The following is a 47,011-nucleotide window of genomic DNA, read 5'->3' as shown; positions in this document are numbered from 1 at the left end:
GCAACGCCACGTTCAGGATCGAGAAGTCCACCGCGAGCATGAACTGCGCGACCAGCAGCACCACCAGCGTCAGCCGCATCCGCGACGTCAGCCGCCCCGACCCGGGTCCGGCCGAGACCGTCCCCTCCACCACATCATCGACAACAGACATGAGATTCCCTCCGAGAAGCTTCGACGGCCACGACGGCGTCGACCGAAGGAATCCTGCGACCGGGTACGGCCCCTACCCAGACCCCGAAGTTGACTCGCCCGGCGTTGGGTGGTCACGCCATGACCACCCAGCGCGGGAAGGACCCGGCCACTTCCGCCGTTGGACCTGAAGCACACACGTCACCGGACGCACCGGAAGGGCCTCGCATGCCTGACTTCTCCGAACTCAGCGACTTCCTGCGCAGCCGCCGGGCCGCCCTCACCCCCGAGGAGATCGGACTCCCCCGGCTCGGGGAACGGCGCCGGGTGCCAGGGCTGCGCCGCGAGGAACTGGCGCTGGCGGCCGGGCTCAGCGTCACCCACTACACCCGGCTGGAGCAGGGCCGTACCCACCAGGTCTCCGACTCGGTCCTCGACGCGATCGCCCGCACGCTGCGCCTGACCCCCGACGAGCACAGCCACCTCATGGATCTCGCCCGGCCCGGCCGGCCCGGCCCCCGGCGCGCCCCGGCCCCGCGCACCGTCTGCGCCGAGCCCGGCATCCGGCAGCTCATCGACACCTTCACGGAGACCCCGGCCCTGGTCCTGGACCGGCGCAACGACATCCTCGCGTGGAACGCGATGGGCCATCTCCTCCTGGCCGCGCATCTGGACTTCGACGCGCCGGAACACCCCGCGCGCCGCCCGAATCTGACCCGGATGCTCTTCCTGGACGAGCGCACCCGCGCCCTCTACCCGCACTGGCAGGACGAGGCCCAACTCGCCGTCGCCTCACTGCGGCTGGTCGTCGGCCGGCACCCCCACGACAAGCAGCTCGCCGAGCTGGTCGGCGAACTCACCGTGAACAGCGAGGAGTTCGCGAAACGCTGGGCCCGCCACCCGGTGCGCACCTGCGTCGCCGGCACCAAGGAGATGGACCACCCCCTCGTCGGCCCGCTCGAACTGTCCTTCCAGAGCCTGCTGGTGCCCGGCGCCGCCGACCAGCGGATGATCGCCTACTCGGCCCGGGTCGGCACGAGTTCGGAGGCGGGCCTGCGGCTCCTCGTGCCGTCGGCCGGCACGAGGTCCGCCGGAGCGCTCCCGGGGGTTCAGTCGTCGCCCGGGGTGAGCGTGAGGGCGAGTCGTCCCAGCAGGTCGGCGAGCTGAGTCCGCTCGTCCTCGGTGAGCCCGGCGAGGAGCCGGCGCTGGTTGTCCAGGTGGACGGCGATGAGGTCGTCGGTCAGTTCGACGCCGTCGGCGGTGAGGGTGATGAGACGTCCGCGCGAATCACCCTGGGCCACCGACCTGCCGACCAGGCCACGGGCTTCGAGCCGGTCGACCCGCTTGGTGATCGCGCCGGTGGTGACCAGGACGGTACGGCTCAACTCGCCCGCGGACAGGGCGTAGGGCGCCCCCGAACGCCGAAGCGCCGCGAGCACGTCGAAGTCGCCGCTCCCCAGGTCCGCGGCCCCGAAAGGCGGGCGCAGCCGCTGGTCCAGCGCGCTGGTCAGCCGGAAGAGCCGGCCGATGACGAGCATCGGTGTCGCATCGAGGTCGGGCCTCTCGCGTTTCCACTGTTCGACGATGGCGGCGATGGGGTCGGGCTGCATGGCTTCCATTATATCTTCCACGGATGGTAATCTATCTTCCGTGGAAGATAATCTCGCTCCCCGAGCCACCGCGTCGGTCGTCTGCTACTTCGACCCCTCCTGCCCCTTCGTCTGGGCCACCTCCCGGTGGCTGCTCGAGGTCGAACGGCTCCAGCCGATCGACCTGCGCTTCCGGATCATGAGCCTGTCGGTGCTCAACGAGCACCGCGAACTCGAGCCCTGGTACCGCGAGTTCAACGACCGGGCCTGGGGGCCGGCCCGGGTGTGCGCGGCCGCCGAAGCCCTCCACGGCAACGTGGTCCTGCGCGACCTGTACACCGCGCTCGGCAGACGCGTGCACGTGGAGGGGAACAAGGACTACGACGTGGTCATCCCCGAGTCCCTCGACGAGTCGGGGCTGCCCGCGTCCCTGGCGAAGGCCGCTCACACCGGCGAATTCGACGCGGCACTGCGCGCCAGCCACCAGGCCGGGCAGGAGGCGGTCGGCGAGGAGGCCGGGACGCCCGTCGTCACCGTGGACGGCGCCGGTTTCTTCGGCCCCGTCCTCACCTCCGTACCGAGGGGCGAGGAGGCGGTTCGGCTGTTCCAGGCCACCCGGATCCTGGCCGGGACGGGGGCGTTCGCCGAGCTGAAGCGGGGCCGGGGTGCGCTCGACCTCCGCTGAGGCCGGCGTTCCCACCCGCCGCCTCATCACCGCGAGCCTGGTCGGCTCGATCGGCGACGGCATATACGTGCCGCTGACGATGCTGTTCGTGCACTCGCTCACCGGCCTGTCCCTGACATCGATCGGCGCGGGCCTGACGATCGCCGGGCTCTGCGCGCTGGCGTTCATGCCCGTCGTGGGCATCGCCGTCGACCGGTTCGGCGGCCGGCGGGTGCTCATCGGCGTGCTCGCGTTACGCGCGCTCGGCTTCGCCGCCTACCCGTTCGCCGGCTCCTACCCCGCCTTCCTGGCGATCGCCCTGGCGGTCGCGGTGGGGATGTGGGCCTCCTCGCCGAGCCAGCAGGCACTCATCGGCGACATCGCCCGGGGCGCCGAGCGTGACCGGCTTCTGGCGTGGGACCGCAGCCTGCGCAACGCCGGCATGGGGTGCGGCAGCCTGGTGGCGGCCGGCATGCTCGCCCTGAACGGCGCCGCCGGCTTCGTCGCGGCCGCCGAGGTTCTGGCGTCGCTCTTCGCCGTCGCCGCGGTGCTGGTGGTCCGGATCCCGAACGTCCGCGGCCGCGTCGAGCCGCCGGAGAAGGGCGAGGGGTACCGGCAGGTGCTCGCCGACCGGCCCTACCTGCTGATCACGGCGGCCAATTTCCTGATCGCCTTCGGCTACACCACCCAGGCCATGGCCCTGCCCGTCTTCCTCACCCGCGATGTCGCCATGCCCGACGCCCTGGCCGGGGCCGTCTTCGCGGTCAACACCGCCCTGGTCGCCGCGCTCGGCGTCCCCGCCGCCCGTCTGACCCTACGCGGCAGACGCACGCGTGCGGCCGCGCTCGGCGCCGTCGTCTTCGCGCTCTCCTTCGCCGCCTTCGCCGTCCTCCCCCGCCTCGTCAGCGGCCCGCACGCCATCGTCGCCGTCCTCGCGGTGGCGGTGCTCTACACCGCCGGGGAACTCGTCCACTCCCCGCCCTCGCAGAGCCTGTCCGTCCAGGCCGCGCCCGATCACCTGCGGGGACGGTACCTGTCGGTCTACCAGCTGTCCTGGTCGGTCTGCCGCACCATCGCGCCCATGCTGCTGGGATTCCTGCTCGACGCGGGCCAGTGGCACCTGTGGACCGTTCTCGCGCTGATGGTTCTGACCGGCGCGGCGATCCTCCTGTGTGCCGAGCGGTCGCTGCCGCCGCACGCGGTCACCGCCTGACGGGGCCCGCGGCGCCGCCCTGCCGGCCTCCCTCCACGCCCCCTCCACGCCGGCCGGCGTGCCGGTGGACCCGCCTGAGACGCCGCGGCCCCCTCGGACGGGGGTCGATCCCGTCCGAGGGGGCCGCGCATGCGACACCGCAGGGCCGAACTCAGCGGAGCGTCACGCGTCCAGCGACGTCATCACGTGCTTGATCCGCGTGTAGTCCTCGAAGCCGTACGCCGAGAGGTCCTTGCCGTAGCCGGACTTCTTGAAGCCGCCGTGCGGCATCTCCGCGACCAGCGGGATGTGGGTGTTGATCCACACGCAGCCGAAGTCCATCTTCTTGGACATGCGCATCGCGCGCGCGTGGTCCTTGGTCCACACCGAGGAGGCCAGCGCGTACTCGACGCCGTTGGCGAACTCGACGGCCTGGTCCTCGTCCGTGAAGGACTGGACGGTGATGACGGGGCCGAAGACCTCCTTCTGGATGATCTCGTCGTCCTGCTTGACGCCGGAGACCACGGTCGGCGCGAAGAAGTAGCCCTTGTCGCCGACCCGCTTGCCACCGGCCTCGACGCGCGCGTGCGCGGGCAGGCGCTCGATGAAGCCCTCGACCTGCTTGAGCTGGTTGGGGTTGTTCAGCGGGCCGTAGAGCACGTCCTCGTCGTCGGGCTGCCCGGTCTTCGTCTCCTCCGCGGCCTTGGCCAGCGCGGCCACGAACTCGTCGTGGATGGACTCGTGGACGAGGACGCGGCAGGCGGCGGTGCAGTCCTGGCCGGCGTTGAAGAAGCCCGCCACCGAGATGTCCTCGACGGCCTTGGCGATGTCGGTGTCCTCGAAGACGACGACCGGCGCCTTGCCGCCCAGCTCCAGGTGGACCCGCTTGAGGTCCTTGGACGCGGACTCGGCGACGGACATGCCGGCGCGCACGGAGCCGGTGATGGAGGCCATCGCCGGGGTCTCGTGCTCGACCATCAGGCGGCCGGTGTCACGGTCTCCGCAGATGACGTTGAAGACGCCCTTGGGCAGCACCGAGCCGATGATCTCCGCGATCAGCACCGAGGAGGCGGGGGTGGTGTCGGAGGGCTTGAGGACGACCGTGTTGCCCGCGGCGAGCGCCGGGGCGAACTTCCACACGGCCATCATCATCGGGTAGTTCCACGGCGCGACCTGGGCGCAGACGCCGATCGGCTCGCGGCGGATGATCGAGGTCATCCCCTCCATGTACTCGCCGGCCGACCGCCCCTCCAGCATCCGCGCCGCACCGGCGAAGAAGCGGATCTGGTCGACCATCGGCGGGATCTCCTCGGAGCGGGTGAGCCCGGTGGGCTTGCCCGTGTTCTCCACCTCGGCCGCGATCAGGTCCTCGGCGCGCTCCTCGAACGCGTCCGCGATCTTCAGCAGGGCCCGCTGGCGCTCGGCCGGCGTGGCGTCGCGCCAGGCCGGGAAGGCGCGGGCGGCGGCCGCCATGGCCGCGTCCACGTCCGCCTGTCCGGACAGCGGCGCGGTCGCGTACGCCTCGCCCGTCGCGGGGTTGACCACCTCGGTGGTCCGTCCGTCGGCGGCGTCCCGGAACTCACCGTCGATGTAGTTGCGCAGACGACGCAGCTCGGTGCTCACTGCCGGCCTCCTGATCTGGTTCGAGGGTTCGAGCGGTCCAGTCCGGACAGCGCGTACCGCTGTCCGGTCACTGAGACACCCCACACTAGTGGTCACGCCCACGTTTTCAACACCCCCGGCACCGTCACTTCTGCGAAATCCGCAAGCATCGATCCCTTAAACAACGAATTTCATCGATCAGGGCTTGCGAAACTGACGAGACCTCGTGCACAGTGAGCGCGTGGCCAGTCGAAGCGCAGACCAGAGGGACTCGTCCCGCGAGTCCAGGAACGGCACCCCGACGTTGGATGCCGTCTCCCTCGCCATCATTCAGCAGCTCCAGGAGGACGGCCGCCGGCCGTACGCCGCGATCGGCAAGGCCGTCGGCCTGTCGGAGGCGGCCGTGCGCCAGCGCGTCCAGAAGCTGCTGGACCAGGGCGTGATGCAGATCGTCGCCGTCACGGACCCGCTCACCGTGGGCTTCCGCCGGCAGGCGATGGTCGGCATCCATGTCGAGGGCGATGTCGAGTCGATCGCTGACACGCTGACGGCCATGTCGGAAGTCGAGTACGTGGTGATGACCGCGGGCTCGTTCGACATCCTCGCGGAGATCGTCTGCGAGGACGACGACCACCTGCTGGACGTCATCAACAAACGCATCCGGGCGCTGCCCGGCGTGCGCTCCACCGAGAGCTTCGTCTACATGAAGCTGAAGAAGCAGACCTACATGTGGGGAACCCGATAACCGTGACCCAGAAGGACCTCAGCCGCACCGCGTACGACCACCTGTGGATGCACTTCACCCGCATGTCCTCGTACGAGAACTCCCCCGTCCCGACCATCGTCCGGGGCGAGGGCACCTACGTCTACGACGACAAGGGCAAGCGCTACCTCGACGGTCTCGCGGGCCTGTTCGTGGTCCAGGCCGGGCACGGCCGCACGGAGCTCGCCGAGACCGCGTCCAAGCAGGCCCAGGAGCTGGCCTTCTTCCCGGTGTGGTCCTACGCCCACCCGAAGGCCATCGAGCTCGCCGAGCGCCTCGCGCACCACGCCCCGGGCGACCTGAACAAGGTCTTCTTCACCACCGGCGGCGGCGAGGCGGTCGAGACCGCCTGGAAGCTGGCCAAGCAGTACTTCAAGCTGACCGGCAAGCCCACCAAGTACAAGGTCATCTCCCGCGCGGTCGCCTACCACGGCACCCCGCAGGGCGCCCTGTCCATCACCGGCCTGCCGGCCCTGAAGGCCCCCTTCGAGCCGCTGGTGCCGGGCGCGCACAAGGTGCCGAACACCAACATCTACCGCGCGCCGATCTTCGGTGACGACCCGGAGGCCTTCGGCCGCTGGGCCGCCGACCAGATCGAGCAGCAGATCCTCTTCGAGGGCCCGGACACCGTCGCCGCGGTCTTCCTGGAGCCGGTACAGAACGCCGGTGGCTGCTTCCCGCCGCCGCCCGGCTACTTCCAGCGCGTGCGCGAGATCTGCGACAAGTACGACGTGCTGCTCGTCTCGGACGAGGTCATCTGCGCCTTCGGCCGCCTCGGCACGATGTTCGCGTGCGACAAGTTCGGCTACGTCCCGGACATGATCACCTGCGCCAAGGGCATGACCTCGGGCTACTCCCCGATCGGCGCCTGCATCGTCTCCGACCGCCTGGCGGAGCCGTTCTACAAGGGTGACAACACCTTCCTGCACGGCTACACCTTCGGTGGCCACCCGGTCTCCGCCGCCGTGGGCCTCGCCAACCTCGACCTGTTCGAGCGCGAGAACCTCAACCAGCACGTGCTGGACAACGAGGGCAACTTCCTCCAGACGCTCCAGAAGCTGCACGACCTGCCGATCGTCGGCGACGTCCGCGGCAACGGCTTCTTCTACGGCATCGAGCTGGTGAAGGACAAGGCCACCAAGGAGTCCTTCAACGACGAGGAGACCGAGCGCGTCCTGTACGGCTTCCTCTCCAAGGCGCTGTTCGACAACGGCCTGTACTGCCGTGCCGACGACCGCGGCGACCCGGTCATCCAGCTCGCCCCGCCGCTGATCTCCAACCAGGAGACGTTCGACGAGATCGAGCAGATCCTGCGCGCCACCCTCACGGAGGCGTGGACCAAGCTGTAATCAGCTGACGGTGTGACCGCGACCGGCCCCGGAGCCGCCCGTTCGAGTGAGAACGGCGGCCCGGGGCCGTGTGCTGTCCGGCCACCGTGCGGCGGCTGCCTAGCGTGCCAGTGACCGATCGGCCCTGCCTTCGTTCCCCCGTATGGAGGAACGGGCACGGGAAAACGGATCAGAACCGAGGTGTACGCCCATGGAGGCTCCGCCGGACAACGACGTGCTGTGGGCACGGTCCCTGCACTTCACTCACCCCGACGGCTCCCCCGGACTCGCCGGGGTCTCGCTCGCGGTCCGGGAGGGCGAGATCCTCGCCGTCAGCGGCCCCCGGGGCAGCGGCAAGACGACCCTGCTGCGCTGTCTGTCCGGGCTGGTGCCGGTGCGGGAGGGCGAGGTCTGGTTCAACAGCACGCCCCTGCACACCCTCGGCCCGGCGCACCGCGAGCGGCTGCGCCGCGACCGCTTCTGCTGGATCGGCCCCGAACCGGCCCTGGTCCCCGAGCTGAACGCCTGGGAGAACGCCGCGCTGCCGCTGATGCTGCGCGGCACCAGCCGCCGCCGGGCCAAGGCCACCGCGCTGGAGTGGCTGGAGCGTCTGGACGTCGGGGAAGCGGCCCGCAAGCGCCCGCACCGGCTGCGCCAGTCCGAGCGCCAGCGGGTCTCGATCGCCCGCGCCCTGGCCCCGGCGCCGACCGTGCTGTTCGCCGACGAGCCCACGGCCCCGCTGCACCGCGCGGACCGCGGCCATGTGCTGCGCACCCTCACCAGCGCCGCCCGCTCGCACGGCATCACCGTGGTCCTCGCGACGTACGACCCGGAGACCGCGGCCGTCGCCGACCGCACGGTGACCCTGCTGGACGGCCGGCCGGTGCGGACCGTACACCTGCCGGAGATCCCCGACGCGGGAGGCCGGGCCGCGTGCTCGATCTCCGTCTGACCCGCGCGGCCCGGCCCGCCGTCCAGCTGCGCCGCCTGCTGGTGGCGGCGGCCTCCGCGGGCACCGGTTTCCTGCTGCTGTCCTGCCTCGGCTACGCCCTCGGCCACCCCGGGACCGCGGGCGCGGGCGCGCTGCGGCTGGCCTGGTGCGTGGTGCCGGTCGCGGCGACGGTCCACTTCGCGGTCGCCGTCGCCCGCACCGACCCCGGCACCCGCCCGCGCCCCGGTCTCTCCGCCCTCGGCCTCGGCCCGGCCCGCCTGATGGCCGTCTCCGCGCTCGGCACAGCCCTCGCCACCACCCTGGGCTCCCTCCTCGCCCTGGCCCTCTTCCTCCATCTGCGCGGGGACCTGACGGGAATGCCCTTCGACGGCGCCGGAGCGTCCTTCCTGGCCGCCGGCAGACCCCTCCCGGCACCGGCCGCCCTGACCCTCCTGACGGTGGTGCCGGGGACGGCCACGGCGACGGTGGCGGTGGTGCTGCGGCCGCGGGAGCCACGGCCGGCGACGAGGCCGCAGCGCAGGTACCTCTCCTTCACCGGGCCGGCCGGCCGCCGACCCGCGGGCGAACGCGCCGCCGCCGGTACCGCCACCGAGGGAGGCGCCCCGGCGGCGCCGGACAGCGCGACCGACCTCGAACCCCCGGCGCCGGACGGGGACTCGGCCGGCGGCGAGGACACCCCCACCGGCCTCCCCTGGGCGGTGGCCCTCCTCGCCGCCGGCCTCACCGCCCAGGCCTACGCGGGCCGTACGCCCCCGTCCGCCGCCCCCGGTCTCACCACCTTCGACACCGGCGCCGTCCCCTTCCTCCTCGGCTGGCTCCTCACCGCCGTCGGGGTCGTGCTCGCCGCCCCCGGTCTCACCCACCTGTGCGGGCGCCTCCTCCAGTGCGCCCGCCCCGGCGCCCTCCGCCTCCTCGCCGGCCGCGTGCTGATGACGGAGGCCACCAGGATCGGCCGCCCCCTCGGCGTGCTGTGCGCCGTCGCCGCCGCCGGGTACGCGTTGACCGCCCTGTACGCCGCCCCCGCCCGCGCCTTCGGACCGCTGAGCGCCCTCGGCGCGCTGGTCGTCGCCGGCTGCGCCTTCGCCACGTTGCTGACGGTGGCCGTCGAGACCCGCCAGTGCCGCGCCGAGACCAACGCGGCGCTGCTCCGCCTCGGCGCCCCCGCCACGGTGCTGCGCGGCGCCGCCGCCCTGCGCACGCTCGCCCTGCTGGCCTTCTTCACGCCGCTCACCCTGGCGATCGCCGCCCTGGCGGCCCTGCCCCTGACCCATTGAGACACCGCGGAAAAAAAATCCCCGGGCCACCGATGAGTTCCGCCGCGGCCCGCCGTCTACCCCGGTGAATCAATCAACAGTACGAACCGGGAGCCACCCACCATGTACCAGCAGATGATCTTCGTGAACCTGCCCGTGTCCGACCTCGACGCCTCGAAGAAGTTCTTCACGGCGCTGGGCTACTCGATCAACCCCCAGTTCACGAACGACGACGCCGCCTCCGTGGTGATCAGCGACACCATCGTCGCGATGCTGCTCACCAGGCCGTTCTACGCGACCTTCACCAAGAAGGAGATCGCCGACGCGACGACGACCAGCGAGGTGCTGGTGTGCCTCAGCGCGGAGAGCCGCGAGAAGGTCGACGAGCTGGTCGACAAGGCGCTCGCGGCGGGCGGCACGGAGGGCCCGGCCCAGGACCACGGCTTCATGTACGGCCGCTCCTTCGACGACCTCGACGGTCACACCTGGGAGGTCATGTGGATGGACCCGGCCGCGATCCAGGGCTGAACCGTCCCCGGCCCGGTCGCGCACAGGGCGCCGCCTAGCATGGGCGGGTGCACCCGACACCCGCCCGGCCGCGCCGCGCCGCCCGCGCCCATGAGATCGAGTCGCTCGCCGAGTTCGACGAGGTGGTCGCCGGGCGCGGCTCGCTCGCCCGGTACCGCGTGCAGGCCGTGGACCTGACGGGCCGCACGAGCGTGCTGCTCGGCCTCGACACCACGGACGCCGTCTTCCTCGGCTGCCCGATGGCCCCCGAGGCCGCCGCCCGGGTGCACGCGTCCGGCGCCCTGGTGTTCCCGCCGGTCCCGGGCCTGCCCTTCGACCCGTACCGGGGCTGCCCCTACACGCCGGACGAGCTGTTCGCCTCGCTGGAGGAGGGCTACGAGTCGACACCGGACGCGCGGGCCTACGGCTGGTTCCTGCGTACGACGGCGGACGGCGACGTCCTCGCCTCGATGCTGCGCGCGATCCACGACGACGCCGTCTCCGACGCCCTGGACGAAGTCCTCGACGGCTGCCGGGTGGTCGGGGTCATGGGCGGCCATGCGATGGCCCGGGGCACGGTCGAGTACGCCGGTGCCGCCCGCCTCGGCCGCTCCCTCGCCCGCGCCGGGTTCACGGTCGCCACCGGCGGCGGCCCCGGCGCGATGGAGGCGGCGAACCTCGGCGCGTACGCCGCCCCGTTCGCGGACACCATGCTGGAGGAGGCGCTGGTGCCGCTCGCCAAGGCACCCTCCTTCCGGCCGTCGGTCACGGAGTGGGCGCGCGCCGCCTTCGAGGTGCGCGCCCGCTGGCCCGACGGCGGCGCGTCGATAGGCATCCCGACCTGGTTCTACGGCCATGAGCCGCCGAACCCCTTCGCCGCGCACATCGCCAAGTACTTCGCCAACGCCACCCGCGAGGACGGTCTGCTGGCCCGCTCCACCGCCGGGGTGGTCTTCCTGCCGGGCGCCGCCGGGACCGTACAGGAGATCTTCGACAACGCGACGCCCAACTACTACGAGTCGCGCGGCGAACCCAGACCGATGGTGCTGGTGGACCGGGAGCACTGGACCCGGGAGCTTCCCGCCTGGCCGCTGCTCAGATCCCTCGCGCGGGGAAGGGCGTTGGCGCCGCGGATCGCCCTCGTGGACTCGATCGAGGAGGCTCCCGAGGCGCTCGCGCGGCTGGGCGGCTGACGGCGAGGGCCCGCCCTCGCCCCGAGAACCAGGAGGCGGGAGGCGGGCCCGTCGCCGTGCGTGCCCTCAGCCGAAGCTGGAGTTCTTCAGCCACAGCTCCAGCACCTCGCGCTCGCCCACGACCTCCAGGCCGGGGGTGTCCAGCGGCAGCCGGTTGTAGAAGGCGAGCAGCACCGAGGTGAGCGGGCCGCGCAGGGCGACCGTGGCCTTCTCGTGGCCGCGCCGCCAGGTGACGCCGTCCTCGCCCAGCTCGATCAGCCACTCGGCGTTCAGCGCCGGATCGGCGTCGGTGGCGTGCAGATGGATGCTGCGGCCGGGTACGCGCAGTTCGGCGGCCCACTCCCGGGCGCCGGTGCGCTGCACGAACTGCACCAGTTCCAGCCACTCGTCCAGCGCGTCGGCCGCGATGTCGGGCGCGACGTCGTAGGGCGCCCCGACGGTCAGCGCCGCGTCGGCGCGGTGGATGGTGATCTCATGGGCCATCCGGCGGGCCCAGAAGCCGCTGGAGGCCAGGCCGGCCCAGGTCCACACCTTGGCGTCCGGGCCCGTCTCGCGCAGCGCGCCGACGATCAGTTCGCCGCTCTCCGCCAGCCAGGCGTCCAGCGCGGCCGGGTCCCCCTGCTCCTCGGGGCCGCCGCCGAGCGGAACGTGGTCCAGCGGAAGCATCTCCTGGGCCCGGCTCTTCACCATCGTGCCCGCCCAGCGCAGAGCGCCGCCCATGTGCCGCACGAGCCGTTCGAGCGACCACTCCGGGCAGGTCGGCACCGTGGCCGACAGATCGGCGCCGGAGGTGACCAGGCCCCTCAACTGCTCTACTTGAAGGGCGATTTCGTCGCAGTAGCGCTCGTGCGCGAGGTACGTCATGGTCCCACCCTAGGAGACGGACGATCAGTCGAGCACGACGATTTCGGCCGCGTCGAACTCCGCGCCCACCGTGTCTCCGGTCTCCGGCGCGTCCCGCAGCGCGCAGGCGGCTTCGAGGCGCGGGCCGTCCCCGGGCTGGAGGTGGACGGCGACATGGGTGCCCCTGAAGGTGCGGGCGGCGACCGTACAGGTCAGGCCGGTCTCGGCGGGTACGAGCCGTACCCCGGCGGGCCGGACCAGCAGCGTCCGGCCGCCCTGCGGTGCGCCCGGTGGCACCGGCAGCCTGCCCCAGGGGCTGTCGGCGACCGCGCCCACCACCGTTGCCGGGACCACGTTCTCGAAGCCGAGGAAGCGGGCCACGAACGCGTCGGCGGGACGCTGCCAGACCTCCAGGGGCGTGCCGGACTGGGCGATCCGCCCGTCGCGCATCACCACGACCCGGTCGGCCAGCGCGAACGCCTCGCCCTGGTCGTGGGTGACGGCGAGCACGGTCGTACCCAACCGTCCGAAGAGTTCCCGCAGTTCGACCACAAGGCGCTCGCGCAGGGAGCGGTCGAGCTGGCCGAGGGGTTCGTCCAGCATCAGCAGCCGGGGCCGGGGGGCGAGCGCGCGGGCGAGGGCGACGCGTTGCTGCTCGCCACCGGACAGCCCGGCCACCGCCCGGCGGCCCGCCCCCGGCAGCCCGACCAGGTCCAGCAACTCGCCGACGCGGGGGCCCAGTTCGCCCTTCGCCACGCCGTGCATGCGCAGCCCGAAGGCCACGTTGGCGGCCACGTCGCGCTGCGGGAAGAGCTGGTGGTCCTGGAACATCAGGCCGACCCCGCGCTGGTGCGCGGGCACTCCGCCCTGGTCGCGCCCCGCGAGCAGTACCCTCCCGGCATCGAGGGGCTGGAGCCCGGCGACGGCCCGCAGCAGGGTGGACTTGCCGCTGCCGCTGGGGCCGAGGACGCACACCACCTCGTGCTCGGCGACCTCCAGGTCCACCGCGTCCAGCACGGCCCGCCCGCCGAAGCGCACGGTCGCGCCCTTCAGGCTCAGCATCAGAACTCCCCCGTCCTGTCCGTGCGCAGCCGCTCCAGGAGGAGCAGGGCGGCCGCGCACACCACCATCAGAATGGTCGAAAGGGCCATCGCCTGACCGTAGTTGAGGTCGCCGGGACGGCTGAGCAGCCGGGCCACGGCGACCGGGAGGGTCGGGTTGTCGGGCCGGGCGATGAACACGGTCGCGCCGAACTCGCCGAGCGAGACGGCGAACGCGAACCCGGCCGCGACGACCAGCGCCCGGCGCACCAACGGCAGATCGACCTCCCGCCACACCCGCCAGGGCGAGGCCCCGAGCACGGCCGCCGCCTCCCGCAGCCGCAGGTCCACCGCGCGCAGCACCGGCAGCATGGTGCGCACGACGAAGGGGGCGCCGACCAGGGCCTGGGCGAGCGGCACCAGTACCCAGGACTGGCGCAGGTCCAGCGGCGGTTCGTCGAGGGCGATCAGGAAGCCGAAGCCGACGGTCACGGCGGAGACGCCGAGCGGCAGCATCAGCAGCGCGTCGAAGCCCCGTACCAGCCGGCCCGCGTCGCGGCGGGCCAGCGCGGCTGCGGCGAGGCCCCCGATCACCACGGCGATGGCGGTGGCGGCGACGGCGTACTGGAGCGAGGTCCACACCGCGTGCACCGGCGCCACCAGGAACGTACCCCCGTCGGTGCGGGTCAGCGCCCGGTAGTAGCCGAAGCCGGGGGCGTCCAGGGAGCGGCGGACGAGGACGGCGAGCGGCAGCACCAGGAGCAGCGCGACGGTGGCGAGGACGCCGGCGAGCAGCGCCCGCTGTCCGGCGCCGCGCGGCCGGCGCGCGGTGATCCCGGGGTCGACCAGGCGCAGGGCGGTCTCCCGGCGCCGTACCGTCCAGGCGTGGACGCCGAGGACCGCGCCGACGGCGGCGAACTGGACGAGGGTGAGGACGGCGGCCGTGGACAGGTCGAAGACCTCGGAGGTCTGCCGGTAGATCTCCACTTCGAGGGTGGAGAAGGTGGGCCCGCCGAGGATCTGGACCACGCCGAAGGAGGTGAAGGTGAACAGGAACACCATCAGCGCGGCGGCGGCGACGGCGGGCGCGAGGGCGGGCAGCGTCACCTTCCGGAACGCGCCCCAGGGCGAGGCACCGAGCATCCGCGCGGCCTCCTCCTGGCGGGGGTCGAGCTGGGACCACAGCCCGCCGACCGTCCGTACGACGACCGCGTAGTTGAAGAAGACGTGCGCGAGCAGGATCGCCCACACGGTGGTGTCCAGGCGTACGCCCCACAGCTGGTCGAGCAGTCCACCGTGGCCGACGAGGGCGAGGAAGGCACTGCCGGCGACGACGGTGGGCAGCACGAACGGGATGGTGACGACGGCCCGCAGCAGCTGTTTGCCGGGGAAGTCCAGGCGGGCGAAGACGAACGCGGCGGGCAGCGCGAGCAGCAGGGTGAGCGCGGTGGAGGCGAGCGCCTGCCAGCAGGTGAACCACAGCACGTGCCGGATGTCCGGCTGCGCGACCACGTCCGCGATCCGCCCGGGACGCCAGGCGCCGTCCGTCCTCAGGCCGCGCGCCACGATCGCGGCGACCGGCCAGGCGAAGAACACGGCGAAGAACACGGCGGGCAGGGCCAGCAGCCCCAGCCGCGCCGCGCCCCCGCGCACGCCCCGCCCGCGGGCGGTCACTTCAGTACGAGCGACGTCCACGACCTGACCCACTGGTCACGGTTGGCGGCGATCTTCTCGGGGGCCATGACCTCGGGGTGCTGCGCCGCCGGACCGTACTTCGTGAAGTCGGCCGGCACCTTGGCACCGGCGACGACCGGGTAGACGAACATGTTCAGCGGCATGTCCTCCTGGAACTCCTTGGAGACCAGGAAGTCGAGGAACGCCTTGGCGCCCTCGGGGTTCTTCGCGTTGCTCAGCAGCCCGGCGAACTCGATCTGCCGGAAGCAGGTGCCGGTCGCCACGCCGGTCGGGGCGGTGGCGGGGCGCTTCTTGGCGTAGATCACCTCGGCGGGCGGGGAGGAGGCGTACGACACGACGAGCGGCCGGTCGCCGCCGGCCTTCTTGCCCTCCGAGGAGCCGGAGAACTCCTGGTAGTAGGCCTGCTCCCAGCCGTCGACGACCTTGACGCCGTTGGCCTTGAGCTTCTTCCAGTAGTCCTGCCAGCCCTTGTCCCCGAACTGCGCGGCGCTGCCGAGCAGGAAACCGAGGCCGGGCGAGGCGGTGGCCGCGTTCTCGGTGACGAGGAGGTTCCTGTACTCCGGCTTGGCGAGGTCGGCGTAGGACTGGGGCGGCGTCAGGTGGTGCTCGGCGAAGTACGCCTTGTCGTAGTTGACGCAGATGTCGCCGTAGTCGACGGGCGTGACGCGGTGCTTGGCGCCGTCGAGCCGGTACGGGGCGCCGACCTTGTCCAGGCCCTTGGCGGTGTACGGCTGGAACAGGCCGTTGTCGAGGGCACGGGACAGCAGGGTGTTGTCGACGCCGAAGAGGACGTCGCCCTGCGGGTTGTCCTTGGTCAGGATGGCCTTGTTGACGGCCTGTCCGGCGTCGCCGTCCTTGAGGACGCGGACCTTGTACCCGGACCGCTTCTCGAAGTCCGCGAGCACGCTCTTGGAGACGGCCCACGAGTCGTGGCTGACGAGGGTGACGGTCTTGGTGTCCGCCTTGCCCTGGCCCTGCGTCGAGCCGCACGCGGACAGCGTGACCAGGCCGAGCCCGACCGCCGCGGCCACGAAGGTCTTCTTGTGCACTTGGTTGTCCTCCTGGGGTTGGCCAGGAAGAACGCGGCCCTGTCCGGAAAATCCGGGCAGGGCGCAACAGCTTGAGTAGTGACCGAACTTCCTACCCAGAATGACCTGGGCGAGGTTCAGAGGGTCTGCGGCCCGATGCCGCACTCTCAGCGCTGTGGCGCTCCCCTGTCGGAATATGAAGATGTGATGGGACGGGCCCAGATTACCGCTCGGTGGCCGCGAGCTGACCACAGGCTCCGTCGATCTCCTGCCCACGGGTGTCCCGGATCGTCACCGGCACACCGTGCGCGGCGATCGCCTCCACGAAGGCCTTCTCGTCCTCGGGCCGCGAGGCGGTCCACTTCGAGCCCGGAGTCGGGTTCAGCGGGATGAGGTTGACGTGCACGGGCCTGCCCCTGAGCAGCCGGCCGAGCCGGTCGCCGCGCCAGGCCTGGTCGTTGATGTCGCGGATGAGGGCGTACTCGATCGACAGCCGGCGCCCGCTCTTCTCGGCGTACTCGAACCCGGCGTCCAGCACCTCGCGCACCTTCCACCGCGTGTTCACGGGGACGAGGGTGTCGCGCAGCTCGTCGTCGGGAGCGTGCAGGGAGATGGCGAGGCGGCACTTGAAGCCCTCGTCGGCGAACCGGTGGATGGCCGGCACCAGCCCGACGGTGGAGACGGTGATCCCGCGCTGGGACAGGCCGAGGCCGTCCGGCGCCGGGTCGGTGAGCGCGCGGATGGCGCCGACGACCCGCTTGTAGTTGGCGAGCGGCTCGCCCATACCCATGAACACGATGTTGGACAGCCGCGCGGGGCCGCCCGGAACCTCGCCGTCGCGCAGCGCGCGCATGCCGTCCACGATCTGGTGGACGATCTCCGCGGTGGACAGATTGCGGTCCAGCCCGGCCTGGCCGGTCGCGCAGAACGGGCAGTTCATCCCGCAGCCGGCCTGCGAGCTGATGCACATGGTCACCCGGTCCGGGTACCGCATCAGCACGGACTCCACGAGGGTGCCGTCGAACAGCCGCCACAGCGTCTTGCGGGTGGTGCCCTCGTCGGTCGACAGGTGCCGGACGACCGTCATCAGCTCCGGGAACAGCGCCTCGCGCAGCTTCTCACGGGAACCGGCCGGGATGTCGGTCCACTGCTCGGGGTCGTGCGCGTACCGCGCGAAGTAATGCTGCGAGAGCTGCTTGGCACGGAACGGCTTCTCACCGATCCCGGCCACCGCTTCCTTGCGCTCGGCGGGCGAGAGATCGGCGAGATGCCGCGGCGGCTTCTTGGCTCCGCGCGGCGCGACAAAGGTGAGTTCTCCGGGCTTGGGCATGGTGGTACCAGTGTCGCAGATCCATCGGGGTGACCCGCGGCAGCTGGTCGTGGCTCACATCGGGCTCGGTTTGATCATCGCGAAGGGGGCGCCCTGGGGGTCGGCGACGACCGTCATCCGGCCGGCCGTCATGTCGAACGGCGGGGCGAGAACCGTGCCGCCGCTCCTGATTAGGGCGTCCACGGTGGAGTCCACGTCGTCGACCGCGAAGTAGGTCAGCCAGTGGGCCGGGGTGCCCGGCGGGTCGTTCGCGAGTTCGGTGACGCCGCCGACCGCACGGCCGCCGATCATCAGCGCCCAGTAGGAGTCCATGCCCTCCATCGGCTCGATCTCGATGCCGAACGCCTCGCCGTAGAAGCCCGTGGCGCCGGGCACGTCGCTGGTGTGCAGCTCGTTCCAGGTCAGCGCGCCGGGCTCGTTGACCACCTGGGCACCGTGGAAGTCGCCGGGCTGCCAGACACCGAAGACCGCGCCCTGCGGGTCGGCGGCGACCAGCATGCGGCCCAGGTTCCCGACGTCCATCACCGGGACGAGCAGGGTGCCGCCCGCGGAGACGATCGCGTCCTGGGTGGCCTGGGCGTCGGTGGTGGCCAGGTAGCCGGTCCAGACGGTCGGCGGCGGTTCCGGCATGTCCTGGGGCTTCGGGCCGATGCCCGCCACGGGCTTGCCGCGCAGCTCGCAGACCGTGTACCCGCCGAACTCGGCCGGTCCCGGCTGGCCCTGCCAGCCGAGCAGGTCGCGGTAGAAGTCCAGCGCGGCCTGCTGGTCCGACGCCATCAGATCGACCCAGCACGGAGTGCCGGTCGCGTACGGCTTGGTGACTTCGGGCATCTCTCGCTCCCAACCAGGGGCCACACCGCGGGCCGCTCTTCGTCACCATCGTGTCGCCAAACGTGATCGCCCGCGCGTCGAGGACCGGGAGAGGGACCGGGAGGTGCCGCCGTCAGGGACGGGGAGGTGCCGCCGTCAGGGACGGGGACGTGCCGCCGTCAGGGCCAGCCAGGTGGCGCGGTCGGCGGTGCCGGTCGGGGGCAGGCCGTGGGCACGCTGGAAGTCGAGGAGCGACTGGTGGGTGGCCATGGTGAAACGGCCGGTGATGTCGGCCGGCCAGCCCGCGCGGGCCAGCAGGTCCTGCACCGCCTCCACCTGTGGCCCGGCATCGCCGGGCGCGGTGTCCTTGATCAGCATCGACCAGGTCCGCACCCCGACCAGCGCGTCCGGCTGGAGTCCGCTGTCGTGCTGGAAGGCCCGGACGCGGTCCCCGGTGGCGTCGTCGAAGACGCCGTTGACCGTGATCGGCACCCGGTGCGCCTTCAGCAGCCGCTGCACGGTCCACACCAGGGTGCCGCGGTCACCGGGGCGTACCGTCGGCCAGGCCTCGCGGACGTCCGTCGCCACCGGGGCTCCCGCCGCGGGCGCCGCCGAGGAGCGGCCTACGGCCGGGGGAATCAGCCGGGCGGACTCCCGGCCCAGCCAGAACAGGGCGAGCGCGAGGGCGACGTAGACCGCGGGGCGCCGTAAGCGCGGGAACCGTCTCGGAGGGCGCGGCCGCCGGGTCTCGGGGGCGCCGGTGCGGGGGTCCTGGGCGCCAGTACGCGGGTCCGGGCCGGCGGCACGCGGATCCGGGCCGGCGGTCCGGGGATGCGGGCCGGCGGTCCGGGGATGCGGGCCGGCGGTCCGGGGATGCGGGCCGGCGGTCCGGGGATGCGGGCCGGCGGTCCGGGGATGCGCGGGTTCGCGGCCGTCGCCCGTCGGCGCGCCCCCGGGGTCCGCCGCGCCGCGGGCGAGTTCCAGCGCCCGCTCCAGTTCCTCCTCCGGAGCCTCCAGTGCCGCGTGCAGCCCGCGCACCACCTCCACGGGTGCCGTGGAGCGGTGCCCTGGGTTGAGGTAGCGCGACAGCGTCGTCTGCGCCACGCCGACCCGGCGGGCCAGCGACTCCTGGGCCGGGGGCTTGCCGTCCCGCTCCCGCCCGGCCGCCTCCCACCAGCGCCGCAGTTGCGCCGACAACTCGGCCCCACGGTCCGCGGCCGACTGCCGCCGAGGTTGCTCCGCCACCGTTCCTCCACGATTCACAGCCTGCATAAGCGCAGGTCACAGCCGCGCATAGGCCCGTGCATGATGCCGCATCAGGATGCCTGGGCAAGGCCGCCGCGAGCGCCGGAAGCGATGCCATTCTCAGGTCGTGGCAGCCGCCGCGGCCCCGTGTCACCGCCCCGAACCAGGGAGCGAGCCGCGCGTGAGCGCTTTGCCGCGTCCCCCCGTGAATCCCCTCGAAGGAGTGATCCGCCATGTCCATCGCATCGCTCGGCCGGGTCCGCAGCGCCCTCGTCGGCGCGGGCGCCCTCACCGTCCTCGCCGCCGGTCTCGTCGCCGCACCCGCCACCGCTGCCGCCCCGGCCCAGCCCACGCCGGGCCGCCACGGCAGTGGCGCGGCGCACCACCGGGCCCCGCGCGTCGCCACGAACACCTCGCTGACGTTCGTCCGCAACGCCTCGGACCCCCTGGACTCACGGCTCCAGGTGATCCGCCTCGGCAAGGTGCTGGCGTCCTACCGGGCCGGCTCCGGGATGGGGCTGAAGAAGGCTCACAGCGCGGCCCGGGACGAGTGCGCGGTGGGCCGGGGCTGGCTGCCGAAGGGCATCTACAGCGTCGGCCCCCGCTCCACCAGGTATCCAGGAGTCAAGATCCACGGGTACGCCATCCCGCTCAGCGACAAGAAGTGCCACGACGGGACCAGGCGCACCCAGCTCCTCATCCACAGCAAGATGACGAAGAGCGGCGGCAGCCTGTGGAAGGGAACGAGCTCCTACGAAAGCAACGGCTGCATCAAGCTCAGCCCGTCCGACATCAGGAAGCTCTTCCGCGTGCTCGCCCGCTACCCGCGCCCCACCCGGCTCACCGTCGTCTGACCCCCGCGGGGCCGGATGACCGGAAGGCCGTACGACGACGGGCCCCCGCCCTGGGAAACAGGGCGGGGGCCCGTACGGCAGAAAAGGCGTGGTGCCGGGTTTCGTCAGGCGGAGCCGACGAAGAGCACCAGCAGGAGCCAGACCACCGGCGCCGTCGGCAGCAGGGAGTCCAGGCGGTCCATGATGCCGCCGTGGCCCGGGAGCAGGGTGCCCATGTCCTTGATGCCCAGGTCGCGCTTGATCATGGACTCGCCGAGGTCTCCCAGGGTGGCGCTGGCCGCGACCGCCAGGCCCAGCAGCAGGCCCTGCCACCAGTGGCCGCCGTCGATCAGGAACTGCATGCACAGCGCGCCCGCGACCATCGAGAACGACACCGCGCCGAACAGGCCCTCGCGGGTCTTGCCGGGACTGATCCGCGGAGCGAGCTTGTGCTTGCCGAAGCGCCAGCCGACGGCATAGGCGCCGGTGTCGCTGACGACGGTGAGCAGCAGGAAGGTCAGCACCCGCCAGGGGCCGTCGTGCGCGGTGAGCAACAGGGCGACGAAGGTGGCCAGGAAGGGCACGTAGAACGCCGCGAAGACGCCGGCCGTGACGTCCTTGAGGTAGCCCTCCGGTGGTTCCGTCATCCGCCAGACCAGCACCGCGAGTGCGGTCAGTGCCATGGCGACCCACGCGCCCTCGGCGCCGCGCACATAGCCGGCGACCACCATCGCCGCGCCGCCGACCGCGAGCGGCACGAGCGGCGCCTTGATCTCCTTGCGCTCCTGGAGCCTGCTGGTCAGCTCCCACAGGCCGACGACGACGGCGACCGCGATCACGCCGACGAACACGGCCTTGACGATGAACAGCGACGCGATGATCACCGCGCCGAGTCCCACGCCGACGCCTATGGCCGCGCCGAGGTCACGGCCCGCGCTCTTCTTCTGCGGCGCCGGCGGCGGCTGCGGGGCGTCGGGCATGGGCTCCGGATTCTGGATCGGACTCGGGGTCGGCTGGGGCGTCCCGTACGGGGGCTGCGGCTGCGTCCCGTAGGGCTGCTGCTGCCCGTACCGCGGCTGCGGCTCGTACTGCAGTTGCTGCTGCGGCTGCTCGTACGACGGCTGCGCCCCCGCCGGGGCCTGCGTCCCGTACGAGTCGTACGGCCCCGGTCCCTCGGGCGGGTGCGGGGTGCTGTGGCCGGGCCGCCGCTCGTACGGCGGCTGCGTCCCGTAAGGGGGCTCGGTGCCGTACTGCGGCGGGGTGCCGTACTGCGGCTGGGGCTCGTACTGCGGCTGGGGCTCGTCCCGGAACAAGGGGCCGCTCAGCCGAGCAGCCCCCCGGGTGTCGTCCTGGTCTCCGCCATACGCGGGTACGTCGGGCACGATGGGCATGGGGCGCGTCTGCTGCGCCTCGGGCGCGTCGTACGCGGGACCCGCCGGGGCGACCCCGCCCTGGACGGGCCCACCCTCGGTGGGCCCCCAGTAGCCGGTCTGCCCCGCCGGTGGCGGCGCCCCCCAGGAAGAGTCGCTCATCAGACTTCGAGCAGCTCCGCTTCCTTGTGCTTGAGGAGCTCGTCGACCTGGGCGACGTACTTCGCCGTCAGGTCGTCCAGCTCCTTCTCCGCACGGCGGCCCTCGTCCTCGCCGATCTCGCCGTCCTTGATCATCTTGTCGATGGCGTCCTTGGCCTTGCGGCGCACGGAACGGATGGAGACCTTGGCGTCCTCACCCTTGCCCTTGGCGACCTTGATGTAGTCGCGGCGGCGCTCCTCGGTCAGCTCGGGGAACACCACCCGGATGATGTTGCCGTCGTTGCTGGGGTTGACGCCCAGGTCGGAGTCGCGGATCGCCTGCTCGATGTTGCGCAGCGCGGTCTTGTCGAACGGCGTGACGACCGCCATCCGCGGCTCCGGCACGGAGAACGAGGCCAGCTGGTTGATCGGCGTCGGGGCACCGTAGTAGTCGGCCACGATCTTGTTGAACATCGCCGGGTGCGCACGGCCGGTGCGGATCGCGGCGAAGTCCTCCTTGGCGACCACGACGGCCTTCTCCATCTTCTCCTCGGCTTCGAGGAGGGTCTCTTCGATCACCACTTGCTCCTGCGTGTCTTGAGTGAGGCCCGGCTGCGGTCCCTCGGAGGTTCGGCGGCCGGCTGCGTCGCGTCTTCTTCCTGCACGGTTCCCGACCGGCAGGACATTGTCCATCCCCCGGCCAAGGTGCGTCCCGTCCGTCCCTCGGACAGGTGCCGTACCCGGGCGACGGGGGGCGTGCCGGTCAGTCCCGGCTGCCCTGGTCACCCACCAGCGTGCCGATCTTCTCACCCTTGACGGCGCGGGCGATATTGCCCTCCGCGAGAAGCTCGAAGACGAGGATCGGGAGCTTGTTGTCGCGGCACAGCGTGATGGCGGTGGCGTCGGCGACCTTCAGGTCCCGGGTGATGACCTCGCCGTAGCCGAGGGCGTCGAACTTGACGGCGTCCGGGTTGGCCTTGGGGTCGGAGTCGTAGACCCCGTCCACGCCGTTCTTGCCCATGAGCAGCGCCTCGGCGTCGATCTCCAGGGCGCGCTGGGCGGCGGTGGTGTCGGTGGAGAAGTAGGGCATGCCCATACCGGCGCCGAAGATGACCACGCGGCCCTTCTCCAGGTGGCGCACGGCGCGCAGCGGGATGTACGGCTCGGCGACCTGACCCATGGTGATGGCGGTCTGGACCCGGGACTGGATGCCTTCCTTCTCCAGGAAGTCCTGGAGGGCGAGGCAGTTCATCACGGTGCCGAGCATGCCCATGTAGTCGGAGCGGGCGCGGTCCATGCCGCGCTGCTGGAGTTCGGCGCCGCGGAAGAAGTTGCCGCCGCCGATGACGACCGCGATCTGCGCCCCGTCCCGCACCACGGCCGCGATCTCACGGGCGATCTTGTGCACCACGTCCGGGTCGACTCCCAGGCCGCCACCTCCGGAGAACGCCTCTCCGGACAGCTTCAGCAGAAACCGGCCGCGTACTTTGCCGTCGTCGCTCTTCTGGGTGTCGGTCATGGGAGATCCCGCCTCTTTCACGTGTTGCACATACGAAGAAGGCCATTGCCGGTGGGGTCGCTTTTCGCTCCCATCCGCGGCAATGGCCTCCTCGTCAGATCTGCTGCCGTCCGCCCCACACCCGGGTGTGGCGGTGGTCGCGGACGACTGCTGTCGACCCTATCGGGATTTCTCCGCGGGTCGCGCGTCGATCGCGGTACGGACTCAGATGCCGACCTTGATGCGCGTGAAGCGCTTCAGGGCGACACCGGCCTCGTCCAGCACCTTCTGGACCGACTTCTTGTTGTCCAGCGCGTACGGCTGGCCAAGCAGCGTGGCGTCCTTGAAGAAGCCGTTGAGACGACCCTCGACGATCTTCGCGATCGCGGCCTCGGGCTTGCCCTCGGCGCGGGTGGTCTCCTCGGCGATGCGACGCTCGGACTCGACGACCTCGGCCGGGACCTCGTCCTTGGAGAGGTACTTCGGCGCGAACGCGGCGATGTGCTGGGCGACGCCCTTGGCGATCTCGGCGTTCGGCTTGTCCAGCTCGACCAGGACACCGATCTGCGGGGGCAGGTCGGGCATGGTGCGGTGCATGTAGGCCGTGACGTAGCCGTCGGAGAACTGCGCGAAGCGGTCCAGGACGATCTTCTCGCCGAGGTTGGCGTTGGCCTCGTCCACGAACGCCTGGACGGTCTTGCCGGCCTCGATCTCGGAGGCGAGCAGGGCCTCCAGGTCGGCCGGGGAGGACTTGGCGACGTGCTCGGCGATGGCCTTGGCCACGGCCTGGAACTTGTCACCCTTGGCGACGAAGTCCGTCTCGCACTTCAGCTCGACCAGGACACCGGAGGAGTTGTCGTCGGCGATGATGGAGACCACGGCGCCGTTCTCGGCGGAGCGGCCCTCGCGCTTGGCGACGCCCTTCTGGCCCTTGATGCGCAGCGCCTCGACGGCCTTGTCGACGTTGCCCTCGGCCTCGTCCAGCGCCTTCTTGCAGTCCATCATGCCGGCGCCCGTGAGCTCACGGAGCTTCTTGACGTCGGCGGCGGTGTAGTTCGCCATGAGTCAGTGAGTCTTTCTCGAAGTCTGGGAGATCTTCAGATCCGTACGGTTTGCGATCCACATGTAGACGCGGAGCGCATACGTCGTACCGACCTAGGGATGAACAGCGGGGGCGGAGTTCATGTCGCCGCCCCCGCTGTCAAACGCTGACGCGGCGGGTCAGGCCTGCTCGCCCTCGGCGGCCTTCTCCTCGGCCGGGGCCTCGGCGGCGGGGGCCTCGACGGCGGGGGCCTCGGCGGCCGGAGCCTCGACGGCGGGGGCCTCGGCAGCCGGAGCCTCGTCCTTCTTCTCACCCTCGAGCAGGTCGCGCTCCCACTCGGCGAGCGGCTCGCCCGCGGCCTTCTCGCCCTTGTCACCGGCGGCCACGCCGGAACGGGCGATGAGGCCCTCGGCGACGGCGTCGGCGATCACGCGGGTGAGCAGGGTGACGGAGCGGATCGCGTCGTCGTTGCCCGGGATCTTGTAGTCGACCTCGTCGGGGTCGCAGTTGGTGTCGAGGATCGCGACGACCGGGATGTTCAGCTTCCGGGCCTCACCAACGGCGATGTGCTCCTTCTTGGTGTCCACGATCCAGACGGCGCTGGGCACCTTCTGCATCTCGCGGATACCGCCGAGGGTCTTCTCCAGCTTGGCCTTCTCGCGGGAGAGGACCAGCAGCTCCTTCTTGGTCAGACCGGAGGACGCGACGTCCTCGAAGTCGATCTGCTCAAGCTCCTTGAGGCGCTGCAGACGCTTGTAGACGGTCGAGAAGTTGGTGAGCATGCCGCCCAGCCAGCGCTGGTTGACGTAGGGCATGCCGACGCGGGTGGCCTGCTCGGCGATGGCCTCCTGCGCCTGCTTCTTCGTACCGACGAACATGACCGTGCCGCCGTGGGCGACGGTCTCCTTGACGAACTCGTAGGCGCGGTCGATGTACGACAGCGACTGGAGCAGGTCGATGATGTAGATGCCGTTGCGCTCGGTGAAGATGAAGCGCTTCATCTTCGGGTTCCAGCGACGGGTCTGGTGACCGAAGTGGACGCCGCTCTCCAGCAGCTCCCGCATCGTGACGACGGCCATGGCCGTATCTCCTTGAGTTTCTCGGTTGTGCCGCGTCCGCCGGACGGCGGTCGCGCCTGACGCCCGCGGTGCGCCGTGCCGCAAAGGACCGAGAGGCGCTTGGTACGAACCGTTTCCGGATGCCGTACCGGGGCGTGCGAAGTCGACCCGGTGACCCGGATCGCCAGAAGAAGTGTACGGGACCGCCGGGCCACCGGGTGACGCCACTGTCCACAACCGGGGAGTAGCACACAGGCGAAGGCGGCGGGGCGCCGGGGTGCGGGACGGTGGGGGCATGCGACGACTTGTGTGGTGCGGGGCGCTTCGGGCGGCCCCGGTGGTGGCTCTGGCACTGCTGGCCTTCGGGCATCTGGCCTGGGCGGATGCCTCACCGGCACGCTCGGGGCCGGGTCCCGGTCCAGCTCCGGGTCCGGGTTCGGCCGGGGTGCCCGCGGTCGCCCGTGTCTGGCCGGTGGGGGTACGGCCCCCGGTCCTGCGGAGCTGGCGGCCTCCCGCGACGCCGTACGGGCCCGGGCACCGGGGAGCGGACCTGGGAGCGGCGACGGGAACGCCGGTTCGGACGGTGGCGGCGGGCCGGGTCTCGTTCGCGGGGCGGGTGGCCGGCGAAGGGGTGGTGACGGTGGAGCTGACGGGGACGGATCTGCGCACCACGTACGAGCCGGTGAGCCCGTCGGTGCAGAAGGGGGACGCGGTGGGGGCGGGCGAGGTGATCGGGGTGGTGGAGCGGGCGGGGGCGCATTGCGGTGCCGCCTCGTGCGTCCACTGGGGCCTGCTGAGGGGCGAGACCTACCTGAATCCTCTGGCCCTGCTGCCACCGTGGCTGCTGGACAGGGGCCCGTCGAGACTGCTGCCGGTGCTCACCGGTTGACCGCGGCCCCGTCATGGCCGGTCGCGCGGTCCCCCGCGCCCCGCTCGGGGATTCAGTCCCGCACGCCCCGCAGCGCCATGCGCACGGCCGCCTCCGTCACCACCGCGGGATCCTCCGCGCCGAGTTCGATGCGCCGCACCGCCGCGTCCACGACCCCTTGCAGCAGCATCGCCGCCAGCCGCGGCTCCTCCTGCCCCATCTCCCCCAGCGCCTCGACGATCATCGCGACCAGTTCCCCGTGCGCCGCCCTGATCTTCTCCCGCGCCCCGGCGTCCAGCTCGCTCGCGGAGATCGCCACGACCGCCCGGTGCCGCCGGTCCCCTACGAGGGCCAGCTGCCGGCGGACGTACGCCTCGACCTTCCCCTCGGGCGAGTCCGCGCGCGACATCGCCGCGGCCACCTCCGCCGCCCACAGCGGGAAGTCGGCCTCGCACAGCTCCTCGACCACGGCCGCCCGGGACCGGAAGTACTCGTACACGGAGGACCGCGCGAGCCCCGTCCGCTCGGCCAGCGCGGGAAAGGTCAGCGCCTCCGTCCCGCCCTCGGACAACAGGGAACGAGCCGCGTCCAGCAGGGCGGCTCGCTGCATCGACCGGTGCTCGGCCACGGAGGCCGCTCGAATCCTTGGCACGTCGACCACTTTAGGACGCGCCCGCGCGGACCGGTGCCGGCTCAGCGCCCGAAGCCCGCCAGCTTGGCCCGCAGCTGGAGCACCGACTTGGTGTGGATCTGGCTGACCCGGCTCTCGGTGACCCCGAGGACGTTGCCGATCTCGGCGAGGGTGAGGCCCTCGTAGTAGTAGAGCGTGACGACGGTCTTCTCGCGCTCGGGCAGCGTGTTGATGGCGCGCGCGAGGAACCGCCGCAGCTCCCGGTCCTCGGCGACCTCCACGGGGTTGTCCGCGGCCGTGTCCTCCAGCGTGTCCATGAGGCTGAGCCGGTCCCCGCCCTCGCCGCCGACGTGCAGCAGCTCCTCCAGGGCGACCACGTTGGCGAGCGACAACTGGCTGAAGACGGCGTGCAGTTCGTCCACCTCCATGCCCAGCTCCCGGGCCACCTCGCTCTCGCTCGGGGTGCGCCGCAGCCGGGCCTCCAGGGTGGCGTAGGCGCGCTCGACATTGCGCGCCTTCTGCCGTACCGAACGGGGGATCCAGTCCAGCGCCCGCAGCTCGTCGATCATGGCACCGCGGATCCGGGTGATCGCGTACGTCTCGAACTTGATCTCCCGGTCGATGTCGAACTTCTCGATCGCGTCGATCAGCCCGAACACCCCGGAGGAGACGAAGTCGGCCTGCTCGACGTTGGGCGGCAGGCCCACGCTCACCCGGCCGGCCACGTATTTCACGAGCGGCGAGTAGTGCAGGATCAGCTGCTCGCGCAGCCGTTCGTCCCCCGTCTCCTTGTACGACCGCCACAGCTCGTCGAGCGTCGAGGGAGCGGGCGGCCGCACGCTGCCACCGTCGCGGGCGGCTGGGGGGATCGCCGCCCGGTCGGACCCGGAGGTGTGCTGGGGCATTCGTCGCCTTGTGCCGTTCTGCCGTGAAGTGCCGTCAAGTGCCGTGACCGTGAGTGCGGTGCGTGGACGTTGTGGGTCGAAAGGGGCCGCCTGGGTGAGGTGTCGGTCTGATGTCGAGTTGGCGTGGTCTGTGGAGACGTCTTCGTGAGCGTAGCGTGACTGGGGAGTCGCGGTGTGCGAACGGCGAGGCGCCACCCCCGCGCGGGGTCCCGGGGGCCGCCTCGCCACCGCCTTCCGCAGCTCGCTCTGTGTGATGGCCGATGGGCGCCAACTCCGGGAAACCCCAAGGGCGTCGGGCGTTCCCCCGGACGGCCGAACACGCTCGGTCAGCACGGAGCGTGACCCGTCCGGGCCGAGATCACCGCCTGGCGTGTCAACTTCCAGCCATCGCCGTGTCGTTCGACGTATCCAAGTGCTCGGAGTTCGTACAACCTCGCGATCGTCTCGTCCGGCGTGGTGCAGGCGTCCAGCGCGATCTCCCCGACGGGTGCCGCACGGTCCCCGGGCAAGGCGGCGAGGACGGTGCGGGCGGCCGGTGCCAGCAGGTCGCGGGGCAGCACGGGACCGGTGCGGGGCGGGGCCAGGTCGCCCATGGCGCCGACGAGCTCGGCCACCTCGGCGGCGTCGGTGACGAGGGCGGCCCCGCCGCGCAGCAGTTCGTGCACACCGGCGGAGAGTGCGCTGGTGACCGGGCCCGGTACGCCCATGGCGTGTCTCCCGAGGCGTTGCGCCGCCCGCGCGGTGGCGAGCGAGCCGCTGCGGCAGGCGGCCTCCACGACGACGGTGCCTCTGGTCAGGGCGGCGATGACGCGGTTGCGGAGGATGAAGCGGCTCGGGGTGGGGTGGTCGCCCGGGGGGAGCTCGCCGATCACCAGGCCCTGGTCCGCGATCCGCTCGATCAGGGCGGTGTGGCCGCGAGGATAGGGCCGGTCGACGCCGCAGGCCAGGACGGCCGCGGTGGCTCCGCCGGCGGCGAGCGCGCCGCGGTGGGCGGCGGCGTCGATGCCGTAGGCGCCGCCGGAGACGACGACCCAGCCGCGTTCGGCGAGGCCGGCGGCGAGGGTGGCGGCGACGTGGGCGCCGTACTCGGTGCAGGCGCGGGCACCGACCACGGCGACGGATCTCAGCGCCCACATCCGCAGACCGGGCCGCCCGCGGACCCACAGTCCGAGGGGCCGCGCGTCCGCGAGGTCGTCCAGCTGTCCCGGCCACTCGGGATCCCCCGGCATCACGAACCGCGCCCCCGCCGCCCGCGCCACGGCGAGGTCCCGCTCCGGCTCCGCCCGCCCGGCCCGCGCCACCAGCCCGGCCCACCGGACCCGACCGACCCCCGGCAACGCCTCACCCCCACCTCTGATCCGCCGCGCCACCTCCCCGGCACCGAACTCCCTCACCCACCGCCCACCGGCCTCGTCCCCCGGCTCGATCACCCGCCCCAGAAACACCCGTCCGAGAAGGTCCTCGTCGCGCTCACGGGCCAGGCCCCCGTCCGCCCCGCTCACGTCAGCGCGCCGATGGCCATCGGGACCCCTCGGGGGACGCCGGTGCGCAGATGCAGGGCGAGGGCGACGTCGGTCGCGTCCGGACGGTCGTGGCCGACGAGGTCGGCCACCGTCCAGGCGACCCGCAGCACCCGGTCGATGCCGCGGGCGGTGAGCACGCCCCGCTCCAGGCTGCGTTCGGCCTCGTCCATCGCGCCGGTGACGGCCTGGAACCTGCTGCGCAGCTCCCGTCCCGGCAGCTCGCTGTTGGTGCGCCAGGGTGTTCCGGCGAGGCGGGCGGCCGTACGCTCCCGGGCCTGCCGCACCCGGTCGGCGACGGTCGCCGTGGGCTCGCCGCGGGCGCCCGGCGCGACGAGGTGGGCCCGGGTGACCGGATCGACCTCGACGCGCAGGTCCACCCGGTCCAGGAGCGGGCCGGAGAGCCGGGCCTGGTAGCGGCGGATCACCGCAGGCGGGCACTCGCACAGGGCGTCACGCTGCGAGAAGCGGCCGCAGGGGCAGGGGTTGGCCGCCAGCACCATCAGGAAGCGTGCCGGGAAGCGGACCACTCCCGCGCTGCGAGCGATCACGACGTGCCCGGACTCCAGGGGCTGCCGCAGGGCGTCCAGGGTCTGGCTGCGGAACTCGGGCGCCTCGTCCAGGAACAGCACCCCGCGATGGGCGAGGGACACCGCCCCCGGGCGCGCGATGCCGGGGCCGCCGCCGACCAGGGACTGCATCGTCGCCGAGTGGTGCGGGGCGCAGTACGGGGCGACGTCGATGAGCGGCTTGCCCGGTGGCAGCAGCCCAGCCACCGAGTGCACGGCCGTGACCTCCAGGGACTCCTCCCTGGTGAGCCTCGGCAGGACGGCGGGCAGCCGTTCGGCCAGCATCGTCTTGCCCGCGCCGGGCGGCCCTTCGAGGAAGAGATGGTGTCCCCCGGCGGCGGCCACCTCCACAGCCGTACGGGCCGAGGTCTGGCCGACGACGTCGGCCAGGTCGTGATCGCTTTCGTGCTGGGCGGCGCCGAGGCTGTGCATACCGGTGGCGGCGCCGGTGCCCGGCACCCGCAGCCCGGCGAGGAGCGGGTCGGGGCGCCCTTGCTCGTCGGGCGCCTCCTCGGGCACGGGCTCCTCGGCCAGCACCGCGATGAGCTGGCGCAGGCTGCGGACGCCGAGCACCGATACGCCCGGGACCAGCGCGGCCTCCGCGGCGGCGCACTCGGGCACGACCACCTGCTCGTAACCCGCGTCGGCGGCGGCCAGCACGGCGGGCAGGATGCCGCGCACCGGGCGCACCCGGCCGTCCAGGCCCAGCTCGCCGATCATGACGATGTCGGCGAGGACCCGGGGGTCGATCCGTTCGGCGGCCCCGAGCACCGCGCAGGCCACGGCCAGATCGAAGCCGGAGCCGGCCTTCGGCACCGAGGCGGGGCTGAGCCCCACCGTGAGCTTCTTCTGCGGCCACTCGGCGCCCGAGTTCACCACCGCCGCCCGGACCCTGTCCCGGCTCTCCGTCAGGCTCTTGTCCGGGAGGCCGACCAGGGTGAAGGCGGCGACACCGGGTTCGAGGTCGGCTTGGACTTCCACGACCACGCCCTCGACGCCGACGAGGGCGACGGAGCAGGTACGGGCGAAGGCCATTCAGGCCACCCCCCGGGCGTGCTCGACCTGGGGTGCGCCGCGGCCGGGGACGAGGACGCCGACCAGGTCGATGCGGACGCCGCCCGGTGGGGCGCCGCCGTGGACGTGGATCCAGTGCTCGGCGAGGTCGCGCAGCCGGGCGGCCTTCTCGGGGGTCACCGCGGCCATGGGATGTTCGTAGCGCCCGCCCGCGCGGGTCTTGACCTCGCAGACGACCAGGACCTCGCCGTCCCTGGCCACGATGTCGATCTCGCCGGCGCGCCCGGCACGCCAGTTGCGCGCCAGGATCGTCATGCCGCCCTCGGCCAGCCGCCGGGCGGCCAGGTCCTCTCCGTACCTGCCGATCGCTTCTCGTGCGTTCATGTCGGCACCACCTCCGGCGCCAACGCTCACGCATCACGGCCCAACAAGTGGATCTTGGTGGGCTACCGGGCGGTTGGGGAAAACCTCGTCACCCGGAAGCGTGAAGCAGCGGAGAACCGCAGGTCATCAGCCGCCCGGCAGCTCCAGATCGCTCTTGTTCAGCTCCTCGATGTTCACGTCCTTGAACGTGAGCACCCGGACCTGCTTGACGAACCGAGCCGGCCGGTACATGTCCCAGACCCAGGCGTCGGCCATCGACACCTCGAAGAACACCTCGCCCTGAACCGAGTGCACCTGCATCTCGTAGTCGTTGGTGAGGTAGAAGCGCCGTTCCGTCTCGATCACGTATTTGAACAGACCGACGACATCTCGGTACTCCCGGTAGAGCTTCAGCTCCATCTCGGTCTCGTACTTTTCGAGGTCCTCGGCGCTCATGGCATGTTCCCCTTCAGCCGTGCGATCCCCCCATTGTGCGCCAGTTCCGCTGGCCCTCAGACGATTTCCGTATCGAGGGTCAGGGGGCCGGCCGGGGGACCCTCGACGAGCAGCGTGCGCAGCAGCTCGGCGAGTCTGGTCGGATACACCGTCTCATGCGCGCGGGTCAGTTCCCGGCACGTCCACCAGCGTGCTCCGGCGACACTGCGCCGCTCCAGCTCCGTCAGGCCCGTGGCCACGGTCGCGGTCTGGGTCGTACGGGCCAGGTAGTACCACTCGTCCTGGTCCCAGCGGCGGCCCGCGAACGGGAAGGAGCAGCGGCGCCGCCACAGCACCGGGCCGAGGTGGACCTCGGTGATGCCGGTCTCCTCGGCGAGTTCCCGCAGCGCGGCCTCGGCACGGGTCTCGGCGCCCTCCACGCCGCCGCCGGGGGTGAACCACCAGTCGTCGGCGGGGTCCTCGGGCTCATGGCCGTGCAGCAGGAGGATGCGGTCACGGGGGTCGAGCAGCACCACCCGGGCCACCTTGCGCAGGCCGCCCTGGTACGACGACTGCGCGGGCTCGGTCTCAGCGGACACCGGCCGCCTCCGCGCGGGTGGCACGGGCCCGGGAGCGGCCCGCGCGCTTGGCGATCGGGCCGTAGGCGCCGCCGCCGAGGACCAGGACGGCGCCGGCGACGATCAGCAGCTCGATGGTGGACAGCGGCCCCGGCTGCGAGAGGGTGCCCAGCGCCTCGAACCCGGTGGGGCGCTTCAGCGCACCCTTCCAGGGGAAGATCACGGAGTCCACACGGGCGATCACGGCGGTGCGGGCGACGGTGCCCTTGGCGGCGTCCGTGAGGTGGGCGGTGGAGTCCAGGGAGCCCTGGCGTTCGTCACCGAGCAGGAAGAGCCGGCCCTGGGGGACGGTCACGGTCGGGAAGTTCTGGTTCTCGGCCAGGCTGCCCTTGGGCAGGTACGGCTCCTCGATCTGCTTGCCGTTGACGGTCAGCTTGCCGTCGGTGCAGCAGGAGACGGTGTCGCCGCCGACCGCGACCACGCGCTTGACCACGTCGGAGCCGGTGACCCAGCTGTTGTCGCGGAAGACGACCACATCGCCGCGGCGCACCTCGTCGCCGTCCACGCGCTGGGCGAGTACGCGGTCGCCGGCGTCGATGGTGGGGGTCATGGAGCTGGTGGGCACGGTGTACGGCCGGTAGCTCACGGCCGCCCAGGCGAAGCCGCCGAGGAACAGCACCAGGCCCAGGGCCATCGCCACTCCGGACAGCCGCTGCCCGAGCCGGCCGCCGCCCGCCGCCGTGCCGGAGCCGGTGCCGCCGCTGCGCGGGGCCGTACGCGTCGTACTCTCACCACCCATGGACCCGCACCCTACCTGCCGGTACCGGACGAGGTCAGCCCCTCTTTCACGACCCGGGGCACAGCTTTCCCGGAGCTTCACGCACAAGCCGGGAAAGCCGCGGCAGGGGGCTCAGCGCTGTCCGGTGGTCGTCTTCGGGCGGGCGTCCGAGCGCAGCCGCTCCTCGCGACGGCGACGCCACACCAGGGCCGGTGCGACGGCCGCGACGGCGACGCCCTCGGGGGCGACCGTCAGGGAGGCGGCGGAGGACTGCTGGTTGCTCAGGCCGGGCTGCTCGAAGGTGTCCGGGACGGGCAGGGTGCCCCAGTGGCTGATGGGCCAGGCCTTGACGATGGCACGGCCGACGACCTTGTCGACGGGCACGAAGCCGTGGTTCCTGTCGCTCTGGTTGTAGCGCGAGTCCCGGGAGTTCTGCCGGTGGTCGCCCATCACCCAGATGAAGCCCTTGGGCACCTTCACCTTGAACTGGCCGCCCTGGTCGTCCTGGCTGCACGGCGTGTTGCCCGGGTAGATGTACGACGACTCGTTCAGCGCCTTGCCGTTGACCAGCAGGGGGCCCGTGCCCTTGCACTCGACCGTGTCGCCGCCGACGCCGATCACCCGCTTGATCAGGTCCTTCTCATTGGCGGACGGCATCAGGCCGATCCAGCTGAGGACCTTCTGCACCGCGTTCGGGTTCGGCGCGGGCTCGCCCGCCAGCCAGTCGTCCGGGTCGTGGAAGACGACGACCTCGCCGCGCTCGGGCTCGGAGCCGAACCACGGGGTGAGCTTGTCGACCAGGACGCGGTCGCCGATCTGGAGGGTGTTCTCCATCGAGGCGGAGGGGATCGAGAACGCCTGGACCAGGAAGGTCTTGATCAGCAGCGCCAGGACCAGCGCGATGACGACCAGGATCGGCAGCTCCGTCCAGAAGGAGCGCGGCTTCCTGGGCGGCGGCGTGGCGTCACCCGCGCCCCCGGTCCGGGAGCCCTGTCCGTCCTGCGGGGCGCCGTCGCCCGTCGCGTCATTCCCGGTGGTCATGGCGCCGTCCGAACCGGAGCCGTCCGCCTCCGCGTGGTTCCCGCGGTGCTCCTCGCCGTCGTGTCCCGATCGTGCGCCAACCGCCACATCCCCCACGCCAACTCCTTACTCCGTGCCGCCGCCCGCGCCACAGACGGCGCAGGCCCACCACTCCCATAACGAGCGGGAGTTCCGCAGGGGTCGGGAGTTCGGTCATTCCGTTCGGATTCTCATGGTCAACCCTATGCGACAGGGGCGAGGCCGAAGCCGTCCGCGTGTCGGCGTGGGCAACGCTTGCGAAGGTTTTAGGTTCCTCCAGGCGCGTCCAGTGGCCGATCGGCCAGCCGATCCACATGGCTCGCCCGACCACCGATTTCACCGAGACCGTTCCCCCGTACGGGGAGTCCCGGTGGTAGCGGGAGTCGGCGGAGTCGCCCCGGTGGTCGCCCATCACCCACAGCCTGCCCTGGGGCACGGTGATGTCGAAGCGCATGTCGGACGGGTTGTTGCCCGGGTAGAGGTAGTCCTTCTCGGACAGCGGCACGCCGTTGACGGTGACACGGCCTTGCGCGTCACAGCACCTGACGTGGTCGCCGCCGACCCCGATGACCCGTTTGATCAGGTCTTTCTCATTGTCGGACGGCAGCAGTCCGATGAAGCTGAGGCCCTCCTTGAGCTGTTTGACGACGACGGGGTCGGGCTTCTGCGCGGCCTGCTCGCCGGCCAGCCAGCCGCCCGGGTCGTGGAAGACGACGACGTCCCCGCGCTGCGGCTCGGCGCCGAACCAGGGGGTGAGCTTGTCGACCAGGACGCGGTCGCCGATGCGGATCGTCTGCTCCATGGAGCCGGACGGGATCACGAACGCCTGGACGAGGAAGGTCTTCAGGACCAGCGCGATCAGCACCGCGACTCCCACCAGAAGCGGGATCTCCCGAACGGCTGAATGCCTGCGCTTCCGCTTGACCTTGCGCTGGAGCTTGCGCCGCTCCGCGCGGGTGCGGCCGCCGCCGGGCGCGGAGCTGCGCCGGGTCCCGGTGGACGACGGGGGGCCTGCGGGGCCGGAGCCCTCGCGCGGCTTGCCGCGGTTACCCATGGGCGCCACCCGTCGCGGCGGGCACCCGCGCGTAGGCGGGCGGCCGGGTCAGATGGGTCCAGTGGGCGTACGGCCATACGATCCAGTCGGCCCGGCCGATGACGTCGTCGAGCGGGATCATGCCGCCGCCCGGTGACCCGAGGTGGTCGCGGGAGTCGCTGGAGTCGCTGCGGTGGTCGCCGAGGAGGAAGAGGGTGCCCGGGGGCACCACGATGTCGAAGGGCACGCTGGAGGCGGTGTCCCCGGGGTAGAGGAACGCCGACTCGTCGACCGCGCGGCCGTTCACCTCGATCCTCCCCCGCTTGTCGCAGCAGACCACATGGTCTCCGCCCACCCCGACGACGCGCTTGATGTAGTCGCCGTCCCCGAAATACCCCGTTCCGTCGAACACAACCACGTCCCCGCGGGCGGGCCGGGCGCCGAAGCGGTAGGCCAGCTTGTTCACGAGGACGCGGTCGCCGATCCGCAGGCCCTGCTCCATGGAACCGCTCGGGATCTGGAACGGCTGCACCACGAAGGTGCTCAGCAGGAGCAGGAACACCAGGCAGGCGAAGAGGGTGAGGGTGACGCGGCCGCCCGGCAGCCACTCGGCGATCCGGGCCGGCAACGCGAAACGCGACCGCTCCTCCGGGCCCGGGGAATCCGGGCGGGAGGTGCGGTCGCGTTCCGTCGGCTGTGCTTCGGTGTCCATCGGGGCGAGATGTTATCCGGCCCCGCTGTGACGCCGGGGAAGCGCTCAGCGCTCGCGCTTCTCCTTGATCTTCGCGGCCTTGCCGCGCAGCTCACGGAGGTAGTACAGCTTGGCGCGGCGCACGTCACCACGGGTGACCAGCTCGATCTTCTCGACGATCGGGGTGTGCACCGGGAAGGTGCGCTCGACGCCGACGGAGAACGAGACCTTGCGGACCGTGAAGGTCTCGCGGACACCGGAGCCCTGGCGACGGATCACAATGCCCTTGAACTGCTGCACACGGGAGCGGTTGCCCTCGATGACGCGGACGTGGACGTTGACGGTGTCACCCGGGCGGAAGGCCGGGAGGTCGCTGCGCAGCGACGCGGCGTCGACGGTGTCGAGCAGGTGAGACATTTCGTCTGCTTTCTTCGCTGATGCCACAGGTCATCAACGGGAGAGAGAGGTACAGGAGGTTGCCGTGCGGGTCGGGACGGGCGTCGTGTCCCCCTGTGGCAGGGGCGCACACCGGACGAGCGCACAACAGCGGCCTATTCTTCCATGCCCCCGGCCCGGCGCCAAAATCGGCCGTACGAGCGGCCGTCCGGGTCCGGTTCCCAGCCCAGGACGGACAGCATCTCGCGGTCCTTCTTGTCGAAGGCCTTCGGGTCGCAGTGCTCGATCAGGTCGGGCCGGTTGAGGGTGGTACGACGCAGCGCCTCGTCGCGGCGCCAGCGGGCGATCCTGCCGTGGTGGCCGCTGAGCAGCACCTCGGGGATGTCCCGGCCGCGCCAGGCGGGCGGCTTGGTGTAGACGGGGCCTTCCAGGAGGTTTGCCATGGCGCCGGGCGCGAAGGAGTCGTCGCGGTGGGACTCGGCGTTGCCGAGGACGCCGGGCAGCAGCCGGGCGACGGCCTCGGTCATGACGAGGACGGCCGCTTCGCCGCCGGCGAGGACGTAATCACCGATGGAGACCTCGTAGACGGGTATCCGGGTGGCGTACTCGTCGAAGACGCGCCGGTCGATGCCCTCGTAGCGGGCCGGTGTGAAGATCAGCCAGGGCCGCTCGGAGAGTTCCACGGCGAGTTCCTGGGTGAACGGGCGGCCGCTGGGGGTGGGGACGATCAGCGCGGGGGCGTGGGCGCCGCTCTCGTAGCCGTCGGCGAGGACCGTGTCCAGGGCGTCGCCCCAGGGCTCCGTCTTCATGACCATGCCGGGGCCGCCGCCGTACGGCGTGTCGTCGACCGTGTTGTGCCGGTCGTACGTCCATTCACGCAGGTCATGGACGTGGACGGCGAGCTGTCCACGATGGCGGGCCTTGCCGACGAGGGAGACGTTCAGGGGGTCCAGGTACTCGGGGAAGATCGTGACGACGTCCAGGCGCATTACGACTCGTCCCCCGCGGCGTCCGCGTCCCGGGTGGAGGCGATCTCGGCACGGTCGTCGATGAGGCCGGGCGGGGGCGTGATGACGGCCTTCTGCTCCTGGAGGTCGATCTCGGCGACGATCTCCTCGACGAAGGGGATCATGACCTCGGTGCCGTCCGGACGCTCCACGATGAACAGGTCCTGCGAGGGCAGGTGCGAGATCTCGGTGATCCGGCCGATCTCGGTGCCGTCCTCGGTGACCACGTCCAGGTCGATGAGCTGATGGTCGTAGTACTCGTCCTCGTCCTCCGGCAGCTCCTCCGGGTCCACCTCGGCGATCAGCAGGGTGTTGCGCAGGGCCTCGGCGGCGTTTCGATCGGTGACGCCCGCGAAGCGCAGGAGCAGACGACCGCTGTGGACGCGTCCCGTCTCGATGGTCAGCGGACCCGTGGAGGCGGGGTCCGTGGCGAGTACGGCGCCGGGGGCGAGCCTCAGCTCCGGCTCGTCGGTACGTACCTCGACGGTGACCTCGCCCTTGATGCCATGGGCACGGCCGACCCGTGCGACTACCAGCTGCACCTGTCCAATTCTCCTGTCATCTCCTGCGCGTGTCCTGCTCATACGACTGCGGGCCGGGGACGGCCGAGTGGCCCTCCCCGGCCCGAGCCGGTTGCGATGAAGCGTCAGCGGACGTTGTCCACGTCGACCAGGTCGACGCGGACACCGCGACCGCCGATGGCGCCCACGACGGTACGCAGAGCGCGCGCGGTACGGCCGTTGCGGCCGATCACCTTGCCGAGGTCGTCGGGGTGGACCCGGACCTCCAGCACACGCCCGCGGCGCAGGTTGCGCGAGGCGACCTGCACATCGTCAGGGTTGTCGACGATGCCCTTCACGAGGTGCTCAAGCGCCTCTTCGAGCATGCTGCTCAGGCCTCGGTCGACTCGGACTCAGCCGCGGCCTCGTCCTTCTTCTCAGCCTTCTTCTTCTGGGTGATGGCCTCACCCTTGGCGTCGTCGTCGCCACCAAGGGCCTCGAACGACGGACGGGCCGGCTTCGGCTCGGCGACGAGCAGCGGCGCGGGAGCCGGCTCGCCCTTGAACTTCTGCCAGTCGCCGGTCTTCTTCAGGATGGCGAGGACGGGCTCGGTCGGCTGGGCGCCGACGCCGAGCCAGTACGCCACGCGGTCGGCGTCCACCTCGATGACCGACGGGTTGTAGGTCGGGTGGTACTTGCCGATCTCCTCGATGGCCCGGCCGTCACGGCGGGTACGGGAGTCGGCGACGACGATGCGGTAGTGAGGCGAACGGATCTTGCCCAGACGCTTCAGCTTGATCTTGACTGCCACGGGAGTGGATTCTCCTGGTTTTGACGTGGTAGGGCACGGCGAGCTGCCGCGTGGGGTTGCGGTACCCGAATGCCCGACGGACGCGTCAGCCGGAGGAGAGAGGGGTCCTATGCGGCTGTCGAGTACAGCCATCCATTCTGCCATACCCCGCGGGCCGGTCTCGGCCGGGGCCTCAGCGGGCCCGCTCCTGTTCAGCACTCGGGGGTGACGGACGTCGGCGGACCTGCCGGCCGTGAGCCGGGGGAAGCCGGGGGTGGAGTCGGGTCGCGGTGGGCGGGCGTGCGGCACCCGCCCGCCGACGCTGGTGGTCGGCGGGCCGGGGCGGAGTCGGTCCGGCACCCACGAGATGCCGGGGGTGGAGGTCAGGCGGCGCCCGACATCTCGGGGATGCGGAAGGGTTTGCCGCAGCCGCCGCAGACGATGGGGGCCTGGGCGAGGACGGAGGGGACCACGCGGACGTTGCGACCGCAGTCGCACACCGCCTTGACGCGGACGCCGCCGCCGGAGGAGCCGTGCCGGGCGGCCGGGCCCCGGAAGGTGCGGGAGGTGTCCTCCGTGGTCGCCGCCGAGTGCGCCTTGAGGGCGCGCTGGAGACGCTCGATGGTCGGCCGGTAGCGCCGCTTCGCCTCGGGGTTGAGCGTGACCAGCGAGAAGCCGCTGCTGGGATGCGGTTCCTCGGGATGGTCCAGGCCCAGCTCCTCCGCGATCGCGAGGAACCGTCGGTTGTGGTAGCGGCCGGCACGGGAGGTGTCGCGCACCCCGCGCGCGGCGGCGATGCCATGGACTGCCTCATGGAGCAGCCGTTCGAAGGAGAGCTCGTGCCCGCACGCGGAAGACGACTCTCCGATCAGGGACTCTGGCGCGGCAAGGTCCGGCAGCTCGGGGTGGTACCGCTGAATGTCGGCCCACGCCTGTGCCAGCTCTGCGGCGAGAACAGGGGGTGTCTGTGTCGTGCTCACGTAATGACAACGAGCGGAGGGCACGCTGTGTTCCTATTCCGGGGCATCCCAAATAATTTGCACGTACCCGTCAGTTGGCACTGATGCGTCCTGACGAGGGCGCGTGCGCTGATCTGCGGAGAAAGCCTCACAGCTCATACCAAGCCGGTGCGTAGACGGCACTACGCTCCCCCCGGTACGCCCTGTCGCGAGGATGGCCCGTGGATACGCAAGGGGCGATTCGGCCGCTCTCGGTATCAAGCCTCACCTTGGTCAGCGCCCGTGACGGTCGCGACGTTACCGTGCGCGACCGCACCCCCCGGCACCGGCCCGTCCTCCGGCGTGCACACCGTAAAGGCAGCACGATTGCCGGGATGTGAATTCTCGCCACACCGGCGCCCCGGGCCCAGCCGGGCTCCCTCGACCCCTGGACGGCACCGCGAGGCGGGAGTTACCTGGCATACGCGGGAAGGAGCACGGGGCCGCACACGACCGGGCAGGACGGCGAACCGCCGGCGGATGGGGGCGCTTATCCATGACAGCTTCGCTCGTGCGGCAGCATCGGCCGCACACGGATTCCACGGCTCACGGGAACTCCGGGGCACGCGCGCGGGACTGGGCCGAGATCCAGGAACGGATGCTCGTCCCGCTCCTCGAAGCCGTGTACGAACGGCTCGACGTGGGCCCGGACACCCGCCTCCTCGGCCTGCACTGCGGCTCCGGCCTCGCCCTCCTCCTCGCGGCCGCCCGCGGCGCCACCGTCACCGGCACCGATCCCTCCCCCGACCTCCTGGCCCTCGCCCGTCGGCGGCTCCTGACGCCGGACGGAGCCCCCGGCGGCGCACCCGGCACGGGCCTGGGCACAGTCTCCGGCCGCCGCGGCACCGCGCGCGCGGAACTCCTCCAGGACTTCCCCGAAGACCGGGACCTGCCCAAAGACGCCGAAGCCGCCGAAGCCGCCGACGGCACCAAGCCCACCACCCCCTACACCCTGATCACCGCCCTCGAACCGATCCGCCGCCCCGGAGGCGATCCCCAGGCCCTCGCCGAACTGCTCGCACGGGCCCTCCCCCACGCCGCCCCCGGCGCCGCCGTGGTGCTCGCCGGCTGGGGTCCGCCGGAACGTTGCGCCACCTCCACCGTCCTGCGGGTCGCGGCGAAACTGGCTGATCCTTTGCGCAGTACGGGCAGCCGGCGCCCGGCCCGGCGCGACGATCTGGAGGAGGCCGCCCAGCGGGCGGGGCTGCGGCCCGACGGCTCCGGGCGAGTCGCTTGCCCGTTCGGATACGCCGACCCGGACAGCGCGGTGCGCGGACTGCTGTCCACGGGGCTCTTCGACGCGGCGATCGCGGCGACCGACGCCAAGCAGGTCGACAAGGAACTGACCGAGGCCCTGCACCCGTACCGCCGTCCCGACGGCACCGTCCGGATGCCCAACGTCTTCCGCTACCTGATCGCCCGCGCCCCGTAGGCCGCCCTCACCGCGCCTCCTCGGTGTCCTTCCCCAGCCGCGTGATCCCGGCGATGCGGTACGCGTCCGCCTCCTCCAGCGTCTCGTGCTCCAGCAGCGCCCGCGCCAGCGCGTCCAGCTGCCCGCGGTGGTCCCGGAGCTTGCGCCGCGCCTCTTCGTAGCACTCGTCCACGATCCTGCGCATCTCGGTGTCGATCGCGTCGAGCGTCGCCGGCGCGGCGGAGAGCCCGTACGCCTGCTGGGCGTCGCTCGGCAGGGCGGACAGCCGGCCCACCCGCTCGCTCATGCCCCAGCGGGCCACCATCCCGCGCGCGATGTTCGTCACCTGTTCGAGGTCGCTCTCCGCGCCCGTGGTGACCACGCCGTAGACGACCTCCTCCGCGGCCATGCCGCCCAGCGCGCCGATGATGCGCCCGCGCAGATACTCCTCCGAGTGCGCGTACCGCTCCACCTCGGGCGTGGACATCGTCACCCCGAGCGCCCGCCCGCGCGGCACGATGGTGATCTTGCGTACCGGGTCGGCGCCGGGCTGGAGCATGCCGAGCAGCGCGTGGCCGCTCTCGTGGTACGCCGTACGCCGCCGGTCCTCCTCCGGCATCACCAGGGTCCGCTCGGCACCCAGCTGCACCTTCTCCAGCGCCTCCGACAGATCCGCCCGGGTCACCCGCTCCTGCTTGCGCTTGACCGCGAGCAGCGCCGCCTCGTTGGCGAGGTTCGCGAGGTCGGCGCCCGTCATGCCGGGGGTCGCGCGCGCCAGCCTGGCCAGGTCCACCTCCGGCTCCAGCGGCACGTCCCGGGTGTGGATCCGCAGGATCGCCTCGCGGCCCGCGCGGTCCGGCGGAGCCACGGTGACCACCCGGTCGAAGCGGCCGGGGCGGGTCAGCGCCGGGTCCAGGATGTCGGCGCGGTTGGTCGCCGCGATGACGATCACGCCCTCCGAGCCCGAGAACCCGTCCATCTCGGTGAGGATCTGGTTCAGCGTCTGCTCGCGCTCGTCATGGCCGCTCATGGCCGTGCTGCCGCTGCGCGCCCGGCCGATGGTGTCGATCTCGTCGATGAAGATGATGGACGGCGCCACCTTGCGGGCCTCGGCGAACAGCTCGCGCACCCGGGAGGCGCCGACGCCGACGATCATCTCGATGAACTCCGACGCCGAGGCCGAGAAGAACGGCACCCCGGCCTCGCCCGCGACCGCCCGCGCGAGCAGCGTCTTGCCGGTGCCGGGCGCCCCGGCGAGCAGCACGCCCCGGGGCAGCTTCGCGCCCATGCGGCGGTACGCGTCGGGGTGCTCCAGGAAGTCGACCACGTCGTCCAGCTCGCCCTTGACCTCGTCGATCCCGGCCACGTCCGCGAACGTCGTGCGCCTGGTCTCCGGTTCGGGCCCCACCGGCTTGGGCGGCGCCCGGCGGCCGAACAGACCGCCCGCGCCGGGCAGCGCGCCGCCGAGCCGGCGGGCGAAGAAGACCCACACCGCGACCAGGACGAGGATCGGGATCAGGGAGAGCAGCAGGTTGGACAGGAAGCTGCGCTCCTGCACCACCGGCCGGGCGGTCACCGTGACGCCGTGGCTGCTCAGGTTCTGCCACAGCCGGTCGTCCGCGAAGGCCGGCCGCTGCGTCTTGAACCGGGTGTACCGGCCGCCGCCCTCGGGGTTGCTCCGCGCGCTCTTCAGCCGGCCCTGGATCGCGTCGCCCTTGGAGTAGATCGTGGCGACATTGCCCTCGGAGACCTGCCGGCTGAACTCGGTGTAGGAGATCGTCGGCTGGTTGCCCTGGCCGAGGTAGTTCAGGCCGATGTAGGCCAGCAGGAAGACGATGATCGCGGTGACGAGCAGCCCCCACCACTTGCCGCCCTTGAGCCCTCCGCCGCCGGACCGCCGGGGCACCTCCGGGGTGCCCTCGGCGCGCCACGGCTGCTCCGGGTCCTTGCGCGGGGGCGCCGCATTGCTCATACAGGGACGTTACGGCAGATACCGGCACACGGCACTCGGTGGGACTCCGGAAAAGACCAGGGGCGCCCCCTCCGGGAGGGGGCGCCCCTGACGTCAGTCGTACGGCGTCACGTCATACGACCATGCCGTACGACCGTCAGCCCATGAACTTCTTGAACTCGTCCGGCAGCTCGAACTCCTCGCCGCTCTGCTGCGGCAGCCCGAACGCGTTCCCGCCCTGTGCGGCGGCCTCGCGGCGCTGGGCCTCCTCCAGCTCCTGCTGCTTGCGCTTCATCGGGTTGCCGGAGCGCTGCTTGCCCTTGGCCTTCTTCTGCTGCTTCTTCTGCCGGCCGGGGCCGCCGCCCATGCCCGGAATCCCCGGCATGCCCGGCATACCGCCGCCCTGGGCCATGCGGGACATCATCTTGCGGGCCTCGAAGAACCGCTCGACCAGGCCCTTCACGGCGCTGACCTCGACACCGGAACCCTTGGCGATACGGGCGCGGCGGGAGCCGTTGATGATCGTCGGGTCCTGGCGCTCGCCCGGGGTCATCGACTTGATGATCGCGGCGGTGCGGTCCACGTCCCGCTCGTCGATGTTCTGGATCTGGTCCTTGATCTGGCCCATGCCCGGCAGCATGCCGAGCAGCTTGGAGATCGAGCCCATCTTCCTGACCTGTTCCATCTGGGACAGGAAGTCGTCCAGGGTGAAGTCCTGGCCCTTCTTGGACGCCAGCTTCGAGGCCATCTTGGCGGCCTCTTCCTGGCTGAAGGTCTTCTCCGCCTGCTCGATCAGGGTGAGCAGGTCACCCATGTCGAGGATGCGGGAGGCCATCCGGTCCGGGTGGAACGCGTCGAAGTCGTCCAGCTTCTCGCCGTTCGACGCGAACATGATCGGCTTGCCGGTGATCTGCCGGATGGACAGCGCGGCACCACCGCGGGCGTCACCGTCGAGCTTGGAGAGGACCACGCCGTCGAAGCCGACGCCGTCACGGAAGGCCTCGGCGGTGTTGACGGCGTCCTGACCGATCATCGCGTCGACGACGAACAGGATCTCGTCCGGGGAGACGGCGTCGCGGATGTCCGCGGCCTGCTGCATCATCTCCTGGTCGATGCCGAGGCGGCCGGCGGTGTCCACGATCACGATGTCGTGGACCTTGGACTTCGCGAACTCGATGGAGTCCTTGGCGACCTTGACCGGGTCGCCGACGCCGTTGCCGGGCTCCGGCGCGTAGACGGCCACGCCCGCGCGCTCGGCGACGACGCTGAGCTGGTTGACGGCGTTGGGGCGCTGGAGGTCGCAGGCCACCAGCAGCGGGGAGTGGCCCTGCTCCTTGAGCCAGCGGCCGAGCTTGCCCGCGAGGGTGGTCTTACCGGCACCCTGGAGACCCGCGAGCATGATCACGGTGGGCGGCTGCTTGGCGAAGCGCAGCCGCCGGGTCTCGCCGCCGAGAATGGTCACGAGCTCGTCGTTGACGACCTTCAGGACCTGCTGGGCCGGGTTCAGCGCCTTGGAGACCTCGGCGCCGAGGGCACGCTCCTTGACGTTCTTGATGAACGTACGGACGACCGGAAGGGCCACGTCCGCTTCGAGGAGCGCGATGCGGATCTCGCGTGCCGTGGCGTCGATGTCCGCCTCGGACAACCGGCCCTTGCCGCGGAGGTTTTTGAAAGTCGCGCTGAGGCGGTCGGAGAGGGTATCGAACACGGTGGCGTCGGTCCTCGGGGTCGGAGTGGTCTGGGCTGCCCTCAAGGGTATCCGGCCCGGCAGGGCATCAGTCCCCGCCGGTCGCATTCGGCGTGCGTCACGGCGCCCGCAGCGTCTCCTCCAGCACCCTCGCCACCGACCCCGCGTCCCCCGTCGGCAGGGGCTCGCCCGCCCCCGTGGTGACGTAGAAGGCGTCGACCGCGTTGGCGCCCAGGGTCGAGACGTGCATGCTGCGGACCCGCACGCCCGCCTTCTCCAGGGCCATGCCGATGCGGTGGAGCAGGCCGGGGGCGTCCTGGGCACGGACCTCGATCACCGTGGCGTGGTGGGAGGCGGCGGGGGCCACGGTCACCCGGGGCGGCGGGGCGAGCAGGCCGCGGCGCCGCGGGTAGGCGGCGTCGCGCTCGGCGAGCCGGCCGGCGATGTCGAGGGAGCCGTCGAGCGCGCGCACGAGGTCGGCGCGCAGCCGGGCCGCCTCGGGCAGGGAGCCGTACTCGGCGGCGACGCGCCAGTCGAGCAGCAGCACCGAGCCGTCGCCGTCGTGCACGTCCTCCGGCAGCCGCAGGGTGCGCAGCTCGGCGGTGCGGACGGTGAGCCGGTGCACGGCGAGGACTCCGGCGACCGCCGGCAGCACGGCGGTCTGGTCGGGAACGGCGATGAGCAGCTCGACGCCGAGCGGTTCGGGCGCGCCGGGCGGTTCCTCGGCGGGGACCGGCTCGCTGCGGGCACGCAGGGCGAGGGCCGGACCGCCGGTACGGAAGGCCTCGATGGCCAGGCGCTCCTGCTCGGCGGTGGGCGCGGTGGGCGCCGGCTCGTCCGGGACGTCCCCGGCGAGGAGCGCGCCGACCCGGCGGACCAGGTCGCCGACGAGGGAGCCGCGCCAGGCGGACCAGGCGGCCGGGCCGGTGGCGAGGGCGTCGGCCTCGGTGAGGGCGTGCAGGAGTTCCAGGGTGCTCTGGGTGCCGACGGCCTCGGCGACGGAGCGGACGGTGGCGGGGTCGTCCAGGTCGCGGCGGGTGGCGGTGTCGACCAGCAGGAGGTGGTGGCGTACCAGGGTCGACAGGACGGCGGCGTCCTCGGGGTCGAAGCCGATGCGTGCGGCCACGTCCTTGGCGATGATCTCGCCGGCCACCGAGTGGTCGCCGGGCCAGCCCTTGCCGATGTCGTGCAGCAGGGCGGCGACGAGCAGCAGGTCGGGGCGGTGGACGTGGCGGGTGAGGGCGGAGGCGCGCACGGCGGTCTCGATCAGGTGCCGGTCGACGGTCCACACGTGCACGGCGTTGCGCTGGGGGCGGCAGCGGACCCGTTCCCAGTCCGGGAGCAGGCGGCTGATCAGCCCCTCTGCCTCCAGGGCCTCCCATACCTCGACGGTGGGGCGGCCGGAGCCGAGCAGGGTCACCAGTTGTTCGCGCGCCTCGGCGGGCCAGGGGGTGGGCAGGGGGCGGGCGGCCGCGGCCATGCGCCGTACCGCGTACGGGGAGAGCGGGATGCCTGCCTGGGCGGCGGCGGCCGCGGCGCGCAGCGGGAGCACGGGGTCGCGTTCGGGGCGTGCGGCGCGGGCGAGCACCACCTCGCCGTCCTGTTCGACCACGCCCTCGGCCAGCGGGGACCGTTCGGCGATCTGCTTGCCGCCGCCCAGGATGGCGCGCAAGCGCGGGCGCACGGCGCGCGAGCGCAGGACGCGCCCCACTTCGCGCCAGGTGACGTCACCGGCGTACGAGATGACGCGGGCCGCCTCGTAGACCTGCCGGAGCAGGACGTCGGCGTCGAGCAGGCCCAGCTCGGCCGCGACCTGGTCCTGCTCCTGGAGGGCGAGCCGGTCGGTGGCGCGGCCGGTGCTCAGGTGGAGTGCGTCGCGGACGTCGAGGAGGTGCCGGCGGGCCTCGGCCAGGCCCTCGCGGGGGGCGTCGGCGAGCCAGGAGGCGGCCACGGCACGCAGCGCGGTGGCGTCCCGCAGTCCGCCGCGGGCTTCCTTGAGGTCGGGTTCGAGGAGGAACCTCAACTCGCCCTGGCGGGCGGCGCGTTCGTCGCCCAGTTCCTTCAGTTCGGGCAGCCGGCGAGGGGCCTGGTTGCGCCAGTCGGCGAGGACGGCGGTGCGCAGCGCGGTGGTCAGGCCGAGGTCGCCGGCGACATGGCGGGCGTCCAGCAGGCCGAGCTGGACCTTGAGGTCCTCGCCCGCCGCCCTGCGGGCCTCGGCGAGGGTGCGCACCGAGTGGTCGAGGTCGAGGCCCAGGTCCCAGACGGGGTACCAGAGGCGGTCGGCGAGGGCGGCGACCGCGCCGGGGTCGGAGCCGTCGTGCAGCAGCAGGAGGTCCAGGTCGCTGCGCGGGGACAGCTCGCCGCGGCCGTAGCCGCCGACCGCGACGAGGGAGACGCCCTGGGGACGGCCGACCGCGGCGGTGAAGAGTCCGGCGAGCCAGTCGTCGGTCAGTTCGGCGAGGGCGGCACGGCGCGGCGGCCCGGTCCGCGCCCCCTCGGTGAGGAGGCGCAGCCGTGCCGCCGCGTAGCCGCCGGGTTCCGGGCCTTCGGCCGGTTTCCGCTCATCCGTTCCCGTCACCCAGCGACTCCCGTTCCGTTCCGGTGTTCCAGGCTGATTCAGAGGGCGTCCGGGCCGCGTTCGCCGGTGCGGACCCGTACGGCCGTCTCGACCGGGACCGACCAGACCTTGCCGTCGCCGATCTTGCCGGTGCGGGCCGCCTTGA

47 protein-coding genes and 1 pseudogene (1 of these 48 running past the window's edge) are annotated in these 47,011 nt (G+C 71.9%); 12 read left to right on the top strand and 36 right to left on the bottom strand.

All coding sequences use genetic code 11. The annotated features are described in order from the left end of the window. A pseudogene (locus ACWDD7_RS28910) lies at positions 1-151 on the bottom strand (MFS transporter); the annotation flags it as partial. 206 nt (positions 152-357) lie between these two features. Here ACWDD7_RS28910 and ACWDD7_RS28905 point away from each other — a divergent pair. Then, the gene (locus ACWDD7_RS28905) at positions 358-1,296 is read left to right on the top strand and encodes a helix-turn-helix domain-containing protein (protein ID WP_351881500.1); all 939 of its coding nucleotides are present in this window, start codon (positions 358-360) and stop codon (positions 1,294-1,296) included. On the opposite strand, the gene ACWDD7_RS28900 is transcribed toward ACWDD7_RS28905, so the two are convergent. Beyond that, a complete protein-coding gene (locus ACWDD7_RS28900; protein WP_450459547.1) occupies positions 1,239-1,739 on the bottom strand; it encodes a MarR family winged helix-turn-helix transcriptional regulator in 501 nt (166 codons plus the stop codon). The genes ACWDD7_RS28905 and ACWDD7_RS28900 overlap by 58 nt on opposite strands. Positions 1,740-1,779: 40 nt before the next feature. Here ACWDD7_RS28900 and ACWDD7_RS28895 point away from each other — a divergent pair, with 40 nt between their 5' ends. Both ACWDD7_RS28895 and ACWDD7_RS28890 read left to right on the top strand, forming a co-directional pair. Further along, positions 1,780-2,403, top strand: coding sequence for a mycothiol-dependent nitroreductase Rv2466c family protein (locus tag ACWDD7_RS28895; protein WP_450459546.1), 624 nt, complete (start codon positions 1,780-1,782; stop codon positions 2,401-2,403). Beyond that, positions 2,384-3,595 carry an MFS transporter gene (locus ACWDD7_RS28890; protein ID WP_351881509.1) on the top strand — a complete coding sequence of 404 codons (1,212 nt, stop codon included), beginning with the start codon at positions 2,384-2,386 and terminating at the stop codon, positions 3,593-3,595. The genes ACWDD7_RS28895 and ACWDD7_RS28890 overlap by 20 nt, the downstream gene beginning before the upstream one ends. A gap of 162 nt (positions 3,596-3,757) precedes the next feature. Here ACWDD7_RS28890 and ACWDD7_RS28885 read toward each other — a convergent pair whose 3' ends face one another. Next, positions 3,758-5,197: a gamma-aminobutyraldehyde dehydrogenase gene (locus ACWDD7_RS28885; protein WP_285560315.1), complete on the bottom strand. Its 1,440-nt coding sequence runs from the start codon at positions 5,195-5,197 to the stop codon at positions 3,758-3,760. Positions 5,198-5,402: 205 nt separating this feature from the next. Between ACWDD7_RS28885 and ACWDD7_RS28880 the strand changes: the two genes are divergently transcribed. From ACWDD7_RS28880 to ACWDD7_RS28855, 6 genes are all read left to right on the top strand, one after another. Further along, on the top strand, positions 5,403-5,921 hold the full coding sequence (locus tag ACWDD7_RS28880; protein WP_285560312.1) for an Lrp/AsnC family transcriptional regulator: 519 nt from the start codon (positions 5,403-5,405) through the stop codon (positions 5,919-5,921). Further along, positions 5,906-7,288 (top strand): aspartate aminotransferase family protein, encoded by a 1,383-nt coding sequence (locus ACWDD7_RS28875; protein ID WP_351881176.1) that lies wholly within the window; start codon positions 5,906-5,908, stop codon positions 7,286-7,288. Before ACWDD7_RS28880 ends, ACWDD7_RS28875 begins: the two co-directional genes overlap by 16 nt. 190 nt (positions 7,289-7,478) lie before the next feature. Continuing rightward, positions 7,479-8,219 carry an ABC transporter ATP-binding protein gene (locus ACWDD7_RS28870; protein WP_392218634.1) on the top strand — a complete coding sequence of 247 codons (741 nt, stop codon included), beginning with the start codon at positions 7,479-7,481 and terminating at the stop codon, positions 8,217-8,219. After that, positions 8,201-9,493: a hypothetical protein gene (locus ACWDD7_RS28865; protein WP_450459545.1), complete on the top strand. Its 1,293-nt coding sequence runs from the start codon at positions 8,201-8,203 to the stop codon at positions 9,491-9,493. Before ACWDD7_RS28870 ends, ACWDD7_RS28865 begins: the two co-directional genes overlap by 19 nt. A gap of 102 nt (positions 9,494-9,595) precedes the next feature. After that, entirely contained in the window at positions 9,596-10,000 is a 405-nt protein-coding gene (locus ACWDD7_RS28860; protein ID WP_351878725.1) for a VOC family protein, read from the top strand. Positions 10,001-10,047: 47 nt separating this feature from the next. Further along, positions 10,048-11,172, top strand: coding sequence for an LOG family protein (locus ACWDD7_RS28855; protein WP_351878722.1), 1,125 nt, complete (start codon positions 10,048-10,050; stop codon positions 11,170-11,172). 66 nt (positions 11,173-11,238) lie between these two features. On the opposite strand, the gene ACWDD7_RS28850 is transcribed toward ACWDD7_RS28855, so the two are convergent. The 7 genes from ACWDD7_RS28850 to ACWDD7_RS28820 form a co-directional block, all read right to left on the bottom strand. After that, positions 11,239-12,036 carry a maleylpyruvate isomerase family mycothiol-dependent enzyme gene (locus ACWDD7_RS28850; protein WP_450459544.1) on the bottom strand — a complete coding sequence of 266 codons (798 nt, stop codon included), beginning with the start codon at positions 12,034-12,036 and terminating at the stop codon, positions 11,239-11,241. Between the two features lie 24 nt (positions 12,037-12,060). After that, complete coding sequence (locus ACWDD7_RS28845) at positions 12,061-13,080, bottom strand: ABC transporter ATP-binding protein (protein ID WP_450459551.1); 1,020 nt, start codon at positions 13,078-13,080, stop codon at positions 12,061-12,063. Continuing rightward, positions 13,077-14,678 (bottom strand): ABC transporter permease, encoded by a 1,602-nt coding sequence (locus ACWDD7_RS28840; protein ID WP_450459550.1) that lies wholly within the window; start codon positions 14,676-14,678, stop codon positions 13,077-13,079. Before ACWDD7_RS28840 ends, ACWDD7_RS28845 begins: the two co-directional genes overlap by 4 nt. Before the next feature lie 47 nt (positions 14,679-14,725). Further along, the gene (locus ACWDD7_RS28835) at positions 14,726-15,799 is read right to left on the bottom strand and encodes a thiamine ABC transporter substrate-binding protein (protein WP_450459543.1); all 1,074 of its coding nucleotides are present in this window, start codon (positions 15,797-15,799) and stop codon (positions 14,726-14,728) included. Positions 15,800-16,001: 202 nt separating this feature from the next. After that, on the bottom strand, positions 16,002-17,108 hold the full coding sequence (gene rlmN / locus ACWDD7_RS28830; protein ID WP_351878710.1) for a 23S rRNA (adenine(2503)-C(2))-methyltransferase RlmN: 1,107 nt from the start codon (positions 17,106-17,108) through the stop codon (positions 16,002-16,004). 54 nt (positions 17,109-17,162) lie between these two features. Then, on the bottom strand, positions 17,163-17,939 hold the full coding sequence (locus tag ACWDD7_RS28825) for a VOC family protein (protein WP_450459542.1): 777 nt from the start codon (positions 17,937-17,939) through the stop codon (positions 17,163-17,165). Between the two features lie 135 nt (positions 17,940-18,074). Then, positions 18,075-19,163, bottom strand: a complete 1,089-nt coding sequence (locus ACWDD7_RS28820) for a peptidoglycan-binding domain-containing protein (protein ID WP_450459541.1) — start codon at positions 19,161-19,163, stop codon at positions 18,075-18,077. A gap of 233 nt (positions 19,164-19,396) precedes the next feature. Here ACWDD7_RS28820 and ACWDD7_RS28815 point away from each other — a divergent pair, with 233 nt between their 5' ends. Further along, complete coding sequence (locus tag ACWDD7_RS28815) at positions 19,397-20,017, top strand: L,D-transpeptidase (protein ID WP_450459540.1); 621 nt, start codon at positions 19,397-19,399, stop codon at positions 20,015-20,017. A gap of 104 nt (positions 20,018-20,121) precedes the next feature. Here the strand turns inward: ACWDD7_RS28815 and ACWDD7_RS28810 are convergent, their stop codons facing one another. From ACWDD7_RS28810 to rpsB, 5 genes are all read right to left on the bottom strand, one after another. Next, entirely contained in the window at positions 20,122-21,387 is a 1,266-nt protein-coding gene (locus ACWDD7_RS28810; RefSeq protein ID WP_450459549.1) for a phosphatidate cytidylyltransferase, read from the bottom strand. A 140-nt stretch (positions 21,388-21,527) separates the two neighbouring features. Then, the gene (gene frr, locus ACWDD7_RS28805; protein WP_351867594.1) at positions 21,528-22,085 is read right to left on the bottom strand and encodes a ribosome recycling factor; all 558 of its coding nucleotides are present in this window, start codon (positions 22,083-22,085) and stop codon (positions 21,528-21,530) included. A gap of 184 nt (positions 22,086-22,269) precedes the next feature. Next, a complete protein-coding gene (gene pyrH, locus ACWDD7_RS28800) occupies positions 22,270-23,025 on the bottom strand; it encodes a UMP kinase (protein ID WP_285560289.1) in 756 nt (251 codons plus the stop codon). 204 nt (positions 23,026-23,229) lie between these two features. Beyond that, entirely contained in the window at positions 23,230-24,066 is an 837-nt protein-coding gene (gene tsf, locus ACWDD7_RS28795) for a translation elongation factor Ts (RefSeq protein ID WP_351867598.1), read from the bottom strand. A 159-nt stretch (positions 24,067-24,225) separates the two neighbouring features. Next, positions 24,226-25,125, bottom strand: coding sequence for a 30S ribosomal protein S2 (gene rpsB / locus ACWDD7_RS28790; RefSeq protein WP_450459539.1), 900 nt, complete (start codon positions 25,123-25,125; stop codon positions 24,226-24,228). Between the two features lie 274 nt (positions 25,126-25,399). Here rpsB and ACWDD7_RS28785 point away from each other — a divergent pair, with 274 nt between their 5' ends. Continuing rightward, positions 25,400-25,993 (top strand): peptidoglycan DD-metalloendopeptidase family protein, encoded by a 594-nt coding sequence (locus ACWDD7_RS28785; protein WP_450459538.1) that lies wholly within the window; start codon positions 25,400-25,402, stop codon positions 25,991-25,993. Positions 25,994-26,045: 52 nt separating this feature from the next. Here ACWDD7_RS28785 and ACWDD7_RS28780 read toward each other — a convergent pair whose 3' ends face one another. The 17 genes from ACWDD7_RS28780 to ACWDD7_RS28700 form a co-directional block, all read right to left on the bottom strand. Next, positions 26,046-26,600, bottom strand: a complete 555-nt coding sequence (locus tag ACWDD7_RS28780; RefSeq protein WP_351867739.1) for a TetR/AcrR family transcriptional regulator — start codon at positions 26,598-26,600, stop codon at positions 26,046-26,048. Positions 26,601-26,665: 65 nt separating this feature from the next. After that, on the bottom strand, positions 26,666-27,508 hold the full coding sequence (gene whiG, locus ACWDD7_RS28775) for an RNA polymerase sigma factor WhiG (RefSeq protein ID WP_450459537.1): 843 nt from the start codon (positions 27,506-27,508) through the stop codon (positions 26,666-26,668). A gap of 326 nt (positions 27,509-27,834) precedes the next feature. Beyond that, positions 27,835-29,010, bottom strand: coding sequence for a DNA-processing protein DprA (gene dprA, locus ACWDD7_RS28770; protein WP_450459536.1), 1,176 nt, complete (start codon positions 29,008-29,010; stop codon positions 27,835-27,837). Beyond that, a complete protein-coding gene (locus tag ACWDD7_RS28765) occupies positions 29,007-30,632 on the bottom strand; it encodes a YifB family Mg chelatase-like AAA ATPase (RefSeq protein WP_450459535.1) in 1,626 nt (541 codons plus the stop codon). Before ACWDD7_RS28765 ends, dprA begins: the two co-directional genes overlap by 4 nt. Further along, positions 30,633-30,995: a YraN family protein gene (locus ACWDD7_RS28760; protein ID WP_351867678.1), complete on the bottom strand. Its 363-nt coding sequence runs from the start codon at positions 30,993-30,995 to the stop codon at positions 30,633-30,635. Positions 30,996-31,121: 126 nt separating this feature from the next. Then, the gene (locus ACWDD7_RS28755) at positions 31,122-31,430 is read right to left on the bottom strand and encodes a DUF2469 domain-containing protein (RefSeq protein ID WP_003965949.1); all 309 of its coding nucleotides are present in this window, start codon (positions 31,428-31,430) and stop codon (positions 31,122-31,124) included. A gap of 56 nt (positions 31,431-31,486) precedes the next feature. Further along, positions 31,487-32,008 (bottom strand): NUDIX hydrolase, encoded by a 522-nt coding sequence (locus tag ACWDD7_RS28750; RefSeq protein WP_450459534.1) that lies wholly within the window; start codon positions 32,006-32,008, stop codon positions 31,487-31,489. After that, entirely contained in the window at positions 31,998-32,786 is a 789-nt protein-coding gene (gene lepB / locus ACWDD7_RS28745) for a signal peptidase I (protein WP_450459533.1), read from the bottom strand. The genes ACWDD7_RS28750 and lepB (ACWDD7_RS28745) overlap by 11 nt, the downstream gene beginning before the upstream one ends. Positions 32,787-32,897: 111 nt before the next feature. Then, positions 32,898-33,902 (bottom strand): signal peptidase I, encoded by a 1,005-nt coding sequence (lepB, locus tag ACWDD7_RS28740; RefSeq protein WP_450459532.1) that lies wholly within the window; start codon positions 33,900-33,902, stop codon positions 32,898-32,900. Further along, entirely contained in the window at positions 33,790-34,878 is a 1,089-nt protein-coding gene (gene lepB / locus ACWDD7_RS28735) for a signal peptidase I (protein ID WP_450459531.1), read from the bottom strand. The genes lepB (ACWDD7_RS28740) and lepB (ACWDD7_RS28735) overlap by 113 nt, the downstream gene beginning before the upstream one ends. Then, positions 34,871-35,569 (bottom strand): signal peptidase I, encoded by a 699-nt coding sequence (lepB, locus tag ACWDD7_RS28730; protein WP_351867691.1) that lies wholly within the window; start codon positions 35,567-35,569, stop codon positions 34,871-34,873. Before lepB (ACWDD7_RS28730) ends, lepB (ACWDD7_RS28735) begins: the two co-directional genes overlap by 8 nt. Before the next feature lie 45 nt (positions 35,570-35,614). Then, positions 35,615-35,965 carry a 50S ribosomal protein L19 gene (rplS, locus tag ACWDD7_RS28725; RefSeq protein ID WP_351867693.1) on the bottom strand — a complete coding sequence of 117 codons (351 nt, stop codon included), beginning with the start codon at positions 35,963-35,965 and terminating at the stop codon, positions 35,615-35,617. 134 nt (positions 35,966-36,099) lie between these two features. Further along, on the bottom strand, positions 36,100-36,933 hold the full coding sequence (gene trmD, locus ACWDD7_RS28720; RefSeq protein ID WP_351867695.1) for a tRNA (guanosine(37)-N1)-methyltransferase TrmD: 834 nt from the start codon (positions 36,931-36,933) through the stop codon (positions 36,100-36,102). Beyond that, positions 36,933-37,493 (bottom strand): ribosome maturation factor RimM, encoded by a 561-nt coding sequence (gene rimM / locus ACWDD7_RS28715; protein ID WP_392214549.1) that lies wholly within the window; start codon positions 37,491-37,493, stop codon positions 36,933-36,935. The genes trmD and rimM overlap by 1 nt, the downstream gene beginning before the upstream one ends. 104 nt (positions 37,494-37,597) lie before the next feature. Beyond that, a complete protein-coding gene (locus tag ACWDD7_RS28710) occupies positions 37,598-37,837 on the bottom strand; it encodes an RNA-binding protein (RefSeq protein ID WP_029385578.1) in 240 nt (79 codons plus the stop codon). Between the two features lie 5 nt (positions 37,838-37,842). After that, a complete protein-coding gene (gene rpsP / locus ACWDD7_RS28705; protein WP_285560256.1) occupies positions 37,843-38,262 on the bottom strand; it encodes a 30S ribosomal protein S16 in 420 nt (139 codons plus the stop codon). A gap of 362 nt (positions 38,263-38,624) precedes the next feature. Beyond that, positions 38,625-39,221, bottom strand: a complete 597-nt coding sequence (locus ACWDD7_RS28700; protein WP_285560254.1) for a hypothetical protein — start codon at positions 39,219-39,221, stop codon at positions 38,625-38,627. Between the two features lie 514 nt (positions 39,222-39,735). Here ACWDD7_RS28700 and ACWDD7_RS28695 point away from each other — a divergent pair. Continuing rightward, positions 39,736-40,671: an SAM-dependent methyltransferase gene (locus ACWDD7_RS28695; RefSeq protein ID WP_450459530.1), complete on the top strand. Its 936-nt coding sequence runs from the start codon at positions 39,736-39,738 to the stop codon at positions 40,669-40,671. Positions 40,672-40,678: 7 nt separating this feature from the next. Here the strand turns inward: ACWDD7_RS28695 and ftsH are convergent, their stop codons facing one another. The 4 genes from ftsH to ACWDD7_RS28675 all read right to left on the bottom strand — a co-directional run. Next, complete coding sequence (gene ftsH, locus ACWDD7_RS28690) at positions 40,679-42,622, bottom strand: ATP-dependent zinc metalloprotease FtsH (RefSeq protein WP_450459529.1); 1,944 nt, start codon at positions 42,620-42,622, stop codon at positions 40,679-40,681. Between the two features lie 136 nt (positions 42,623-42,758). Continuing rightward, on the bottom strand, positions 42,759-44,309 hold the full coding sequence (ffh, locus tag ACWDD7_RS28685; protein WP_450459528.1) for a signal recognition particle protein: 1,551 nt from the start codon (positions 44,307-44,309) through the stop codon (positions 42,759-42,761). 97 nt (positions 44,310-44,406) lie between these two features. Next, positions 44,407-46,866 (bottom strand): [protein-PII] uridylyltransferase, encoded by a 2,460-nt coding sequence (locus ACWDD7_RS28680; protein ID WP_351867711.1) that lies wholly within the window; start codon positions 46,864-46,866, stop codon positions 44,407-44,409. Between the two features lie 38 nt (positions 46,867-46,904). Beyond that, positions 46,905-47,011, bottom strand: partial view of a P-II family nitrogen regulator gene (locus ACWDD7_RS28675; RefSeq protein WP_085566762.1) — the final stretch only. Its footprint extends 232 nt past the window's final position; only the last 107 of its 339 coding nucleotides appear in the window; its start codon lies beyond the right edge, outside the window; the stop codon is at positions 46,905-46,907.

This window comes from Streptomyces sp. NPDC001056, from assembly GCF_053598955.1.
This window is presented reverse-complemented; position numbering and strand designations above follow the sequence as displayed.

What these genes read in the sequence shown, in the direction of transcription:
- ACWDD7_RS28710 (WP_029385578.1), bottom strand. Translation starts at nt 37,837, where the DNA reads ATGCTCGAAGAGGCGCTTGAGCACCTCGTGAAGGGCATCGTCGACAAC.
- ACWDD7_RS28695 (WP_450459530.1), top strand. Translation starts at nt 39,736, where the DNA reads ATGACAGCTTCGCTCGTGCGGCAGCATCGGCCGCACACGGATTCCACG.
- ACWDD7_RS28785 (WP_450459538.1), top strand. Translation starts at nt 25,400, where the DNA reads ATGCGACGACTTGTGTGGTGCGGGGCGCTTCGGGCGGCCCCGGTGGTG.
- ACWDD7_RS28905 (WP_351881500.1), top strand. Translation starts at nt 358, where the DNA reads ATGCCTGACTTCTCCGAACTCAGCGACTTCCTGCGCAGCCGCCGGGCC.
- ACWDD7_RS28825 (WP_450459542.1), bottom strand. Translation starts at nt 17,939, where the DNA reads ATGCCCGAAGTCACCAAGCCGTACGCGACCGGCACTCCGTGCTGGGTC.
- lepB (WP_351867691.1), bottom strand. Translation starts at nt 35,569, where the DNA reads ATGGACACCGAAGCACAGCCGACGGAACGCGACCGCACCTCCCGCCCG.
- whiG (WP_450459537.1), bottom strand. Translation starts at nt 27,508, where the DNA reads ATGCCCCAGCACACCTCCGGGTCCGACCGGGCGGCGATCCCCCCAGCC.
- ACWDD7_RS28765 (WP_450459535.1), bottom strand. Translation starts at nt 30,632, where the DNA reads ATGGCCTTCGCCCGTACCTGCTCCGTCGCCCTCGTCGGCGTCGAGGGC.
- ACWDD7_RS28870 (WP_392218634.1), top strand. Translation starts at nt 7,479, where the DNA reads ATGGAGGCTCCGCCGGACAACGACGTGCTGTGGGCACGGTCCCTGCAC.
- ACWDD7_RS28760 (WP_351867678.1), bottom strand. Translation starts at nt 30,995, where the DNA reads ATGAACGCACGAGAAGCGATCGGCAGGTACGGAGAGGACCTGGCCGCC.
- ACWDD7_RS28810 (WP_450459549.1), bottom strand. Translation starts at nt 21,387, where the DNA reads ATGCCCATCGTGCCCGACGTACCCGCGTATGGCGGAGACCAGGACGAC.
- rplS (WP_351867693.1), bottom strand. Translation starts at nt 35,965, where the DNA reads ATGTCTCACCTGCTCGACACCGTCGACGCCGCGTCGCTGCGCAGCGAC.
- lepB (WP_450459533.1), bottom strand. Translation starts at nt 32,786, where the DNA reads ATGGGTGGTGAGAGTACGACGCGTACGGCCCCGCGCAGCGGCGGCACC.
- lepB (WP_450459531.1), bottom strand. Translation starts at nt 34,878, where the DNA reads ATGGGTAACCGCGGCAAGCCGCGCGAGGGCTCCGGCCCCGCAGGCCCC.
- ACWDD7_RS28860 (WP_351878725.1), top strand. Translation starts at nt 9,596, where the DNA reads ATGTACCAGCAGATGATCTTCGTGAACCTGCCCGTGTCCGACCTCGAC.
- ACWDD7_RS28815 (WP_450459540.1), top strand. Translation starts at nt 19,397, where the DNA reads ATGTCCATCGCATCGCTCGGCCGGGTCCGCAGCGCCCTCGTCGGCGCG.
- pyrH (WP_285560289.1), bottom strand. Translation starts at nt 23,025, where the DNA reads ATGACCGACACCCAGAAGAGCGACGACGGCAAAGTACGCGGCCGGTTT.
- rlmN (WP_351878710.1), bottom strand. Translation starts at nt 17,108, where the DNA reads ATGCCCAAGCCCGGAGAACTCACCTTTGTCGCGCCGCGCGGAGCCAAG.
- rpsB (WP_450459539.1), bottom strand. Translation starts at nt 25,125, where the DNA reads ATGGCCGTCGTCACGATGCGGGAGCTGCTGGAGAGCGGCGTCCACTTC.
- tsf (WP_351867598.1), bottom strand. Translation starts at nt 24,066, where the DNA reads ATGGCGAACTACACCGCCGCCGACGTCAAGAAGCTCCGTGAGCTCACG.
- trmD (WP_351867695.1), bottom strand. Translation starts at nt 36,933, where the DNA reads ATGCGCCTGGACGTCGTCACGATCTTCCCCGAGTACCTGGACCCCCTG.
- ACWDD7_RS28755 (WP_003965949.1), bottom strand. Translation starts at nt 31,430, where the DNA reads ATGAGCGCCGAGGACCTCGAAAAGTACGAGACCGAGATGGAGCTGAAG.
- ACWDD7_RS28900 (WP_450459547.1), bottom strand. Translation starts at nt 1,739, where the DNA reads ATGCAGCCCGACCCCATCGCCGCCATCGTCGAACAGTGGAAACGCGAG.
- ACWDD7_RS28850 (WP_450459544.1), bottom strand. Translation starts at nt 12,036, where the DNA reads ATGACGTACCTCGCGCACGAGCGCTACTGCGACGAAATCGCCCTTCAA.
- ftsH (WP_450459529.1), bottom strand. Translation starts at nt 42,622, where the DNA reads ATGAGCAATGCGGCGCCCCCGCGCAAGGACCCGGAGCAGCCGTGGCGC.